General features: G+C 59.1%; 53 protein-coding genes and 1 tRNA gene (2 of these 54 cut by a window edge). 23 read left to right on the top strand and 31 right to left on the bottom strand.

Features of this window, described 5'->3' with window-relative positions:
• From AGR2A_RS02235 to AGR2A_RS02220, 4 genes are all read left to right on the top strand, one after another.
• A protein-coding gene (locus AGR2A_RS02235; protein WP_006699787.1) for an alpha-D-ribose 1-methylphosphonate 5-triphosphate diphosphatase crosses the window boundary here: on the top strand, window positions 1–1,099 show its 3' portion. 38 nt of this gene lie to the left of the window's left edge; the window shows 1,099 of its 1,137 coding nt (coding positions 39–1,137); its start codon lies beyond the left edge, outside the window; its stop codon occupies window positions 1,097–1,099.
• Window positions 1,096–1,692: a phosphonate metabolism protein/1,5-bisphosphokinase (PRPP-forming) PhnN gene (gene phnN, locus AGR2A_RS02230; RefSeq protein ID WP_072493814.1), complete on the top strand. Its 597-nt coding sequence runs from the start codon at window positions 1,096–1,098 to the stop codon at window positions 1,690–1,692. The genes AGR2A_RS02235 and phnN overlap by 4 nt, the downstream gene beginning before the upstream one ends.
• A gap of 86 nt (window positions 1,693–1,778) precedes the next feature.
• Entirely contained in the window at window positions 1,779–2,819 is a 1,041-nt protein-coding gene (locus AGR2A_RS02225; protein ID WP_072493813.1) for an AraC family transcriptional regulator, read from the top strand.
• A gap of 455 nt (window positions 2,820–3,274) precedes the next feature.
• Window positions 3,275–3,520, top strand: a complete 246-nt coding sequence (locus AGR2A_RS02220) for a LuxR C-terminal-related transcriptional regulator (protein ID WP_022555391.1) — start codon at window positions 3,275–3,277, stop codon at window positions 3,518–3,520.
• A gap of 220 nt (window positions 3,521–3,740) precedes the next feature.
• Here the strand turns inward: AGR2A_RS02220 and AGR2A_RS02215 are convergent, their stop codons facing one another.
• The 8 genes from AGR2A_RS02215 to AGR2A_RS02180 form a co-directional block, all read right to left on the bottom strand.
• Entirely contained in the window at window positions 3,741–4,730 is a 990-nt protein-coding gene (locus tag AGR2A_RS02215; protein WP_022555390.1) for an Ldh family oxidoreductase, read from the bottom strand.
• A 119-nt stretch (window positions 4,731–4,849) separates the two neighbouring features.
• Window positions 4,850–5,779 carry a TonB family protein gene (locus AGR2A_RS02210; protein WP_072493812.1) on the bottom strand — a complete coding sequence of 310 codons (930 nt, stop codon included), beginning with the start codon at window positions 5,777–5,779 and terminating at the stop codon, window positions 4,850–4,852.
• A complete protein-coding gene (gene exbD / locus AGR2A_RS02205) occupies window positions 5,776–6,261 on the bottom strand; it encodes a TonB system transport protein ExbD (protein WP_006699793.1) in 486 nt (161 codons plus the stop codon). Before exbD ends, AGR2A_RS02210 begins: the two co-directional genes overlap by 4 nt.
• A gap of 6 nt (window positions 6,262–6,267) precedes the next feature.
• Window positions 6,268–7,425, bottom strand: coding sequence for a tonB-system energizer ExbB (exbB, locus tag AGR2A_RS02200; RefSeq protein WP_072493811.1), 1,158 nt, complete (start codon window positions 7,423–7,425; stop codon window positions 6,268–6,270).
• A 189-nt stretch (window positions 7,426–7,614) separates the two neighbouring features.
• Window positions 7,615–8,352, bottom strand: coding sequence for a histidine utilization repressor (hutC, locus tag AGR2A_RS02195; RefSeq protein ID WP_072493810.1), 738 nt, complete (start codon window positions 8,350–8,352; stop codon window positions 7,615–7,617).
• Window positions 8,353–8,386: 34 nt separating this feature from the next.
• A complete protein-coding gene (locus AGR2A_RS02190) occupies window positions 8,387–9,172 on the bottom strand; it encodes an ABC transporter ATP-binding protein (RefSeq protein ID WP_072493809.1) in 786 nt (261 codons plus the stop codon).
• Window positions 9,172–9,945, bottom strand: coding sequence for an ABC transporter permease (locus tag AGR2A_RS02185; RefSeq protein ID WP_004439228.1), 774 nt, complete (start codon window positions 9,943–9,945; stop codon window positions 9,172–9,174). Before AGR2A_RS02185 ends, AGR2A_RS02190 begins: the two co-directional genes overlap by 1 nt.
• A 134-nt stretch (window positions 9,946–10,079) precedes the next feature.
• On the bottom strand, window positions 10,080–11,021 hold the full coding sequence (locus AGR2A_RS02180) for an ABC transporter substrate-binding protein (RefSeq protein ID WP_072493808.1): 942 nt from the start codon (window positions 11,019–11,021) through the stop codon (window positions 10,080–10,082).
• Window positions 11,022–11,227: 206 nt separating this feature from the next.
• On the opposite strand from AGR2A_RS02180, the gene AGR2A_RS02175 reads away from it, so the two are divergent.
• Window positions 11,228–11,938: a YoaK family protein gene (locus tag AGR2A_RS02175; protein WP_072493807.1), complete on the top strand. Its 711-nt coding sequence runs from the start codon at window positions 11,228–11,230 to the stop codon at window positions 11,936–11,938.
• Between the two features lie 12 nt (window positions 11,939–11,950).
• On the opposite strand, the gene AGR2A_RS02170 is transcribed toward AGR2A_RS02175, so the two are convergent.
• Complete coding sequence (locus AGR2A_RS02170) at window positions 11,951–12,469, bottom strand: hypothetical protein (RefSeq protein ID WP_072493806.1); 519 nt, start codon at window positions 12,467–12,469, stop codon at window positions 11,951–11,953.
• Window positions 12,470–12,546: 77 nt separating this feature from the next.
• Between AGR2A_RS02170 and AGR2A_RS02165 the strand changes: the two genes are divergently transcribed.
• Window positions 12,547–13,185, top strand: coding sequence for a trimeric intracellular cation channel family protein (locus tag AGR2A_RS02165; protein ID WP_004439220.1), 639 nt, complete (start codon window positions 12,547–12,549; stop codon window positions 13,183–13,185).
• Between the two features lie 75 nt (window positions 13,186–13,260).
• On the opposite strand, the gene irrA is transcribed toward AGR2A_RS02165, so the two are convergent.
• Window positions 13,261–13,680 (bottom strand): iron response transcriptional regulator IrrA, encoded by a 420-nt coding sequence (irrA, locus tag AGR2A_RS02160; RefSeq protein WP_003493135.1) that lies wholly within the window; start codon window positions 13,678–13,680, stop codon window positions 13,261–13,263.
• A gap of 317 nt (window positions 13,681–13,997) precedes the next feature.
• Between irrA and fabA the strand changes: the two genes are divergently transcribed.
• The 5 genes from fabA (at window position 13,998) to AGR2A_RS02130 (ending at window position 17,997) form a co-directional block, all read left to right on the top strand.
• Window positions 13,998–14,513 (top strand): 3-hydroxyacyl-[acyl-carrier-protein] dehydratase FabA, encoded by a 516-nt coding sequence (fabA, locus tag AGR2A_RS02150; protein WP_003507274.1) that lies wholly within the window; start codon window positions 13,998–14,000, stop codon window positions 14,511–14,513.
• Between the two features lie 75 nt (window positions 14,514–14,588).
• Window positions 14,589–15,812, top strand: coding sequence for a beta-ketoacyl-ACP synthase I (gene fabB, locus AGR2A_RS02145; RefSeq protein ID WP_072493804.1), 1,224 nt, complete (start codon window positions 14,589–14,591; stop codon window positions 15,810–15,812).
• A 6-nt stretch (window positions 15,813–15,818) separates the two neighbouring features.
• Window positions 15,819–16,625, top strand: a complete 807-nt coding sequence (fabI, locus tag AGR2A_RS02140; RefSeq protein ID WP_022555382.1) for an enoyl-ACP reductase FabI — start codon at window positions 15,819–15,821, stop codon at window positions 16,623–16,625.
• Between the two features lie 185 nt (window positions 16,626–16,810).
• Window positions 16,811–17,407: a TadE/TadG family type IV pilus assembly protein gene (locus AGR2A_RS02135; RefSeq protein WP_072493803.1), complete on the top strand. Its 597-nt coding sequence runs from the start codon at window positions 16,811–16,813 to the stop codon at window positions 17,405–17,407.
• Window positions 17,404–17,997, top strand: a complete 594-nt coding sequence (locus tag AGR2A_RS02130; RefSeq protein WP_037089524.1) for a TadE/TadG family type IV pilus assembly protein — start codon at window positions 17,404–17,406, stop codon at window positions 17,995–17,997. The genes AGR2A_RS02135 and AGR2A_RS02130 overlap by 4 nt, the downstream gene beginning before the upstream one ends.
• A gap of 36 nt (window positions 17,998–18,033) precedes the next feature.
• Here the strand turns inward: AGR2A_RS02130 and AGR2A_RS02125 are convergent, their stop codons facing one another.
• The 3 genes from AGR2A_RS02125 to AGR2A_RS02115 form a co-directional block, all read right to left on the bottom strand.
• The gene (locus tag AGR2A_RS02125; protein ID WP_072493802.1) at window positions 18,034–19,803 is read right to left on the bottom strand and encodes a diflavin oxidoreductase; all 1,770 of its coding nucleotides are present in this window, start codon (window positions 19,801–19,803) and stop codon (window positions 18,034–18,036) included.
• On the bottom strand, window positions 19,800–25,304 hold the full coding sequence (locus AGR2A_RS02120) for a glutamate synthase-related protein (protein WP_072493801.1): 5,505 nt from the start codon (window positions 25,302–25,304) through the stop codon (window positions 19,800–19,802). Before AGR2A_RS02120 ends, AGR2A_RS02125 begins: the two co-directional genes overlap by 4 nt.
• 404 nt (window positions 25,305–25,708) lie before the next feature.
• Window positions 25,709–27,037 (bottom strand): MFS transporter, encoded by a 1,329-nt coding sequence (locus tag AGR2A_RS02115; protein ID WP_072493800.1) that lies wholly within the window; start codon window positions 27,035–27,037, stop codon window positions 25,709–25,711.
• 306 nt (window positions 27,038–27,343) lie between these two features.
• Between AGR2A_RS02115 and cyoA the strand changes: the two genes are divergently transcribed.
• The 9 genes from cyoA (at window position 27,344) to AGR2A_RS02070 (ending at window position 36,142) form a co-directional block, all read left to right on the top strand.
• Window positions 27,344–28,417, top strand: a complete 1,074-nt coding sequence (gene cyoA / locus AGR2A_RS02110) for a ubiquinol oxidase subunit II (protein ID WP_034496355.1) — start codon at window positions 27,344–27,346, stop codon at window positions 28,415–28,417.
• Between the two features lie 72 nt (window positions 28,418–28,489).
• Window positions 28,490–30,493, top strand: a complete 2,004-nt coding sequence (gene cyoB / locus AGR2A_RS02105; protein ID WP_004439200.1) for a cytochrome o ubiquinol oxidase subunit I — start codon at window positions 28,490–28,492, stop codon at window positions 30,491–30,493.
• A gap of 6 nt (window positions 30,494–30,499) precedes the next feature.
• Complete coding sequence (gene cyoC / locus AGR2A_RS02100) at window positions 30,500–31,126, top strand: cytochrome o ubiquinol oxidase subunit III (RefSeq protein WP_006699805.1); 627 nt, start codon at window positions 30,500–30,502, stop codon at window positions 31,124–31,126.
• Window positions 31,126–31,521, top strand: a complete 396-nt coding sequence (gene cyoD, locus AGR2A_RS02095) for a cytochrome o ubiquinol oxidase subunit IV (protein ID WP_004439196.1) — start codon at window positions 31,126–31,128, stop codon at window positions 31,519–31,521. The genes cyoC and cyoD overlap by 1 nt, the downstream gene beginning before the upstream one ends.
• A 173-nt stretch (window positions 31,522–31,694) precedes the next feature.
• On the top strand, window positions 31,695–32,456 hold the full coding sequence (locus AGR2A_RS02090) for an SURF1 family protein (protein WP_072494835.1): 762 nt from the start codon (window positions 31,695–31,697) through the stop codon (window positions 32,454–32,456).
• A 113-nt stretch (window positions 32,457–32,569) separates the two neighbouring features.
• A complete protein-coding gene (locus tag AGR2A_RS02085; protein WP_072493799.1) occupies window positions 32,570–33,790 on the top strand; it encodes a phosphopentomutase in 1,221 nt (406 codons plus the stop codon).
• A complete protein-coding gene (locus AGR2A_RS02080; protein ID WP_072493798.1) occupies window positions 33,787–34,764 on the top strand; it encodes an adenosine deaminase in 978 nt (325 codons plus the stop codon). Before AGR2A_RS02085 ends, AGR2A_RS02080 begins: the two co-directional genes overlap by 4 nt.
• A gap of 95 nt (window positions 34,765–34,859) precedes the next feature.
• Complete coding sequence (upp, locus tag AGR2A_RS02075) at window positions 34,860–35,489, top strand: uracil phosphoribosyltransferase (protein ID WP_004439188.1); 630 nt, start codon at window positions 34,860–34,862, stop codon at window positions 35,487–35,489.
• Window positions 35,490–35,620: 131 nt separating this feature from the next.
• Window positions 35,621–36,142, top strand: coding sequence for a TIGR02281 family clan AA aspartic protease (locus AGR2A_RS02070; protein ID WP_004439183.1), 522 nt, complete (start codon window positions 35,621–35,623; stop codon window positions 36,140–36,142).
• Here AGR2A_RS02070 and deoA read toward each other — a convergent pair.
• From deoA to AGR2A_RS02020, 10 genes are all read right to left on the bottom strand, one after another.
• On the bottom strand, window positions 36,135–37,451 hold the full coding sequence (gene deoA / locus AGR2A_RS02065; RefSeq protein ID WP_080822374.1) for a thymidine phosphorylase: 1,317 nt from the start codon (window positions 37,449–37,451) through the stop codon (window positions 36,135–36,137). The genes AGR2A_RS02070 and deoA overlap by 8 nt on opposite strands.
• On the bottom strand, window positions 37,448–38,221 hold the full coding sequence (gene deoC, locus AGR2A_RS02060) for a deoxyribose-phosphate aldolase (RefSeq protein ID WP_072493796.1): 774 nt from the start codon (window positions 38,219–38,221) through the stop codon (window positions 37,448–37,450). Before deoC ends, deoA begins: the two co-directional genes overlap by 4 nt.
• 2 nt (window positions 38,222–38,223) lie before the next feature.
• Window positions 38,224–39,027 (bottom strand): purine-nucleoside phosphorylase, encoded by an 804-nt coding sequence (locus AGR2A_RS02055; RefSeq protein WP_072493795.1) that lies wholly within the window; start codon window positions 39,025–39,027, stop codon window positions 38,224–38,226.
• Window positions 39,027–39,443: a cytidine deaminase gene (locus tag AGR2A_RS02050; protein ID WP_004439175.1), complete on the bottom strand. Its 417-nt coding sequence runs from the start codon at window positions 39,441–39,443 to the stop codon at window positions 39,027–39,029. The genes AGR2A_RS02055 and AGR2A_RS02050 overlap by 1 nt, the downstream gene beginning before the upstream one ends.
• A gap of 4 nt (window positions 39,444–39,447) precedes the next feature.
• Complete coding sequence (locus tag AGR2A_RS02045) at window positions 39,448–40,419, bottom strand: ABC transporter permease (RefSeq protein ID WP_072493793.1); 972 nt, start codon at window positions 40,417–40,419, stop codon at window positions 39,448–39,450.
• Between the two features lie 6 nt (window positions 40,420–40,425).
• The gene (locus AGR2A_RS02040) at window positions 40,426–41,529 is read right to left on the bottom strand and encodes an ABC transporter permease (protein ID WP_004439171.1); all 1,104 of its coding nucleotides are present in this window, start codon (window positions 41,527–41,529) and stop codon (window positions 40,426–40,428) included.
• 7 nt (window positions 41,530–41,536) lie between these two features.
• Window positions 41,537–43,042, bottom strand: coding sequence for an ABC transporter ATP-binding protein (locus AGR2A_RS02035; protein ID WP_072493792.1), 1,506 nt, complete (start codon window positions 43,040–43,042; stop codon window positions 41,537–41,539).
• 82 nt (window positions 43,043–43,124) lie between these two features.
• On the bottom strand, window positions 43,125–44,117 hold the full coding sequence (locus AGR2A_RS02030; RefSeq protein WP_004439166.1) for a BMP family lipoprotein: 993 nt from the start codon (window positions 44,115–44,117) through the stop codon (window positions 43,125–43,127).
• Window positions 44,118–44,331: 214 nt separating this feature from the next.
• Window positions 44,332–44,982, bottom strand: a complete 651-nt coding sequence (gene msrA / locus AGR2A_RS02025; protein WP_072493791.1) for a peptide-methionine (S)-S-oxide reductase MsrA — start codon at window positions 44,980–44,982, stop codon at window positions 44,332–44,334.
• A gap of 63 nt (window positions 44,983–45,045) precedes the next feature.
• On the bottom strand, window positions 45,046–45,363 hold the full coding sequence (locus tag AGR2A_RS02020) for a hypothetical protein (RefSeq protein WP_072493790.1): 318 nt from the start codon (window positions 45,361–45,363) through the stop codon (window positions 45,046–45,048).
• Window positions 45,364–45,583: 220 nt separating this feature from the next.
• On the opposite strand from AGR2A_RS02020, the gene AGR2A_RS02015 reads away from it, so the two are divergent.
• From AGR2A_RS02015 to dnaJ, 3 genes are all read left to right on the top strand, one after another.
• Window positions 45,584–45,673 (top strand) — tRNA-Ser (locus AGR2A_RS02015).
• A 307-nt stretch (window positions 45,674–45,980) separates the two neighbouring features.
• A complete protein-coding gene (gene dnaK, locus AGR2A_RS02010; RefSeq protein ID WP_004439158.1) occupies window positions 45,981–47,882 on the top strand; it encodes a molecular chaperone DnaK in 1,902 nt (633 codons plus the stop codon).
• Between the two features lie 89 nt (window positions 47,883–47,971).
• The gene (gene dnaJ, locus AGR2A_RS02005; protein WP_004439156.1) at window positions 47,972–49,108 is read left to right on the top strand and encodes a molecular chaperone DnaJ; all 1,137 of its coding nucleotides are present in this window, start codon (window positions 47,972–47,974) and stop codon (window positions 49,106–49,108) included.
• A 66-nt stretch (window positions 49,109–49,174) separates the two neighbouring features.
• On the opposite strand, the gene AGR2A_RS02000 is transcribed toward dnaJ, so the two are convergent.
• From AGR2A_RS02000 to rpmF, 8 genes are all read right to left on the bottom strand, one after another.
• Window positions 49,175–49,726 carry a DUF924 family protein gene (locus AGR2A_RS02000; protein WP_072493789.1) on the bottom strand — a complete coding sequence of 184 codons (552 nt, stop codon included), beginning with the start codon at window positions 49,724–49,726 and terminating at the stop codon, window positions 49,175–49,177.
• Between the two features lie 12 nt (window positions 49,727–49,738).
• Complete coding sequence (locus AGR2A_RS01995) at window positions 49,739–49,951, bottom strand: SlyX family protein (protein WP_006699817.1); 213 nt, start codon at window positions 49,949–49,951, stop codon at window positions 49,739–49,741.
• Between the two features lie 148 nt (window positions 49,952–50,099).
• Entirely contained in the window at window positions 50,100–51,605 is a 1,506-nt protein-coding gene (locus AGR2A_RS01990) for a tripartite tricarboxylate transporter permease (RefSeq protein WP_004439149.1), read from the bottom strand.
• A 9-nt stretch (window positions 51,606–51,614) separates the two neighbouring features.
• Complete coding sequence (locus tag AGR2A_RS01985) at window positions 51,615–52,076, bottom strand: tripartite tricarboxylate transporter TctB family protein (RefSeq protein ID WP_004439147.1); 462 nt, start codon at window positions 52,074–52,076, stop codon at window positions 51,615–51,617.
• A gap of 100 nt (window positions 52,077–52,176) precedes the next feature.
• Window positions 52,177–53,160 (bottom strand): tripartite tricarboxylate transporter substrate-binding protein, encoded by a 984-nt coding sequence (locus AGR2A_RS01980; protein ID WP_004439144.1) that lies wholly within the window; start codon window positions 53,158–53,160, stop codon window positions 52,177–52,179.
• Window positions 53,161–53,358: 198 nt separating this feature from the next.
• Window positions 53,359–54,705, bottom strand: a complete 1,347-nt coding sequence (locus tag AGR2A_RS01975) for a sigma-54-dependent transcriptional regulator (protein ID WP_072493788.1) — start codon at window positions 54,703–54,705, stop codon at window positions 53,359–53,361.
• The gene (locus AGR2A_RS01970; protein ID WP_072493787.1) at window positions 54,702–56,504 is read right to left on the bottom strand and encodes a sensor histidine kinase; all 1,803 of its coding nucleotides are present in this window, start codon (window positions 56,502–56,504) and stop codon (window positions 54,702–54,704) included. Before AGR2A_RS01970 ends, AGR2A_RS01975 begins: the two co-directional genes overlap by 4 nt.
• A gap of 184 nt (window positions 56,505–56,688) precedes the next feature.
• On the bottom strand, window positions 56,689–56,746 hold the end of the coding sequence (gene rpmF / locus AGR2A_RS01965) for a 50S ribosomal protein L32 (RefSeq protein ID WP_003507205.1). The gene runs 128 nt beyond the window's last position; 58 of the gene's 186 nt are visible here — the last part of the coding sequence; its start codon lies beyond the right edge, outside the window; it ends in the stop codon at window positions 56,689–56,691.

The raw sequence follows: 56,746 nt of genomic DNA, 5'->3' as shown, positions 1-56,746 counted from the left end.
GGAAGACGATATTATTCTGGGCTCCGTTCTGATCCGCGACGGCAAGATCGCCGATATCAGCGAAGGCGCCTCCAAGACCGGAGAAGATCTTGAAGGCGATTTCCTGATACCCGGCCTGGTGGAACTGCATACCGACCATCTCGAGCAGCATTATTCGCCGCGCCCCGGTGTCATCTGGGACAAGATTGCCGCCATTCAGGCCCATGACGCACAGGTGGCGGCCTCCGGCATCACCACCGTATTCGATTGCCTGCGACTTGGCTCGGATGAAGACGGTGGTTTCAAAAAAGGTGAAATGCGGGAAATGGCTGACGCCATCGAGGCGGCGGCGGATCAGAACCGCCTGCGCTCGGACCACCTGCTGCATCTGCGCTGTGAGGTCGCTTCCGCCGATGTGCTGGAGCATTTTGAAGATTTCGAAACCGATCCGCGCGTGCGGCTGATTTCGCTAATGGATCATTCCCCGGGCCAGCGCCAGTTCCAGTCGATGGACCAGTATATTTTCTATTATCAGAAGAAGCGCGGTCTGAGCGACGAGGCGTTCGCCGAATTCGTGCGGCGCAGGCAGGCGGCATCGGCGGAATATTCCGCCAAGCATCGTGATTATCTGGCTGCCCGCTGCGCCGAGCGTGGAATCACCGTTGCGAGCCACGACGATGCAACAGAAGCGCATGTCGGCGAAGCGATTGGTCACGGTGTGAAGCTGGCGGAATTTCCCACCAGCGTCGAGGCGGCAAAAGCTTCGCACAGCGCCGGCATGAGTGTCTTGATGGGCGCCCCGAACATCGTTCGCGGCAAATCCCATTCCGGCAACATCGCCGCCCGCGATCTGGCCGAAATTGGTGTTCTGGATGTTCTCTCTTCCGACTACGTGCCCTTCAGCCTGCTCTTCGCGCCGTTCCTGCTTGCCGATCAGGTGGAAGCCATCACGCTGCCGGAAGCTCTGCGTATGGTCACCGCCACACCGGCGCGGACCGTTGGTCTTCATGACCGCGGCCGCATAGCCGGCGGTCTGCGGGCCGATCTGGTCCGGGTTCACCGCGAAGATGGCGTTCCCGTGGCACGTTCCGTCTGGCGTCAGGGCAAGCGCGTGGCATGACCGGCGACGGAGAAGACAGCCGGCGCGAGGGATCGCCCGGAACCATGATCGTCATTGTCGGCCCCAGCGGGGCCGGCAAAGATACGCTGATGGATTATGCGGCAATGCAGCTGTCCGGCCGGCCGGGCTTTCACTTCACCCGCCGCGTCATTACCCGCAGTGGCGACGCGGGCGGTGAAAACCACGACGCAGTTTCCATGCAGGAATTCAAACGGCTTGAGAGTGAAGGCGCTTTCGCAGTCTCCTGGCAGGCACATGGGCTGAAATATGGCATTCCGACCGCTGTCTATCGTCAGCTGGACGCCGGGGACGTGGTTATCGCCAACGGCTCCCGGTCGGCCCTGCCTCAGTTCGGTATTGCTTTTTCCCGCCTGAAGGTCGTGAATATCGTGGCGCGACCGGAGGTTCTGGCACGAAGGCTGGAACAGCGAGGACGGGAGAGCCGCGACGATATCCTGCGGCGGCTGGAACGTAGTTCTCTCTGTGTCGACGGCGATTTTGACGTGATCACTGTGGACAACAGCGGCGCGATCGAAGATGCGGGAAGAACAATGATGGAGCTTCTGGAGCAAAGCGTCCGCAACCGTACATAAAATCCCCGGCCGCGCTGCTCGACAAACGGGTGCGCGAGGCTTACCATCAGGCGACAATTTCCAAACATGGTACGCCAAGGCTAGGGATGCCCGAAAAGAGGCTCAGCGACGAAATAACCGTGGTGGCCGGTCTGGCCGCCGGCGTCAGCAATTATGCGCGGGGGCGTGGCATCGATATCGCGCCCATCTGCAAGGCTCTTGAGATCGATCCCGGCAATTTCGGAAGTCTCACAGAGCGCATCAGCCTCGATAGATTATGCCGTCTGCTGGAAACCTGCGCCCTGATATCCGGCGACGACGCTTTCGGATTGCAGTGCGCCTCCACTTTTCCCGCGGGCGCGTCCGGTGCTTTCGGATATGGCCTGATCAGCGCCCCGACGGTGCGGGCGTTTCTGCGCTTTCTTCAGGATCACGTCTATTATGCGACCAATAACAGCAATTTCACCATGGTTGCAAATGCGACCGGGGTGACGCTGTCATGGTCCTTTGCGCCGGTGATTGTCAAGCGTGATCAATATGTCGATCTGTCCCTGGCAATCCTGATACAGCGACTCCGCGACATTCTGGGAGAGCGCATCCATCAGATCGAGATTGGGATGGAGCGGCCGAAACCCGATAATATTCAATTATTTAAAGAAAGAATGACGAAGCGGATCAGCTTTTCCCAACCGATCCATACCATGCGCCTTCCCCTATCTCTCCTTGATGTGGCCAATCCCAACGCCGATGAACGCCTATTCGAATTGATGAATTTGCAGTGCCGGATGCTTCGACCGGAGACATCGGCGGACGCGACGCATTTCATTGATCAGGTGAAGCGATATATGCAGATGAGGCTTTCCGATGCGGAGCTTTCGCTCAGCGAGATTGCCCCTTATTTCAACCTTTCGGAACGCAGTTTTCAGCGTCGCCTTGCCGAACTCGGGACCAATCTCAACGAGATAAAGGATGCCATTCGCAAGAATGCCGGATTCAAGCTTCTGGTGGAAAGTGATCTTCCGGTCTCCGACATCAGTTACCGGCTTGGATATTCGACCCCAGGTGCATTTTCCCGCTCCGTTTCCCGCTGGTTCGGGGCAACACCTACGGATATTCGCCGGAAACACGCGCATCATTCCGCCGGATAATACATGGCTACAGCATCAATATTTCGGAACGAGGCATTAAAGTTGATGAATATGTCGACACTTGTCGCGATGTGTGCCGAAACATAACAATAAAATGAAAAACTTGGCGCGTCATGTTATTTCATCGGTGGAACACATCCACTATTAGAGCGCCGATCTCCTTCGGGCGTAACGAAAACATTCCAAAGCTTTGAAACTGCATTTCACGCCAGACAGATTGTCGTCGCTGGGCGTCGTTGTCGCAGGCCCTTAATGGCTGGAATAGAACGTCCGCATCGGATTTACAGGCTGCGAAAGCGGCCCCTTACCGCAAAACTCCTGAGGCCAGATGAAACCTATTGGCGAAATTGGCGTTTCTGTTCGCGTGTGGACGGAGCGGCCAACGAGCTGGTGTCGGAGAATGAACACTGCCTGCTCCTGCCGGGGAAGGCCAATCTTTTTTGAGGCTGAAAGAAATGTCTTCAAATTCGCCGCATGAATATCGCCAGACGCATGAAGTCGTCCTCTCGGAGCGTGAGCGGCAATATCTGGGGCTGGTCGCGCGGGGCAAACATCCCTCGCACGTCGCCGTGATAGTCGGCGCCGACGAAGCGGACGTCAAGGATACTCTGGAAAAGGTGCGCCACAGGCTGGGTGCGACCAATCTGCTGAATACCGTCAGTATTGCCCTGCTGCGCGGCCTGATCGAACAGGAGGCATAATCGCCACCTGCTCAACTCAAGCTTCCGCGGCAAAGTCCTTTCCGGAAGCTGAAAACCGAATGAGCGGCTTTCTGCGTCAAAATCCTTCCATATGAATGGCTGGATCGGCGGACCAAATGGCGGCTGGACATGATGTCCGGTCCCATCGACGCAGATAAACGCAGCCATTTACGGTTTACCCGGCGGGTCACGGTCGACCCGCCGGGTTTTTAATGTCCGGTCAAAGCGATTGAATTTCGCCAAGAATATCGCTTTCGATCACGATACCGCTTTCCAACGCCTGTTTGCGGATACCTTGGCTGCGGCGACCGGGCAGGCGGACATTTTCCTGTTTTTCTATCTCCTGGGCGATGAGAGCCAGCCTTTCGGTAAAGGCAGAGCCGCCTGATGATACAGGGTCTATTGCGATAATGGTGTGTCCGAGCGAGGGGGGCGCACCCTTGTCGTCCAGAAGGGAGGAGGCCTCGAAGGCGAAGTTTCCGCCGGTAATTGCAGCGGCCATGATTTCCACCATCAGCGCTAGCGCTGCGCCCTTGGCTTCGCCCGCAGGAACCATGGTTCCTTCTATGGCCTCCTCCGGATCGGTGGTCGGTCGGCCATTTCTGTCAAGCGCCCAGTCGCCCGGGATCGTCTCCCCCTTCTGGCGCGCCGCCATGATTTTTCCGCGTGCGACCTTGGAGAGAGCCAGATCGATGACGAGTGGATCGGCGCCGCCAACGGGCGTGGCAAAGGCAATCGGGTTCGTACCATAAAGCGGCTTGCTGCCGCCCCATGGCGCCATGGACGCAGGCGCATTGGCGAACATCAGCGCCACGAGACCCGTTTCGGCAATACGTTCGACGGTCAGCGCCATGACGCCGGCGTGATGGGAACGGTGGATGGCGGCGAGCGCGATCCCCTGCTGGCGCGCCATTTCAGGCAATTCCTCAAGCGCGAGATCGATCGCCGGATAGGCATAACCATGATTGGCGTCGACCGAGAGGACGCCGGGCTTCACCCGTGTGGCCACCGGACGCGCCTTGCCATCGACCTTGCCTACACGGGCCTGACGCACGTAAACGGGTATACGGCGAAAACCATGACCACCCTGCCCGGCGGCCTCGGAGGCGACGAGCGCCTTTGCCACCGAGCGGGCGTTTTGCGGTAGAACGCCGTTGCGCTCAAAGATAGAGGATACGAGATCCTCCGCCTCTGCGATTGAGAACTTCATTCCGGAATGCCTCTGCTTGTGATGTCGTCAAGACCTACACCATCGAAAACATTCGCGAAATATCATTGCGGCCACACCACGGCACAGGTCGGAAAAAATCGGTCCCGCCAGGGGAGCTGCTAGCGGATGCTGATCGGCAGCGTGATCGTCCTGTTTGCTTCCGGCGGCGGGGCGGGCACGGGCGACGCGCTCTGAATCCAGGCGGCGATTTGCTGATCCACGAACGAATCGCCGGTGGACTGAACAACGCTGACACCGCTGATGGCACCGGCATCATTGACGCGGAACCGCACCGTCGCAGTCATCGCATCGCTGCGGAGTGAACGTGGTTTGCGCCGCTGAATATGCGAGCGGACTTTCGATCCCCATTTTGCCGGGGAGGCGGATGACGAAGAAAAGAAGCCGGCATTGCTGCGCGATGCGGCCGTGCGGTCGGATTGCTGGGCTTCCACCTTCGCAGTTTCACGCAGTTCCGAGGCCTGCTGCGGTTTGGGGCGCTGGCGCTCGACCTTCTTTTTCTCTTCAGGCTCTTTCTTTTCCACCTTCTTTTCGACGGGCGGAGGCGGAGGCCGCATGACGGGCAAGGGGACCTCGACATTTTCAAGTTCCGCCATCATCTGCTCCTGAACGGGATCGACAGGCTCAACCGGCTCGGGAATTTCCTGCGGTTCGACGATCTCCTCGACCGGTGGCTCAGGCGGCTGCACCGGCTCAGGCGGCGGCGTTTCGGCAACCGGTTCAAGTGGTGGCGGGGTCTCTTCAGGAGCAGCTTCCTCAACCGGTTCGCTGCTGTCGCTCTTCACTTCCTCGGCGTCCTCGACATCCTGCGCCTGCGTCGTTTCTTCAGTTTGGACGGCTTCCGGTATCGCCGCCATTTCGATCATGATGGCGGCGGGGGGCGGCCCGCCGGCCTCGAGCTCGTCCGGCTCCTGCATCAGATAATAAGCGAACCCGGCATGGACGCTGAGCATCAGCAACGCCGCGGCGGACCACAGCGTCACCTCCCAAAGGCGGGAATGTCGGGCCTGTGGATAGCCGTTTTCACTCATGGCGTCGCTTCCTGCACCGCCGACGGGGCGGGCTGGCCAGCAGCCGGAGGCTGCGATACGGCAGCGGCATTTTCCAGCCCCACAAGGGCGATCTTCAGATAACCGGCATCTCTCAGCAGGTTCATGATTTCCATGAAGTGGCCGTAATCAACCGCCTTGTCTGCACGCAGGAAGATGCGGGTATCCTTCTTGCCACCCGTCTGGCGGTCGATGGCGGCCGCCAAGGCTTCACGGGCCACCGCATCATTGCCCAGATTAAGCGAGAGATCGTCTTTGACCGTAAGATACAGCGGCTCCTCCGGTCGCTCCGCGGGTTTTGCGGTGGATGCGGGAAGATCGACATTCACATCGACGGTGGCGAGTGGCGCGGCCACCATGAAGATGATGAGCAGAACCAGCATCACATCGATGAAGGGCGTGACATTGATCTCATGGTTTTCGGAGAGATCGTCACCGCTGTTTTCGCGAATTCCTCCAGCCATGTCCGATCACCGTCCAACCAGCGATACTGCGGGTTTGCTGGTGCTGCCCGGCGGAATGCGGCGAAAATCGAGGTCGCGGCTGACGAGGCGCTCCACGCCGGCTGCGGCATCCGCCAGCAGATGGCGGTATCCGGTGATCGAGCGCGCGAAGACGTTATAGATCACCACTGCGGGAATGGCGGCAACGAGGCCGATGGCGGTGGCCAGAAGCGCTTCGGCAATGCCGGGCGCGACGACGGCGAGATTGGTGGTCTGCGATTCCGAAATGCTGATGAAGGAGTTCATGATGCCCCAGACGGTGCCGAACAGGCCGACAAAGGGGGCGGTGGAACCGATCGTTGCCAGAACGCCCGTCCCGCGTGACATGCGGCGACCGGCGTGGGTTTCGATACGCGACAGCGCCGAGGAGACACGTTCCTTGATACCGCCGCCATCGGTATGTTCGACCACAGCATCGGAAAGCTGCATTTCATGAGTTGCCATGCGCAGCATGAGCGCCGCAGGTCCGCCCTTCTTCTCGACAGCCTCGGTAGCCTCGTTAAGAGTTTTCGCCTTGCGAATGACCTTCAGCGTTGCGCCGGCCCGAACACGCGCACCTGCAAGTTCAACCGACTTTGCAACCCACACCGTCCAGGTCACCAGCGAGGCGAAGGCCAGACCGATCATGACACCCTTCACGACCCAGTCCGCCGCCATGAACATGCCCCAGGGGGACAGGTTGTGTGGGATATCCGCGCGATGTTCGGCACTTGCCGGGTCGGCGCCGACGGGCTCTACCGGGGTTGAAACCTCGTTGGTCGGCGCGGCACCTTCGGGTGTCAGGGCGGGAGCGACTGAAGATTGTGCGGGCTGTGCAGGCGCGGCTTCATTGTTTTGAGGTTGTGCAGGCGCCACGGCTGCCGGCTGTTCCTGTGCGGGCATGGAAGGCTGGTTCGGCTGAACGACTGGAGCGTCCGGCGCCGCCGGGGTCTGTGGGGACGGCTGTGCCGGCTGGACCGTTTCCGCTTGCGGTGCGGACTGAATCTGGGGTTCGGATGCCGTCTGAGCGAAAACCGCACCGGCACTCAATCCAACCAGTAAGGTAACCGTCGTGGCAAGGGGAATGCGCCGTGTCCTGCTTGCCTTGTTGAGAGACGCGGAAGAAGTGGTGGTCGCAACTGACATGTTTTTTATCCCGGATTTCCGTCGATGAACCCACCCGCAGATTGACCGGTTTGAAACCGGGGTCATAACGGATGCCGTCGTAAAAGCTTGACGTTCCGATAATAAACCTGAGTTCTTTTGACAACTATTATATTGCCAAAAGACGACCCGTAAACTCTTCTTTACAAAAAATTGACCGATCTACCGTCTTCAGCTGCTCTGCGAAGGCGAAAACTGCGCAACGAGCGCGTGTCGGTCACCGGGATAGGTGACCGACACGCGGGTGATGTAATCCGTTCCGTGCCAGGTCCGGCGATCGATGACCAGACAGGCGGCTCCCGATCCGATACCCAGCGCGGCGGCATTTTTGCGGTCGGCCGATACGGCGCTGATGCGATGTTCAGCAGCGCTCCAGGGCACCATCTTCAGCAGCCACGTTCCGGGGCCGATCTGCGAAAAATCGGCAAACTCGGCCTCCGGAACAGCAGTGACATTGATGAGGCGCTCTTCCAGACAAAATGGGACGCCGCCGGCAAAATGCGTGCAGGTGAGTTCCAGCACGGGCGCATCGGCCGCAAGCGCCATAGCCGCTCCATCGTCTTTACCCGCAGGCCGCAGACGCCGCTTGTCGAGGCGATACCTGTAAACCAGCCCGAGTGCCAGCACCTCTCGTTCGATATCGTGGATTTCCAGCACGGCCGATTGCGCGTGGGGCTGACGGACGAAACTACCGAGACGCCGGCGTCTTTCGATAAGACCCCGCTGCACCAGTTCTCCCAAAGCCTTGTTCACCGTCATGCGCGAACAGGCATATTGGCGCGTCATTTCGTGTTCGAATGGGATACGATATCCCGGCGGCCATTCGCCTGACATGATGTGGCGCTCCACATCGTTGCGGATTCGCTCGTGCAGTGACTTTTCCTGAAGATCGGCGCCTGTGCCCCTCATCCCGATGCTTCTATCCTCCCCGTTCCATACCCTGCTATCCGTGAGCGGCGGCGGCGATCGCTTCGCTGCGGATTTCTTCCGTCAGCCTTGCACGCAGTTCGGAAAATTCCGGGCTGGCCTTGACGGTGTAGTGGCGCGGATGCGGCAGGTCGACAGGCGTGATCGATTTGATACGGCCCGGCCTCGCAGACATGGTCACCACGCGCGATGCCATGAAAACCGCCTCCTCAATATCGTGCGTGACGAAAATGACCGTCTTTTGCTCACGCTCCCATATGCCGAGCAACAATTCCTGCATCAGCCCGCGGGTCTGATTGTCGAGAGCGCCGAAAGGCTCGTCGAGCAGCAGGATTTTCGGGCCATTTGCCAGGGCGCGGGCAATGGCCGTTCTCTGCTGCATGCCGCCGGAGAGTTGTTTCGGCCAATGGTTTTCGAAACCACGCAGGCCGACCTTGTCGACATAGCTGTCAACGATCTCCCATTTTTCCTTCTCGGCAACGCCGCGTTCGCGCAGGCCGAAAGCGACGTTTTCACGGATCGTCAGCCAAGGGAACAGCGTGTAGGACTGGAACACCATGCCGCGGTCCGCCCCCGGGCCAGTCACCGCCCTGCCTGACAACAGCACCTCGCCCGTTGTCGGACGGTCAAGCCCGGCGATGATGCGCAGCAGGGTCGATTTTCCGCATCCCGAAGGACCGAGGATGGTAACGAAATCATTGCGCGGAATTTCCAGATTGGTGGGCTGCAGGGCCAGCGTCGGCTGCCCGCCATGTACGCCTGGAAAGGTGCGGCTGACGCCCTTGATAACGAGTTCGCTCATCACGCAAGCCTCCAGGCAAATAGCTTCCGGTTCAGCGATTTGAACGCGAAATCAGAGATAAGGCCGATAACACCTATGACGATGATGCCAAAGATGATCTGGCCGGTCGCCATCAGCGCCTGGCTATTGATGATCATGTAGCCGATACCGGAGGAGGCGCCTATCAGTTCCGCGACGATGACATAGGTCCAGGCCCAGCCGAGGACGAGACGGAGGATTTCGGCAATGTCAGGTGCGTTGGCGGGAATTAGGACTCGACGCACCACGCCCCGATCCCTCGCGCCCAGCGTATAGGCGGCCTCCACCAGATCCCGCCGCGTGCCGGCGACGGCCACAGCCACCATCAGGATGATCTGGAAGACGGCGCCGATGAAGATCACCAGCAGCTTCTGCATCTCGCCGATGCCGGCCCAGAGAATGAGCAGCGGCACAAAGGCGGAAGCCGGAAGGTAACGCGCGAAGGAGACAAAAGGCTCAAGCAGCGCCTCGATGGGCTTATAAGCCCCCATGGCGATACCGAGAGGGACGGCGACTATGGAGGCCAGCACGAAACCGCCCACGACACGCCAGATCGTCATGCCGATATCGCTGGCAAAACCCTGATCCGTCAGCAGATAGATACCATCCTTCAGCATGGTAACGGGGTCGGCCAGAAAGGTCGGCGACACGAAACCGCCCAGCGTGGCAAAGCCCCAGGCAGAGAAAAAAAGCACGAAGAACAGGATGCCGAGCGCTATCCTCGTGCTGTTCTTTATGGGTTGAAGTGGTTGCATTCTGTCGCCTGTCCCGAACCGGCGCGGCACTTCGCCACGCCATCAACATGTTCCCGCACTCAAGACGCGGGAACACTGTCGCGCTTCTTACTGGCTGCAATATCCGGAGAGGGAAATGCAGCTGGCTGTTTCCGTCACTTGATGAAGGACGTGTCCGCGAGGGTCGAAAGATCGGGCTTCGACTTGATCACGCCGATTTCGAGCAGCAGGTCAGCCGATTTTTCGGAAAAAGTCTTGAACTCGCCCTCGAAGAATTTCTGGTTGGCGGCCTTGTCCTGCCATTCGAGGAATTTTGCCGAAGCGGCAAAGGCCTCGCCGGACTGTTTCACATCCGCGCCCATCGTCGCATAGGATTTTTCGGGATCGGCCTTGATAAGATCAAGTGCCTGGAAATAGCTGTCCGCCAGAGCCTTGGCTGCCTGCGGATTGGCCTTCAGGAAGTCTGGCGTGCAGCCAAACGTGTCCATAACCGCGGGATAATCCAGTGTCGTGGCAAGAATCTTACCCTTGTCGGGAGCGGCGCGCACGGTAGAGAGATAGGGTTCATAGGTCATGGCTGCATCGTTCTGTCCGGCGACGAAAGCCTGCGCGGCCGGCCCCGGCTCAAGGTTGACGACCTTCACATCCTTCAGTGTCAGGCCGTTTTCCTTGAGGATCCAGGCGAGGAAGAAATAAGGAGAGGTGCCCGGTGCGGACGCGGCCACCGTCTTGCCCTTGAGGTCCGCGACCTTTGCGACATCGCTGCGCACCGCGATGCCATCGGCACCGTGCGATTTGTCCATCTGGAAAATCTGGGTGGATTTCACGCCATTGGCGTTCCAGGCGATCCAGGTTTCCACCGTGGTGGCGGCGCACTGGATGTCGCCGGAAGCGAGAGCGAGATGGCGGCTGGCCTGCGGGATTTTCTTGATCTCGACCTTCAGGCCGTTCTTTTCGAAAATGCCGGCCTGTTTTGCAAGCGTCAGTGGTGCAAAACCCGTCCAGCCCGACATGCCTATCGTCACGGACGTTTCGGCATAGGCGGAAGCGGATGAGAAAAGTGCCGCCAGAGCGGCGAAAACCCAGGTTTTTTTCATGATCGGAACCCCTTTTTGATTTATTTTTGTGCGACATTGTTTTTCGCTTTATTTGAGGCATCGTAGGCAGGCATTTTGTATTTGTCTAGACAAAACAGAAAGCGCACGCACATCCCTGGAATGATTGCAAATGCACGGCCAGCCATTCTAGACATAGAGAACGCGGCCGGCGAGCAGGCCCAACGATTTCCCGTATCGAGCTCTCCATGACCAGACAGAGACGTCGTAATATCATCAAGGCCAGAAGGACCGGCACGGGTATAGCGCTGGTTGCCGCCATTTCCTTCATCGCGGGCATGACGGATGCGGTTGGACTGCATATTTCCGGCGACTTCGTATCCTTCATGACCGGCAATACCACGCGCGCCGCGGTTTCAGCGGAAGCCGGCATCTATTCCCACGCCGTGAAACTCCTTGTCGCGATCATTGCCTTTGTGGCGGGCAACGCAGGCGGGATCGTGGTGGCGCACAAGTTCGAGCGGCGTATATTTGCAGTCCTCATGTCGGTCGGATCGCTTGTGGCCATTGCGGCACTGCTTCGTGGCGAGAGCTCGGGCCTCGTGCAATTTTACCTCGTGGTCTTCGCCATGGGCATGGTCAACGCGGCCGTCGAGCATATCGAGGGACTGCCGATCGGCCTAACCTATGTGACGGGTGCCCTTTCCCGTTTCGGCCGAGGCATCGGCCGCTTTCTTCTCGGTGACCGGAGCTTTGATTGGGGCATCCAGATCGTGCCGTGGCTGGGCATGCTGAGCGGTGCGATATGCGGTGCCGTTCTCGGGGCCAAGATGCAGTCGGATGCTCTCTGGGTCGTGGCGGTCGCTGTCTTCGTTGTCGCCATCGCCACACTCATCATTCCGCGCTCACTCCGACAGCGCTATAATCAGAGGGTGAAAATCCGGCGGATTACGCCGTAGCAACCGTTGCGCTCACTTTCGCGAGATCGTGACGAATTTTGTCCCGCGCACCCGCACTGTCATCAGGCAGGGCTCCTTATCAGTACGCTCGCAATAACGCGGATGCATCTTCAGCACGAAGACCATGTTGCCGAACCGCTTGATGAAGTCATAACCGTAGATGCGGGCCGTCGCGATCATCAGGTAGCCGCCCTCCTTCACCTGCACGTAAAAATTATAGGGGCATCCCTCGTCATCACAAGCGCGGCCTTTTTCGCCGTCGCAATCCAGAACCCCGTGATTGACGACGGCATCCATCAACCCGTCATTGTTGATATCCAGCCGTGTGACGAAATCGTCGCCGAATGCTGCCACCTTGCACTCGTTGCGGAAATGATCCTTCTCGTAAATCTCCGGATCGCTCACCAGCTGCTGCTGCGCCGAGAGCGCCACCGGGAAAATCAAGAGAACCAGCGCCTGAAGAGCGGCAACGAGAGCGATTCGCACGGCATTTTCCTTTGCATCCGTTTGGGTTATGGATGTTGCGATCATCCGGGCGGCCAGCCTAGAGTTTAGTGCTTGCGCGACACTGACGTGTTCGCCGCCCGTGTTCCGGGGGGAACCTTTTCATGACACTTCTGGGTTTTCTCGACTATGCCGGCGTGGCCGTCTTTGCCGCAACCGGTGCGCTTGCCGCTTCGCGCAAGCAGCTCGACCTGATCGGCTTCCTGTTTTTTGCGGCGGCCACCGGTATCGGCGGTGGCACGGTGCGTGATCTCGTGCTCGGCAGAACGCCGGTGTTCTGGGTCATCAACCCCACCTATATTCTCGTCTGCGTCTCGGTGGCGGTGCTGCTGTTCTTCACGGCACATCTGTTCGAATCCCGTTACCGGGTATTGATCTGGCTCGATGCGCTCGGCCTTTCTGCCTATTGCGTCATGGGAGCGGCCAAGGGCCTTGCAGCAAGCGGTTCGGCCACTGTCGCCATTGTCACCGGCGTTCTGACGGCAACATTTGGTGGGGTTTTGCGCGATATTCTCGCCGGTGAGCCCTCCGTGCTCTTGCGGCCGGAAATCTACATCACCTGCGCGCTTCTGGGCTCTTCCACCTTCATTGTCGTCTATTTCTTCGGCGCGCCGCTTTATGCCGCTTCGGCAGCGGGCGTGCTGATGGCCTTTGGGATCCGGTCCGGCGCGCTGATCTTCGGCTGGACTTTCCCGCCCTACAAAGGCAAGCCCGGCAGACGTCCGGAAGATGTCATGAAGTGACCCATGGAACGACGCTGAAAACAGAAATGGCGCCCGCGGGCGCCATTTGCACATCGATTGTCGAACCGGAGAACTTCAGCCGCGCTTGCGGCGGAGGCGGATCACCACATCCACATGGGCGATTTCCATGCCCTCAGGCGCTTCCGGCAGGTTGCCGATCTGGAGATTGTTGACAGGTATATCGAGAACCTCGTTCTCGCCTTCCACGAAGAAGTGATGGTGATCCGACACGTTGGTGTCAAAATAGGTACGGGCACCTTCCACGGCGAGAACCCGGATGAGACCGGCCTCGGTGAACTGATGCAGCGTGTTGTAGACCGTGGCGAGAGAAACGGGCACGCCAGCTGTCACAGCCTCATCATGCAGTTCCTCGACGGTGAGGTGGCGGTCACCTTTTGCGAAGAGAAGATCGCCCAAAGCCACGCGCTGGCGCGTGGGCCTCAGCCCAGAGCGCCGCAGCCTCGTTCCGATATCCAATGTGGCGTCAAATGCCATGCAATCCCATTCCAAACTGAGGTATGCCACCCGTCAATTGCAATAGCATATATCTTTTGCAGGGAATGCTTTCAATAGTTTCAGCGCCGCCGAGTGTCGCAAATGGCCGCAAACCGGCCATTCCTGCAAATTTCCTCTGGTTCCGACCGGATGGTTCCTGTATGCGGACGGCATATTGAGGTAATGACTTCTGCAAAGAAGGTTCGAAGACAAAGAATGGGGGGCGGAACCGCCTCTGCCCTTGCAGCGCTTCATTTTGAACCTAACTTGCTCTAGTGAAGTCGATCAACACCAGTAATTGGGGAAGTGAAAGCGGTATGGCAACGAGGCAATCAAGTTACAATTACGAGGAGATTCTGTCCTGCGGTCGCGGCGAATTGTTCGGCCCGGGAAATGCACAGCTCCCATTGCCCCCCATGCTCATGGTTCACCGCATCACCGAAATTTCAGAAACCGGTGGCGCGTTCGACAAGGGTTTCATCCGTGCCGAATATGATGTCAGCCCCGATGACTGGTATTTTCCCTGCCATTTCCAGGGCAACCCGATCATGCCGGGGTGCCTCGGCCTTGACGGCATGTGGCAGCTGACCGGCTTCTTCCTCGGCTGGCTGGGCGAAGAAGGCCGCGGCATGGCGCTTTCCACCGGCGAAGTGAAGTTCAAGGGCATGGTGCGCCCTCACACCAAGCTCCTTCAATATGGTATTGATTTCAAGCGCGTGATGCGTGGCCGTCTGGTGCTTGGAACCGCTGACGGCTGGCTGAAGGCGGACGGCGAAACCATTTATCAGGCGACAGACCTGCGGGTCGGCCTGTCCAAGGAAAAGGCTGCCTGAGGCAGACGGAATAGTTCAGACAAACGCCGGGCGGCTTCGGTTGTCCAGCCGAAATCTTAAGAAAAGGTCCCTTTCATGAGACGAGTTGTTGTCACCGGCCTCGGTATTGTTTCTTCCATCGGCGGTGATGCCGCTGAAGTCACCGCGTCGCTGCGCAATGCCAAATCCGGCATTTCTTTTTCGCCGGATTTTGCCGAACACGGTTTCAAGTGCCAGGTCTGGGGCAAGCCTTCTCTCGACCCCACCGATCTGGTCGACCGCCGCGCCATGCGCTTCCTGTCGCAGGGCGGCGCGTGGAACCATGTTGCCATGAAGCAGGCAATCGCCGATTCCGGTCTGGAAGAGAGCGATATCAGCGGCAATGAGCGCACCGGCATCATCATGGGCTCGGGCGGTCCTTCCACCCGCACCATCGTCGAAGCTGCCGATATTACGCTGAAGAACAACAGCCCGAAGCGCATCGGTCCGTTTGCCGTGCCGAAGGCGATGTCCTCCACCGCTTCGGCCACGCTCGCGACCTGGTTCAAGATCCACGGCGTCAACTACTCCATCTCTTCGGCCTGCTCCACCTCGGCGCACTGCATCGGCAACGCCGCCGAGATGATCCAGTGGGGCAAGCAGGACGTGATGTTCGCTGGCGGCCACGAGGACCTCGACTGGTCGATGTCGAACCTTTTCGACGCCATGGGCGCCATGTCGTCCAAATTCAACGAGACCCCGGACGTCGCCTCGCGCGCCTATGACGTCAACCGCGACGGCTTCGTCATCGCCGGCGGCGCCGGCGTTCTGGTTCTCGAAGAGCTGGAGCATGCGAAGGCGCGCGGCGCAAAAATCTATGCCGAAATCGTCGGTTATGGCGCGACCTCTGACGGTTACGACATGGTTGCCCCCTCAGGCGAAGGCGCAATCCGCTGCATGCGGCAGGCTCTTTCCACCGTCAAGGGCGACATTGACTACATCAATACCCACGGCACCTCGACGCCGGTTGGCGACAGCAAGGAAATCGGCGCGATCCGCGAAGTCTTCGGCGACAAGATCCCGCACATCCAGTCGACAAAATCTCTTACTGGCCATTCGCTTGGCGCAGCCGGTGTACAGGAATCGATCTACGGCCTCTTGATGATGCAGGAACGTTTCATCGGCGAGAGCGCGCATATTTCCGAACTCGATCCGGAATTTGCGGGCGTTCCGATCGTTCGCAGCCGCATCTACAATGCCAAGATCGACACCATCCTCTCCAATTCCTTCGGCTTCGGCGGTACCAACGCCACGCTCGTCTTCCAGCGTCATAACGGATAATTGCCCATGAACGGCATCATGCAGGGTAAACGCGGCCTCATCATGGGCGTCGCTAACAATCACTCCATCGCCTGGGGTATCTCCAAGGCACTTGCGGCACAGGGCGCGGAACTGGCCTTCACCTATCAGGGTGAAGCGCTCGGTAAGCGTGTCAAACCGCTCGCTGCGGAACTTGGCTCCGACTTCATCGTGCCTTGCGATGTCGAAGATATCGCTTCTGTGGACGCGCTGTTTCAGACGATTCGCGAAAAATGGGGCGCGCTGGATTTTGTCGTGCATGCCATCGGCTTCTCCGACAAGAACGAGCTGAAGGGCCTTTACGCGGATACGACGCGCGAGAATTTCAGCCGCACCATGGTCATTTCCTGTTTCTCCTTCACGGAAATCGCCAAGCGCGCCGCCGAGCTGATGACGAATGGCGGCTCCATGCTGACACTGACTTATAACGGTTCGCAGCGCGTCATTCCGAACTATAACGTCATGGGCGTTGCCAAGGCGGCGCTCGAGGCTTCCGTGCGTTATCTCGCTGCAGATTTCGGCCCGCGGGACATTCGCGTCAACGCCATCTCGGCCGGTCCCGTCCGCACGCTTGCGGGTGCCGGCATCTCCGACGCGCGCGCCATTTACGCATGGAACCAGAAGAACGCGCCGCTGAGACGGACGGCGGATATCGACGATATCGGCGGGTCTGCGCTCTACCTTCTGTCCAACCTCTCGCGCGGCGTGACTGGCGAGTGCCATTACGTAGACTGCGGCTATAATATCACCTCGACACCCACGCTCGAGGTTCTGTCGAAAGCGGACGCGGAATAATCACGTCCCTGGTTTATTAAAGCCCGGCCCCGTGCCGGGCTTTTTTCATTTGGCGTCTGTGTCATTTTCATAAATCACTAAAGTATAAATCACCGAGGTAACTGATTTTAAACATCGGTTGATTATCGTCCGCAACAATTCAACGGTTGCGCTTGCCGCATATGCTTAGAGATCGACACTGCCTCATGCGACTGGCCAAACTGAAGCCATTGCTGGAAAAATTCGGAGTTTCGCGCGACGGGACCGCAGCCATCGAATTCGCGATCCTCGCCATCCCTTATTTCCTGGTTGTTTTCGCCATTATCGAAACCTTCATAGCCATGATCGCGGAGCAGGTGGTCGTCAATGCCACCGAAAACATGGCCCGGCGGCTGAGGACGGGGCAGATCAGCAGTTCGATTTCGAAAGAAGATTTCCGAAAAAACTTCTGCAACGAAGTCTCGGTGATAATCACCTGCTCTGCGGATGAGATCAAAACGGAGCAGAAGCTCTATATCGATCTTCGCTCCTTCACCACTTTCAAGGATATCCCCACCGCCATACCTTTGAAGGCCTTCGGAGAATATTACGATCTTGATACGGCGCAATTCGGCTTCAAGCCGGGTGGGCCGGAAACGATCAACATGCTGCGTGTCTATTATCGCTGGCGCGTGACCGCCGATATCATTCGCCCCTATCTTACAAAAATTCGCCCGGCCGATGGATCGATGCCTTCTCACTTCCTGATCGTCGCGACCGACGCTTTCATGAACGAAAAATACACGACAAGCGGGGGCTCCTGATGGCAGGTCTGATTGCCGCCGTGACGCAAGGCAGGCTGCGTTTCATCGCGCTTGCTTCACGCTTCGCAAGAGATCGCCGCGGTGTTGGCGCGGTGGAATTCGCGATCATTTTCCCGATATTGCTCGCACTTTATGTGACGTCCTTCGAACTCACCATCGGCTACAATACCTACAAGCGGGCAAGCAGCGCCGCCGCGACGATCAACGACCTGATTTCGAAAACGGGTTCTGTCGACAAGACCTATCTTGCAGGCATGGGGGATGTAGCATCCGCAGTCTTCGCGCCCTATAGCACGAAGGGTCTCCGACTGAAGATCAGCGGTATCAAGATCGATGCCCAGAAACAGGCGAAAATCACCTGGTCCTGGGATGAGAAGAACCAACGGCCCTATGCGGTCGGCTCTGCGGTGGTGGTGCCGACCCGCCTGCTGATTGCTGACAGCTTCCTCATCCATGTCGAACTTTCTGTCCCGCATGAACTGTTGATGTTCATGACCGACATCTCCTCCTCGGGCGTCAAGTCGATCACCATCGGCCGCGATTATTTCTTCAAGCAGCGCGATGCGGAGACAGTCTGCAGCAATTGCTGAATGCACCGTTGCATCCGGATCCCCTCGCACTGACGGCTAGTAGACATCGCGAAGATAGCGCTTCTCGCGCTTCAGCTGGCTGACATATTCGCTTGCTGCTTCCGCCGACAGGCCGGCCTCGTCAATGATGATCCGGAGCAGGGCATCGTCTACGTCCTTCGCCATGCGGGTCGCGTCACCGCAGACGTAAAAATAGCCCCCCTCTTCGAGCCACTGATAAAGCGCCTTGCCATTCTGCCGCATGCGCGTCTGCACGTAGATCTTTTCCGCCTGATCGCGCGAAAAGGCGAGATCGAGACGCGTCAGCACGCCCGCACGGCTCATTTCACCCAGCTCACTCTCGTAAATGAAGTCCGACTGCCGGTGCTGGTCACCAAAAAACAGCCAGTTCCTGCCGGTGGCGCCCCGCGCCAGCCGTTCCTGCAGGAAGGCCCGGAACGGCGCTATTCCCGTGCCCGGACCCACCATGATAACCGGCGCATCGTCGTTCTGCGGCACACGGAACGCCTTGTTGGGCGAAACGAAAACCCCGGCAGTCGCCCCTGCCTCCACCCGATCTGCCAGATAGGTGGAGCACACGCCGCCGCGCTCGCGGTCGTGAGCGCGATAACGCACGCTGGCGATCGTCAGATGCACGCTGTTTCCCGCGGCAAGGGGGCTGGAGGAGATGGAGTAAGCCCGATGCTGCAGCGGTTTCAGGAAAGTCACGAATTCAGCAAGATCGAAAAGACGCCTGTCGCCAAGATTGAGCAGGTCGAGAATATCCTTGCTCCAGAGAAAGGCGGCCAGCTGCTCCCTATCGCCGTTCGCAAGAACATGCGCCAGTTCGTCATGACCCGCGCGCTTGCCGATTTCGGCGACCAGTTCGCGCGAGGGCGTCGAGATTTCGAACATGCGGAGAAATGCGTCTCCCACCGAACGATCCAGCCCGGCCACTTCGCTATCGGCTTCCGCCCCGAAATGGTCGAGCAACGCACCAGCCAGTTTTGGGCAGTTGACGGGAACGACACCAAGGGCATCACCCGCCTCATAGCTGAGGCCGCTTTCCCCGAGATCGAATTCGTAATGTCTGATTTCCTTCGATGAAGCCGGACCGGAAAGACGGTGATTGACGCTTAGCCGCGCCAGATAGGGATTCTTCCGGTTCCATTCCTGTGTCACCCGCCTGGGGAGTTGGGCCGGACGAGGCATGACGACAGTCGCCGCCTGGCCGCCATCGAGCGCAAGTGCAATGGGCAGGGTCTCATCGATCCAGGCGGCGGCAGCGTCCTCGAAGTCTATATCGCAATCAATCCGCGTTTTCATACGTTTGCCGCCGAGTTGCTCAAAGCGCGTATCGATGAGTTTGCCGGCCTGGCAAAATCCGTCATACCCCGTATCACCCAGCGCCAGCACGGCGAAATTCATCGCCTCCAGTCGTGGCGCACCATCAGCGGCAAGCGCTTCCCAGAATAGCTGCGCATTATCGGGCATTTCACCCTCGCCATAGGTCGAGGTCACGACAATGACCCGTTTCATCGAACCGAGGCGCTCCATGGACACGTCGTCAAGCGCCATCACCTCCGGCTGCATGCCCTGCGTGCGGGCGGCGGCGGCGATATCCATCGCCAGCGCCTCGGCATTGCCGGTCTGTGTGCCGAAGAGGATGTTCAGCACGCTCGCCGCCGTTTCGGGAGCGGCAGCGGCGAGAGATGCCTCCAGGCCAATGGCCGCGCGGGAGTGGAGCCCGGCTAAAAAACCCGCAAGCCAGGCGCGCTGGTCGCCGTTAAAGGGCGCGTCTTCGGGAATGTAGGGTATCTTCATCATGCTGCCCTGTTCTGGCTGGATGCGGCGGTTAGGTCAGGAATGGCGCGGGCCGCGAAAAGCTCTTCGAAGCCCGGCAGACGACCGATCTTCTCGATGTTTTTGCGGCTCTGCTGAATGATCCAGCCATAGGTGCCTGGACTGTCCACCGACCAGATGTTGCGGCGCGCCAGTGCCTGCTTGTAGTCATCAAGTCGCTTGGCGGCGATCATCACCGCAAGCTGTCCGTCGCTATGGTCGGAAAGAGCCTCGCGCGCATATTTCAGCAGACGCTGCATCAGAGCATAATCTTCCGTAAGAATGAGATTGCGCACCGCTTTTTCGATGGCGGCGTCGGAAGGACCCGATGCCATCGGCAATCGCTGCAAGGCGATGGCCTGCGCCATGCTCAACACAGTGTAATTGTTGATCAGTGCGTACATGTCTTCCGTATCCGTTTCGCCATAGGCCGGCACGGTGCCGTTCAATACGGACTTGCGATCTCGATAGGCCAGCTTGAACTTCCGCAGCTGATGGGCAGCAAGTGCGGAAGCCAGTTCCTCCAGCAATTCCTTGCGCGGTTTGGCCTTGAGAATTTCGTCACTGTCCTGATAAAGCAGCAGCGCGCGTGGCATGCCGTAAACGAAATTGTGCTGTTCGCTCTCCCAGTTTTCCAGCAGCCATGCGGCCTTCGCTGAGCCAGTCTCCACCGCGTGCCAGTTCAGAAGCTGGTGAACGGCGTGACGATGGATCGCCGCCTGCTCGTCCTCGCCCGTGATGGAGCCAAGCAGGATCGAATCGTGGCTGACTTTCTTCGGCAGGTCGCCATAGGGGTCGTATTGATAGACGAAACCGCCACTCATGCCGTTGCCGAAGCCCTTGCCAAAACTGCCGAGGTTAAGCACCGCACCGTTGGTCATGTATTCGCAGGCAAAATCCCCCACGCCCTCCACAACGGCGGTCGCGCCGGAGTTGCGCACCGCAAAACGGTCGCCTGCCTGCCCTTCCACAAAGGTGCGGCCGCCGGTTGCGCCGAACAGTGCGAAATTACCGACCAGCACATTCCCGCCCGCCTCCTGCGAACCGCCGCCGGGAGAACGCACGACGATGGTGCCACCGCAGGCGCTTTTGCCGACGCCGTCATTGCAGGTACCGGTATGGACCATGACCATGCCGTCGTTGCAGAAAGCGCCAAAGGACTGTCCAGCCGAACCTGACGTATCGATGCGCACGGAACCCGCTTCCAGAAATCGACGGCCACGGCTGTCCCGCCTGACGGCCGGCAGCGCATCCGCCTCTTCGTCGGAAAGCTCATGGTTCAGCATACGTTCGATATCGACGGCGAGCTGGCCGCCGACGCTCTTGTTGCAATTGTTAAGGAACCGGTTGCCGCCAAGCTCGATGCTCTCGCGCCCACCGTCGACCAGTGCCGAGCGCACGAGTTCGATGAAGGCATCGTCCAGCGCGAAGTCCTTTTCCATATAGACCGGGCTATCGATCTTCACTTCCTCGACCACGGTTAGCATTGTCCGGAGGTCAAGCTGGCCAACGCTTGCGGGATGATCGAGTAGGTGAAGAAGATCTGAGCGGCCCCGCGCTTCCCGCAGCGAACGCAGCCCGAGTGCGGCCAGGATCTCGCGCGTTTCATGGGCGATGTTCATGAGATATTGCGCCAGCGCCCGCGGGTCGCCGTTAAACGCCTCCTGATTGGTGGTGAGACCGGCCGGGCATTTGATGTTGCAGTTCTTCGCCATGACGCATTTCAGCATCATTAGCGCCGTGGTGCCGAATTCGAAACTATCCCCGCCGAGAAGAGCCGATTTCACGACATCGCTCGCCGTCTGGTGCGCGCCGGAGCAGCGCAACAGCACCTTGGCGCGCAGGCCGGTGGCGCAGAGCGCCTGATGCACCTCGGCAACGCCGATTTCCGCGGCACGACCAGTATATTTGAGGCTGGTGACGGCCGCCGCCCCCGTGCCCCCGGTATTGCCGGCGACGTTGATGACATCCGCTCCCGCCTTGGCGACACCGACCGCGATTGTGCCGATGCCTTCTGACGAGACCAGCTTGACAATGACCCGCACACGGGCTGCCTTGGCATCGTGGATGAGTTGCGCCAGATCCTCGATGGAATAGGTATCATGATGCGGCGGCGGCGAGACAAGCTCGACGCCCGGCGTACCGCCACGCGCGGCGGCGATTTCCACCGTGACCTTTGGAGACGGCAATTGCCCGCCTTCGCCAGGCTTTGCGCCCTGGCCGATCTTGATCTCGATCTCCTCCAGCATCGGATCGGCAAGATAACCGGCCCAGACACCGAAGCGGCCCGATGCGAACTGCTTGATGCGCGAGGCGCGAATGGTGCCGTATCGCGAGATATGCTCGCCGCCCTCACCGGAATTTGACATGCCGCCGACCATGTTGGTGCCATGCGCCACAGCCTCATGGGCGGCCGCGACAAGCGCGCCATGGCTCATTGCACCAGAGGCGAGGGTCATGGTGATCTCGCTGGCTTTTTGCACGGCATCGAGCGAAATGCTCGCCGGCGCGGTGCGAACAAGCGAGAGGTAATCGGAAGCCTCGCCCCTCGCCTGAACCAGAAGAGCGCCCCCTTCAAGCCAATGTCCGACTATGTCCTCGCCGAAGCGATCGATCAGCGATTGGCCAAGTGCTGCGAGCCTGGCAAGCTCATGGCCGTGCGGGCCGGTCAATCGCAGCCGGAAGGCGCCTTCCTCTGCGCCTTCGCCGAGCAAGCCCCGTACCATGAAGCTGTTATTGCCCTTGCGGGAAAACCGACCCATTTCACGGCGAAACTCTTCCGCCGAACCGGCGAACGTCACATCCGCTGGCAATTCCAGGACATCGCGCAGGGCGGCGGGGCGACGCGCTCTTTCTTCCGCCATCATACGGGCAAATGCGCGGTAGCCGGTCGTTACCTCGAAGGCATCGATCGCCTCCGGGGTCAACCGGTCAAAACTGGTGTGATAATAGGCCGCGTCGTCGAGACCGAAGGCATCTTCCAAGCGGTTGAGCGGCAGGAGACGTAACGCCTCTTCGTTTTCGGTCCCCTTGTCGAAACCGATCTTTTCCTCCGTCATATCCACGAAACCGCGCACGGCCGTCGTGCCATAGGAATGGCCGGCCCCTTCGGCACGCTCCTTGAAAAGACCGAGCAGCGGAATGTCGCTTTCTCCCTTTACAGACAGCGCCTTGCGGTGCCAGTCCGCCACGGCCTGGGCGATGACGGCGAAGCTCACGCCGCCGACCGGCGTTTTCACATTGGGGAAATAACGCTTCAGCACGTCATCTTCCGTATCGAGGAAGTTCGGCTCGAAGAACTCGCCCCCGATATAGCTTTCCGCCGTACACAGGCCCACCTTGCCCATGGTCTTCATCAGCGACTTTTCCGCCGCCTTGGCGAAGCGCTTGAAGGCCTTGTCGGCTTCGCTGCCGAATTTCTCCTCGGCGCGGAACTGCACGGCGAGCGGATAGACCGCCGAAGCGCCAAAGCCGAGACCGGCTGCAATGTGATGGGAGGAGGAGAATTGTCCACTTTCGACGATCAGGGACACACGCAGCCTGAGGCCTTCCTCGATCAGCCGCTGATTGATGGCGGAAACGACCATGATCATCGGCAAAGCGGCACGACGTGCGGAAACATGCCGGTCAGTGATCACGGCAATGCCACCTTCGCCAGCGGCAAAAGCGGCGACCGCGGCGCACAGTCCGTCTATCGCCTCTCTCAATGCCGCTTCATTGGCCTCCCCTGTATCGAAGACGGGCGCATAGAGCATTTCGAAACGGCACACCGGCGTCTCGGTTTGCTCGCGGATGCGCAGCATGTCCAGGTGGCTAAGGATTGGCGAGCGCACGACGATCTGGCGGGCCTTCTTAGCGCCGCTGTTCGGCTTCGCACCCAGGGCCACCCGTAGCGTCATGCCATCAGCTTCGCGAATACTGTCTAGCGGCGGATTGGTGACCTGCGCGAAACGCTGCGAAAAATACTTGGCGACCCCACCTTCCTGATCGGAAAGCGCGTTGATGGCATTGCCGTATCCCATCGCCGAAATTTTTTCGGAACCGGAAGCCAGCATCGGGTCCATCAGGAATTTGAAACTTTCCTGATTGTGCGAATAGGCGACGTAACGCTGGTGACGTTCGAGATCACCATTATAACGCAGCGGTGAGCCCTGCTTTTCCGCTGGCACTTCCGGCAGATCCTCCAGCATGACACGGGCTTCGCGCAGCAGGGATGAATAGTCGCGGCGCGCGGCGAGAAGCTCCAGCGCCTCGACGGTGGAAAAGGCGCGGCGCGCGGCGTGGTCGTAATAAAGCATGCCGCCCGCCTCGATGCGGCCGCGCCGGATAACGCTCTCCGCCGGAAAGGCGATCTGCCCGGCCTCCGACATGACGCAGAGATATTCGTCCGTCTCGACGGTGCGCAGCGGGCGCAGGCCAAGCCGATCGAGGCGCGCGCCAACGATAGTGCCTTCGCCGAAGATCAGCGCGGCCGGACCGTCATTTTTCTCCTCATAGAGAGAGAAATATTCCAGCATCGCCCTCACGTCCGGCGACAGGGTGTCGTCGTTTTCCCAGGCTGGCGGCATCATCGAGACCACAGCGGTAACGAGGTCAAGACCGTCCTCCATAACCCGCGCCTGCAAGGTCTGGTCCAGACGGCAGCTATCGGACTGGCCTTTCGGCCTGACGATGCTGGCATTCTTCGCCAGGGCGACTGCCGCTTCCGACAGGCGGTTCTTCTTGTCGGTGTTGAGTTCGCCATTATGCGCCATCAGGCGGAAAGGCTGCGCCATGGATGGGTGCGGATCGGTATTGGTGGAGAACCGCGTGTGGAAATACATCGTATGCACTTCATGGCGCGGATCCGTCAGGTCGCAGAAATAGGGCATCACCTCATGGGAGTTCAGGCGGCCCTTCAGGACCTGCGTGCGGGCGCTGAGCGAGAGCGGATAAAAGCCGGCGAGATCAGGCACGGTATAAGCAAGCGCCTCAATGGCAATCAGTGCCTTGTGGATACGCCAGTCGAATTCCGCCAGAGTTGCGCATTCGGCCGGAGCAGAGAAAACCCATTGGCGGATCGGCAACTGGTAAGGGATGGCGGCAGCACGGATGGCCGCGTCATTTACCGGTACATCACGGACGGTGAGGACCGAAAATCCCTGCTCCTGCAGCGCGCTGCCGATAATGCCAACCGCCTCATCATGGAACGCGGAGTTCTGCGGCAGGAAAAAATTGCCGACGCCGAACTGGCCGGTCTGCAAACCGTGTTCGCCAGTCAGTTTCCGAAAGAAGGAGAGCGACAAATCCAGCGACACCCCGGCACCATCGCCGACACCTTCTGCCGACATGCCACCGCGATGCGGGACGGCGCAGAGCGCCTCGTGGCCGCGCTTCAACACATCGTGAGTTTGCACGCCGTCCTTGCGGGTGATGAAACCAACGCCACAGCTGCTTTTTTCAAAAGCGGCATCGTAAAGGCCGAATTTTTGCTCCGTCACGCTCAAGGCTCTCTCCTCTCATTGCGCAATTCGCGCGGCATCGCCTTTTTCCCGAATCCGGCGCGTCAGCCGGCGCTCTGCGGGCGGAGCCGCAGGCGACCTGGCTGCTCCTCTTCTTCTGCTTATCGGCGTTTGATGGCGAGAACGGTCGTTTTGCGGCCGTCAAACGGCTGGGCAGCAATCGCCGCATTTTCGCAAATAATGATCGTGTTCGTTCGCATCGCGTTCCCTGATGGTCGATTTTCAAGCGCAAAAATACGCCGAATTACGTCAGTATTGCTTACGTAATATTTCATGATTAGGAAAGTCAAGATTAAAATCGATCCGGCGCAATAAAAAAACAAAAACGCCGCGAAATCCGACAGGATTCCGCGGCGTGACTGCTTCAGGAGTTTTTTAAATTGCCCAGATCACTCAGACGGCATTTCGAGCGTGCGGCTAAACCAGAGGGCAATAAGCGTACACAGGGCGCCCGACATGAGGTAGATGCCGACCGCGAAAAGGCCGAATTTGGACGAAAATCCGAGCGCCACGAGCGGCGCGAAGCCGGCACCGATCAGCCAGGAAATGTCCGAGGTCAAAGATGCGCCGGTGTAGCGGTACTCGCGGCTGAAGCGGGAGGCGAGCGCGCCACCCGCCTGACCGAAGGACAGGCCCAGCAGCGAGAAGCCGATCAGCACGAAAAGATAACGGCCGATATCACCGGAACTGAGGAGAACGGGGGCCACAAGGCTGAAGAGACCAATCAGGACCGCCGCGATGGCCAGAAGTTTCCGCCGCCCTATGCGATCCGCCAGAATGCCCGAAACGACAATCATGCCGCCGGCAATGATGGCGCTGACGAACTGCACGAAGAGGAAATCCGACACGCGCTGGCTGGTGTTGAGAGAAACCCAGCTCAGCGGGAAGACGGTGACGAGATGGAAGAGCGCAAAGCTCGCCAGCGGCACGAATGCGCCGGTGACAACCACCGGGAACTGCGACCGCAGCATTCTGAACATGGGACGCGGCTCCAGTTCATGCTGTTCCAGCATGGCCTGGAATTCCGGCGTCACGATCATGCGAAGGCGGGCAAAGAGCGCAAGCACATTCAGCGCCAGCGCCACGAAGAAGGGGAAACGCCAACCCCAGGCCAAAAACTCTTCACTGGAAAGCTGCGTGACGAAAACGATGAAGAAGGCGCTGGCGAGGCCAAAACCCATGGCCGCCCCGATTTGCGGCATCATGGCGTACCAACCGCGCTGCCTCGGCGGAGCGTTCATGGCGAGCAGCGAGACAAGGCCATCCCAGGCGCCGCCGAGGCCAAGGCCCTGGCCGATACGGAAAACCGCCAGCAGGCAGGGGGCCAGCATGCCAGCCTCGGCATAGGATGGAAGGAAGCTGATCGCCATGGTGGAACCGCAGAGCGTGAAGAGCGCGGCCATCAGCTTGACGGCGCGGCCGAACCTGCGGTCGATCTGGAGGAAGATCAGAGAACCGATCGGCCTTGCGATAAAAGCGAGAGAGAAGACAGCGAAGGAATAAAGCGTGGCCGTCAGCGGATCCACATAAGAGAAGAAGACATGCGGAAAAACGAGCGCGGAGGCGATGGCGTAAATGAAAAAATCAAAAAACTCCGTCATTCTCGCAAGAATGACTGCAATCGTAATGCGATCCGGATCGACCTTTACGGGGCCGGCACCGTGTCCGTTCGCCTCTGGCGCCTGCCCAAAAGATGGAGCAGCATTCGTATAACTCATAATATTCCTCCTGCGTCATGGACGAACCATTTCATGTAACGCGCAGGCTCCTCTTCCGTTGCGTTACGATGCGACGGATTGTCACACGCACCCTACGTAACGTCAATTGAAGTTTGAGAAGAAAGGCTTGCCCCACGGGCTTCCTATGCGATAATGCACGCGCTCCGCCTGTAAACGCAGCTTTGACCGCCACATGGTGCATCGCAACGATTTCGCTGCACCGCGACAATATACCTCATTTGAAAAATGATGTTCGGCAATTATTCGCGGCATAATCCAAACTGTACGAGTTCAAAGAACGTGCGCATGATCAAAAAACTCCCATCCGCCCTCCTGGCAATTCCGGCAATGCTGCTGCTCAGCGGCTGTAACCTTGTTGTCATGAATCCCTCGGGCGACGTCGCCATCCAGCAGCGCGATCTTATCATCACGTCCACGGTCTTGATGCTGCTGATCATCGTTCCCGTCATTGCCCTGACGCTGTTCTTCGCATGGAAGTACCGCGAGTCGGCCAAGGCCGAGGATTACGATCCCGAGTGGCACCATTCCACGCGCCTTGAGATGGTGATCTGGTCGGCACCCGTCGCGATCATTCTGATGCTCGGTACCGTGACTTGGATTTCCACCCACCGACTCGACCCTTATCGGCCGCTGGAGCGCATCGACGAGAACCGTCAGGTCACCGCCGATATCAAGCCGATCACCGTCGAAGTTGTGGCCATGGACTGGAAGTGGCTGTTCTTCTACCCTGAACTCGGCATTGGCAGCGTCAATGAATTCGCCGCTCCGGTCGATGTTCCGATCAATTTCAAGATCACCGGCACGACGGCGATGAACTCCTTCTTCGTTCCAGCACTGGCCGGCCAGATTTATGCCATGGGCGGCATGCAGACCAAGCTGCATGCCGTGATCAACAAGGAAGGCGTCTATGACGGCTTCTCGGCCAACTTCTCCGGCCCCGGCTTCTCGCATATGCGTTTCAAATTCCACGGCCTCAGCCAGCAGGGCTTCGACCAGTGGGTGGCCAAGGCAAAGGAAGGCGGCAAGGGCTTCGGGCGCCAGGAATATCTCGAATTCGCCAAGCCTTCGGAGCGCGAGCCGGTGCAATATTTCGCTTCGGTCGATCCGGAACTCTACAGCGCCATCCTCAACCGTTGTGTGGAGCCCAACAAGCTCTGCATGCGTGACATGATGCATATCGACGCCAATGGCGGCGGCGGCAAGGAAGGCATCGACATCGCCAAGGCGCTTAACTCCGTCGTCTGCACCCCGCTTGCGCCTTATGGCGTCGCCAGCGGTCCACAATCCACTCCGGCTGCTATCGAAGGCCAGACTTTCGAACCTGCGGCGCTGCCGGAAACCAAACAAGTCGCTGGCTGACGATACGTCCCGGCATTCTGCGGCGCGGCCTGTCCGCGCCGAATTTACGTCTTTGAATCGCAAGAGGCTAAAATGGTCGTCAACTCCGATCAAACGTCGTTCCTGTTCGGACGGCTAACCTGGGAGTCAATCCCGCTTCACGAGCCCATTCTTGTCGCCACCTTCGCGGCCGTGGCTCTGGGCGGCATCGCCGTCGTCGGCGCCATCACCTATTTCAGGCTGTGGGGCTACCTCTGGAATGAATGGTTCACGAGCATCGATCACAAGAAGATCGGTATCATGTACATCATTCTGGCGCTTATCATGCTTCTGCGCGGTTTTGCCGACGCCATCATGATGCGCGTGCAGCAGGCCATCGCCTCCGGCGGATCGGAGGGATATCTTCCGCCGCATCACTACGACCAGATATTCACCGCCCACGGCGTCATCATGATCTTCTTCATGGCCATGCCGATGATCACCGGTCTCATGAACTTCGTCGTGCCGCTGCAGATCGGCGCCCGCGACGTTTCATTCCCGTTCCTCAACAATTTCTCCTTCTGGATGACCACGGCTGGCGCCGTCATCACCATGATCTCGCTGTTCATCGGTGAATATGCGCAGACGGGCTGGCTTGCCTATCCGCCGCTTTCCGGCATCGACGGAAGCCCCGGAGTGGGGGTCGACTATTATATATGGGGTCTGCAGATCGCGGGTGTCGGAACGACGCTGTCAGGCATCAACCTGATCGTGACCATCATCAAGATGCGCGCGCCGGGCATGACCATGATGCGTATGCCGATCTTCGTCTGGACGTCGCTGTGTTCGAACATCCTGATCGTGGCATCCTTCCCGATCCTGACCGCAACGCTCGCGCTTCTGACCCTTGACCGCTACGCTGGTACGAATTTCTTCACCAACGACCTTGGCGGCAATCCGATGATGTATGTCAACCTCATCTGGATCTGGGGCCATCCCGAAGTTTATATTCTGGTACTGCCGGCTTTCGGTATCTTCTCCGAAATCGTCGCCACCTTCTCAGGCAAGCGCCTCTTCGGTTACGCGTCGATGGTCTACGCCACTGCCGTCATCACCATCCTGTCCTATATCGTCTGGCTGCACCACTTCTTCACCATGGGTTCGGGCGCAAACGTCAATGCCTTCTTCGGCATCACGACGATGATCATCTCGATTCCGACGGGTGCGAAGATCTTCAACTGGCTCTTCACCATGTATAAGGGCCGCATCAAGTTCGACGTGCCGATGCTGTGGACGATCGGCTTCATGATCACCTTCGTCATCGGCGGCATGACCGGCGTCCTTCTCGCCGTACCGCCAGCGGACTTCGTGCTGCATAACTCGCTGTTCCTGATCGCCCACTTCCACAACACGATCATCGGCGGCGTGGTGTTCGGCGTTCTCGCCGGCATCGTCTACTGGTTCCCGAAGGCCTTCGGCTATCGTCTCGATCCGTTCTGGGGCAAGCTGTCCTTCTGGTTCTGGTTCACCGGCTTCTATTTTGCCTTCATGCCGCTCTATATTCTCGGCCTGATGGGCATTACCCGCCGCCTCAGCCAGTTCGAAGACAACTCTCTTCAGATCTGGTTCCTGATTGCCGCCTTCGGTGCCTTCCTGATCGCGCTCGGCATCGCCTCCTTCGTCATCCAGCTCATCGTCAGCTTCCTGAAGCGCGACAAGCTGCGTGACGTCACCGGCGACCCCTATAATGGCCGCACGCTGGAATGGTCGACGTCTTCGCCGCCGCCGCAGTATAATTTCGCCTTCACGCCCGTCATTCACGATGTTGACGCCTGGACGGACATGAAGAAGCGCGGTTACAGCCGCCCGCTGGAAGGCTTCATCCCAATCCACATGCCGAAGAATACAGGCTCGGGCGTCATCATCAGCGCCATCAGCGTGGTGCTGGGCTTTGCCCTGGTGTGGCACATCTGGTGGCTGGCAGTTCTGTCGTTCATCGGCATCGTCGCGGTCTCGATCGCCCATACCTTCAACTACAATCGCGAATACTACATTCCAGCCTCCGACGTCTCCACGGTTGAGGCGGAGCGTACCAAGCTGCTCGCGAAACAGGCGTAACGAAACATGGCTCATACACCTGCACAAAGCGTCGACGGCGCTGAACCACCGGTCTTTTACCTGAAGGAAGACCATCATCCCGAGAACGGCACTTCGATCGGCTTCTGGCTCTACCTGATGAGCGACTGCCTGATTTTCGCCGTGCTCTTTGCCACCTACGCCGTCCTCGGCCGCAGCTATGCGGCCGGACCTTCGGGCGCGGATCTGTTCGATCTCAAGCTCGTCGCCATCAACACCGGCTTCCTGCTTTTCTCCTCCATCACCTATGGCTTCGCCATGCTGGAAATGGAAAAGCAGAAGGTGAAGACGACCCTGGTCTGGCTCGGAATCACCGGTCTCTTCGGCCTCGCCTTCCTTGCCGTCGAACTTTACGAGTTCCACCACCTGATCGAAGAAGGAGCCGGTCCGCACCGTTCGGCTTTCCTGTCGTCGTTCTTCGCGCTGGTCGGCACCCACGGTTTGCACGTCACCTTCGGCATCATCTGGCTCGTCACGCTGATGGTGCAGGTCGCCAAGCATGGCCTGATCGCGGCGAACAAGCGTCGCCTGATGTGCCTGTCGATGTTCTGGCACTTCCTCGACGTCATCTGGATCGGCGTCTTCTCCTTCGTTTACCTCATGGGAGTTCTTTGATGAGTTCCGAAGCACACGCACATCACGACGCGCATGGCGACGACCATCATCACCATGATGGCGCGAGCCACGGCACGTTCAAAAGCTACATGATCGGCTTCATCCTTTCGGTCATTCTGACGGCGATCCCCTTCTGGCTGGTCATGGGCGACGTCCTTGAAAACAAGACGCTGCTCGTCATCGCCATCATGGGCCTCGGCGTCATCCAGATCTTCGTGCACATGATTTATTTCCTGCACATGGACACCAAGTCGGAAGGCGGCTGGACCTTCATGGCGCTGATCTTCACCGTCGTGGTGCTGCTGATCACGCTCTCCGGTTCGCTGTGGGTCATGTACAACATGAACAAGAACATGATGCCGCTGCACATCGAAGATGTGAAAAACCTGCCTTAACCAGAAATTGCGGCCTGCCGGAAGCCCGGCAGGCCGCCTTCCGCGCCAACACATAACCCCATGAATCGTGGCGCGATTTATGGGGTTATCTGCTGGAAGAAGCGCATTCGGGGCGATGAGGCCCGGTCAGGTGGACGACACCTCCGCCAGACATGCTTCTCAAGGACCGTGACATGACCAAAACAACGCCCCCCAAGCGCGGCATTCGCCCCGCAGCCATCGTCGTTCTGTTTCTGACCGTCGCCCTGACAGGGCTGCTGCTGGCTCTTGGAACCTGGCAGGTCAAAAGACTTTCCTGGAAGCTCGACCTGATTGAGCGTGTCGAGGCCCGTGTGCACGCGGAACCCACCGATGCGCCCGCCGCCGGGCAGTGGCCGGCGCTCGGCGAGCCAGCGGAGTACGAATATCGCCGTGTGAGACTTTCGGGCACATTCCTCAACGACAAAGAGGTCCAGGTCTATACCGTTACCGATCTCGGCCCGGGTTACTGGGTCATGACACCGCTGAGACGAGATGATGGCACGAGCATCATCGTCAATCGCGGCTTTGTCCCGTCCGACAGGCGAGACCCGTCATCGCGACAGGAAGGTCAGCCGACAGGCCGCGCGGAGGTCATCGGGCTGATGCGTGCACCCGAAACAGGCGGGCTTTTCCTCCGCACCAATGACCCCACAAATGGACGCTGGTACTCCCGCAATATTCCGCAGATATCGCAGGCCTCCGGCCTTACGGGCGTCGCACCGTTTTATGTCGATGCCGATGCGGCACCCAACCCCGGCGGTCTGCCGGTCGGCGGCAAGACAATGCTTACCTTCCCCAACAACCATCTCTCCTACGCCATTACCTGGTACATTCTCGCGGCCATGGTCGTCGCGGCGGGCTGGTATGTGCTGCGCAATCTGAACGCCCCGAGGTCAAAGCAGGGCAAGGATTGAGCGGCCGATTTTACCGAATGGTTCACAAAACCCCTTCCTTCTTCACGTTTTGCTGATCTATAACGACAGTTCGGCCTGACATGCCCGTCGGCGCAGCTTCGTTTCGGTGAGTTATGGCAAGAGCATTTCTTCTCGTTCTGGATTCCTTCGGCGTCGGCGGTGCGCCCGATGCGGAGCACTATGGCGATCTTGGAGCGAATACGCTCGGTCACATCGCGGAATTCTGCGCTGCCGGTGCAGCTGACAGAACGGGACTACGGTCCGGACCGCTGAAGCTGCCGAACATGTGTTCGCTCGGCCTGCTGGAGATCGCAAGGCAGGCAAGTGGTGATATTCCCGCCGGCATGGAGGCGCCGGAACGCATTTTTGGCCTGCATGGCTGCGCCAGCGAGGTTTCGAAGGGCAAGGACACTCCGTCCGGTCACTGGGAGATCGCGGGAACGCCGGTGACGTTCGACTGGGGATATTTTCCGACGGAGGGCGATGCATTTTCGCCGGAACTGGTGAAAGCGATCTGCGAGGAGGCGGATCTTCCGGGTATTCTCGGCAATTGCCATGCTTCCGGCACCGAGATCATCGCGCGGTTCGGCGAGGAACATATCCGGAGCGGCAAGCCGATCTGTTACACATCTTCGGATTCCGTGTTCCAGATTGCCGCGCACGAAACGCATTTTGGCCTGGGGCGGCTCATCGCGCTCTGCGAGACGGTACGCAAACTGCTCGATCCGCTGAACATAGGCCGCGTCATCGCGCGCCCCTTCATCGGCGAAACGGTCGCGACCTTCGAACGCACCGGCAACCGCCGCGATTTTTCCGCGCTGCCACCGGAGCCTACTCTTCTCGACCGGCTTGTGGAGGCCGGCCGAAAAGTGCACGCCATCGGCAAGATCGGCGATATCTATGCCCACCAGGGCGTTTCACGCGTCATCAAGGCAAACGGCAACGCCGCCCTGATGGATGCGACGCTGCAGGCTATCGACGAGGCGGAAAACGGCGATCTCGTCTTCACCAATTTCGTCGATTTCGACATGCTTTATGGCCATCGCCGCGACGTTGCCGGTTACGCCGCCGCCCTTGAGGCTTTCGATGCGCGAATCCCCGAAATCCACCGCAAGATGGCGCCTGGCGATATCGCTCTTCTAACCGCCGATCACGGCTGCGACCCCACATGGCGGGGCACGGACCACACACGGGAAAGGGTGCCGATCATGGCATTCGGCCCGGGCATTCGCTCGCGCGATGTCGGCATTCGTTCAAGCTACGCCGATATCGGCGAAAGCATCGCCCACCATCTAGGTATCGAGGCCGGTTCTCACGGCAGGAGCTTCATTTGACATCGCATTTGCTGAAGGCGGAAATTCACTGCCACATCGAAGGTGCGGCCCCGCCCGCCCTCGTCGCGAAACAGGCTGAAAAATACGGAATCGACACCAGCAGCTTTCTGCGGGACGGCCAATATGTATGGTCGGATTTCGCTGAATTCATCCGTTGTTATGATGCGGTGGCGCAAGTGTTCAAGACGGATGAGGATTATGCCGTTCTCACCGAAGCCTATCTGACCGAACTCGCAGAAGCCAATACGATCTATAGCGAACTGATCATTTCGCCCGACCATGGCGACCGCATCGGGCTTGGCGCCGACGCTTATCTGGCCGGCATTGCCGAAGGCATCCGGATTGCAAGGGACAAGACGGGTATCGAAACCCGCATCATCGTCACAGGCGAGCGGCACTTCGGTCCGGAGCGGGTGATCGCCGCGGCCGAATATGCGGCGCGCACCCAACATCCGCTGGTGACGGGGTTCAACATGGCTGGCGAGGAGCGTATGGGCCGCGTCGCCGATTATGCGCGCGCCTTCGATATCGCACGCGATGCCGGCCTTGGATTGACCATTCATGCCGGCGAGGTTTGCGGGCCGGAAAGCGTGGCCGATGCACTCGATCTCGTCAAACCATCCCGCATCGGGCATGGCGTGCGGGCAATCGAGAATGCCGGTCTCGTTATACGGCTCGCCGAAACCGGAACAGTCCTTGAAGTCTGCCCCGGCTCCAATATTGCGCTCAAGGTCTATCCCGACTTCGCCAGCCATCCGCTGAGAGCCCTCAGCGACGCGGGAGTGCGGGTCTGCATCAACTCCGACGACCCGCCATTCTTCTTTACATCACTTGCACGGGAATATGCGCTGGCCGCCGACGAGTTCGGCTTCAGCGATGGCGAGATAAACCGCATGACCCGCACCGCACTGGAGTGTGCCTTCGTTGACGAGGCAACGCGCGGAAGGCTGCTTAAAAAACTCGACGGTGCCTGATGCAGCTGTTGGCAGGGTAAAACCACGAAGAAGGCTTGCGAAAAGCCGACTTTCGGTCAATTACAGGGGCACAAGAAAAAAGGAAGGCCAGTTTCATGGACGGCGTCACAGTCATCGAACATCCGCTGGTGCGGCACAAACTCACCATCATGCGCAAGAAGGAAACCTCCACAGCCGGCTTCCGCCGCCTGCTCAGGGAGATTTCGACGCTGCTCTGCTATGAAGTGACGCGCGATCTTGAAATGACGATGGAAACCATCGATACGCCGCTCGAGACCATTCAGGCACCGGTGCTGGAAGGCAAGAAGCTGGTTTTCGCCTCCATCCTGCGCGCCGGCAACGGCCTTCTGGAAGGCATGCTCGAACTGGTGCCTTCGGCGCGCGTTGCCCATGTCGGCGTCTATCGCGACCACGATACGCTTGAGGCCGTCGAATATTATTTCAAGGCTCCCGAAAGCCTCGATGCCCGTCTGGTCATCGTTGTCGACCCCATGCTGGCGACCGGCAACTCCTCCATCGCCGCCGTAGAAAAGCTAAAGGAGCGTGGTGCGAAGAACATCCGCTTCCTGTGTCTTTTGGCAGCCCCCGAAGGCATCAAGAATTTCCGTGAGGCACATCCCGATGTGCCGATCTACACCGCCGCGATCGACAGGCATTTGAACGAGAAGGGTTACATTGTCCCCGGCCTCGGTGATGCCGGCGACCGCATGTACGGCACCAAGTAACCATTCATCATCGCTTAACCTTTTACGCCATTCGCCGCCCGATCAGCGGCGGGTGGCTTTTTCTTTTAAGATTTCGGCATGTTTTGCGTCTATTCTTGCCAGGGGTAACCGGCCCTCGGAGGAGTGAAGACTTGCTGGCGCGCGCGATTTTTCTGCTTGTTGGCCTTTCCATCGGCGCCACGCAAATACCCGTTCTGATGGACAAATTTCAGCCGCGCCCGGAAAGCAGCGTAGCAAAAACCGAAATTGTCGCCGAAGCAGCCAAACCCCAGCCTGTTTCGTTGGGCGGAGTCAATCTGAAAGCTGACGCCCGCGGCCACTTCAACGCCACCTTTCGTATCAACGGCAAATCATTCGACGGACTTATCGACACCGGTGCTTCAACGGTTGCCATCAATGAGACGATTGCACGTCGGCTCGGATACGGCGTCAACAGTCTGGATTTCAAATACGCGATCTCAACCGCCAACGGTCAGACCATGGCCGCCTATGTGAAGCTCGACCGGGTGGAGATAGGCACGATCCGCGTGCAGAATGTCGACGCCATGGTGCTGAAGGACAATGCACTGAGCAACATGCTGGTCGGCATGAGCTTCCTGAAGCAATTATCGTCGTTCAAGGTTTCTGGCGGCGAAATGCGGCTGGTCAGGTGATCCGCTCGATAACGGGTGCAGCGACTTCCGGCGCGTCGTCGCTGATTCCATAGCAGGCCGTTATCGCTTTAATGGCGTAGGCTGCGTCTTCTCCGGACGCTGCATGGACAATGGCAATCGGTTCTCCCTTTTCCACCTTCATCCCAAGCGGCAGGATATTCGAAATACCAACGGCGGGATTGATCCTGTCCGAGGGTTTTCGTCTGCCGCCGCCAAGTCCGACGACGGCGATGCCGAGTTCGCGCGTTGCGCAGGATGTCAGCCAGCCGCTGCTCACGGCCTGGACCGGAAGAGTGACTGGCGCGGACGGCAGATAAAGGAAAGGATTTTCAACGAAATCCGTTGGCCCGCCCAATGCCGAAATCATTCGCGCGAAAATTTCCATTGCCCGACCGGAGGAGAGGGCGGCCGACGCCAGTGCTGCGCCTTCTTCTAGTGTGGCCGTTTTTTGAGCCTGCACGAGCATTTCCGCCGCGAAAGACAGAACCACGTTTTCCAGACGGCTACCAGCCTTGCGACCAGCCAGAAAATCGAGACAATTGACGATTTCAACGGCATTGCCGGCGGCATCGCCAAGCGGCTGGTTCATATCTGTTATCAGCGCCGTTGTCGGCAAACCTGCGCCAACAGCCACATCGACCAGCGCGCGGGCGAGCGTCCGTGCATCGTCAATGCTTTGCATAAAGGCGCCGTTGCCGACCTTGACATCAAGCACAAGCGTCTGCAGCCCGGCCGCCAGCTTCTTCGACAAGATGGAAGCCGTAATCAGCGGTATGGAATCGACCGTCGCGGTCACATCGCGAATGGCATAGAGGCGTCTGTCAGCGGGGGCGAGGTCACCCGTCTGACCGATGATGGCACAGCCGACCGTCTTCACCGCCCGGCGAAACAGAACCTCGTCCGGCATGACATTGTAACCGGGAATCGCTTCCAGCTTGTCCAGCGTGCCGCCGGTATGCCCAAGGCCCCTGCCGGAAATCATCGGCACAGCGAGACCACAGGCGGCTACGATCGGGGCGAGCATCAGAGAGACATTGTCTCCAACGCCACCGGTCGAGTGCTTGTCGGCAACCGGCCTGCCGATATCGCTCCAGGACAGGACATCACCGCTGTCACGCATGGCAAGTGTCAATGCCACCATCTCATCCCGATTCATGCCACGGAAAAACACCGCCATGGCAAAAGCCGCCGCCTGCCCTTCCGAGATGCCGTCTTTCGACAGCGCTTCGATGAATGCGGCGATCTCCTGCGGCGAGAGCGCCAGGCCATCGCGTTTGCGGCGGATGGTTTCCTGCGGGATCAAGCTCAATACCCGATGGCGGTCCTGGCGGGCTCTCCGCCGGCCAGAACGTTCAGCACGTCGTCAAGGAGACCTGAAGCGCCGAAACGGAACGTCGAAGGCATGGCCCAGTTCGGCGCCATGATGGTTTCCGCCAGCCGCAGGTAAAGTGTCGCGTCCTCCACGGTACCGATCCCGCCGGCCGGCTTGAAGCCCACCTTCTGTTTGCTGTCGCGGATCGCCTGCAACATGATGTCAGCCGCCTCCAGCGTGGCGTTGACGGCAACCTTGCCTGTCGAGGTCTTGATGAAATCGGCGCCTTCGGCAATGGCAATTTCGGAAGCCCGACGGATCAGGGCCTTGTCCTTCAGCTCGCCGGTTTCGAGAATGACCTTGAGCAGCACGGGTGTAGCGCAGGCCTTGCGAACGGCGGCCACCATGTCGGAAACCGCGGTTTCATCGCCCGCGATGAATTTGCGATAGGGAATGACAAGATCGATTTCATCCGCACCGTCGCGGATCGCCACCTCCGTTTCCGCGACCACGGTTGCGACATCAAGATCACCCGACGGAAAATTGACGACCGTTGCAATGCGGATCGTGTGATCCTTTCCGAAGGCGGCGCGCGCCTGCGCCACGAAACGCGGCCAGATGCAGATGGCGGCCGTATTGCCAAACTCCGTATGCGCCCGCTGGCAGAGCGCGGCGATCTGCTGTGGCGTGCAGTCTTCCTTGAGGTTGGTGAGGTCCAGCAAGGACAAAGTGAGGGCAGCCGCTTCGCGCGGACGCTGGAGTTCCATGGTCACGCTCCTCCTGCGATCATTTCCTTCAGAATGGCGGCAAGCCTTTTGCCACCCACGGGAGCCATGTCCTTGGTTTCTTCATGGCTCAGTTCCGCGCCGGTCATGCCGGCACCGTAATTGGTAATAACCGATGCGGCAGCGACGCGCATCCCGAAAAAGCGCGCAAGGATGACTTCCGGCACGGTAGACATGCCCACGGCATCCGCCCCCAGCAGCCGCGCCATGCGGATTTCCGCCGGTGTTTCGAAGCTGGGGCCAGAGAACCACATATAGACACCGCCGAACAATGGCACCGTCGCACGGATGGCGGCATTGCGCATGGCAAGCATAAGATCAGGATCATAAGCCGTCGTCATGCCGACGAAGCGGCGGTCGCTTTCTTCGCCGATCAGCGGGTTCATGCCGGAATAATTGATGTGATCGGTGATCTGCATGACGGAGCCGGGTGGCATATCCTGCCTGACCGAGCCCGCCGAATTGGTGAGGATGAGCGACTGCACGCCCAGGCCGGCGAGCGCTTCGATGACCGGGCGCATCGCTGCGGGATCACCCTTTTCGTAGAAATGGACCCGACCCGACAGCATCATGACGGGCTCACCGCCGAGATAACCGGCCACCAGTTCGCCCGCATGGCCGGAAACGCCGCCAGCAGCTGGAAAGCCGGGCAGCTCGGTGTAAGGAATGCGGATCGGCTCGCTCACCTCTTCCACCAGCGATCCCAGACCGGAGCCAAGCACGATGGCGACGCGCGGCATGAGGCCGTTCAGGCGGTCCACCAGAATGTCGATCAAACCGTCGGTCATCAGGGCAGCTCGGTCTTGAAGACGGAGGGTAGCAGTTCTTCCATGGTCATGACCTTCTGGACGCCGGTTTCGTCACAAAGATAGATCTTTGTCTCCGGCGTGGCGAACTCGGCGATCTTCTGGCGGCAGCCGCCACAAGGAGAGCAGAGCGGCAGCTTCTCGGCGATAACGGCGACTTCATTGATCTTTTTCGCCCCGCCCATGATCATGGCGCTGATGGCTGATGGTTCTGCGCACCAGCCCTGCGGGAAGGAGATGTTCTCGATATTGGCGCCCTTGTAGATCTTGCCGTCTTCGGCGCGGATTGCCGCACCGACGGGAAATTTTGAATAGGGGGCATGGGCGAAGGCCATGGCCTCTACTGCCGCCTCAAACAGGGCATGGGCCTGCGGATCGGATTTCGGGTCGGAGGACATGGGGTTAACGCTCCTTCGCATAAGCAACGCCACCGGCCTTTGGGGGCTTGGCAACGCCGATGAAACCCGCAAGCAGGATGCAGGTCAGAATATAGGGCATGGCCTGGAATATCTGCACCGGCACTTCGCCGATGCCAGGCACGGATTTACCCTGCATGAAGTTCGCGACAGCATCCAGAAAACCGAACAGAAGGCAGGCGAACATAACCGGCACCGGCTTCCATTTCGCAAAGATCAACGCCGCGAGCGCGATGTAGCCCTTGCCCGCCGACATGTTGGCGATGAAGGCAGCGGATTGAGCCACAGCAAGATAGGCGCCCGAAAAACCGCAGAGAAAACCGGCGACAATGACAGCGCGGAAGCGCATCCACGTCACCGAGATACCAGCCGTATCGACAGCGCCCGGATTTTCACCGACCGCGCGCAGGCGCAGGCCGAAACGCGTTCGGTAAAGCACCCACCAGGACAGCGGCACAGCCAGGAAGGCAAGATAGGTGAGGATGTTGTTGCCGGAAATGACGTTTGCATAGAGCGGGCCGATGAAGGGAACCTCGCGCACGGCATCAGCACCGGGCAGGATGATCGGGGCAAAACGCCCCTCGCCCGGAAGCTGCGGCGTGCGTCCGCCCTGGCCGAACCAGGCCTGTCCCAGCACCACGGTCAGGCCGGCGGCAATGAAGTTCAACGCCACGCCCGACACGATCTGGTTGCCGCGATTGGTGATGACAGCAAAGCCGTGGATCAGCGAGAACAGGATCGAGACGGCAATACCGGCCAAGAGGCCGGCCCAGGGGTTCGCCGTGATATAGGCAACGCAGGCGGAAGCGAAGGCCGCTGCCAGCATCTTGCCCTCAAGGCCGATATCGAACACGCCGGCCCGCTCGGAAAAGAGCCCGGCCAGTGCGGTAAAGAGAAGCGGAATGGTGAGACGAACGGTCGAGCCCAGAATGCTGACCAGCATATCGAAGAAATCCATATCAGCTCACCCCTTTGCCAGACGCTGGTAAATGCGGACGATTGCAGGCCGGTACATATATTCCAGCGCGCCGGCGAAAAGGATCACAAGACCCTGAATGACCACGATCATCTCGCGGGTAATGTTGGGCATCTCGAAGGAAAGGTCTGCGCCGCCCTGATAGAGAATGCCGAACAGCAATGCCGCGAAGATGATGCCGAGCGGATGGCTTCGGCCCATCAGCGACACGGCGATACCGACGAAGCCCGCACCGGCGACGAATTCCACCTGCAGACGGGCCGACGCGCCCATAACCGGGTTCAGCGCCATCATGCCCGCCAGACCGCCTGAGATGAGCATGGCGATGATGACGGTGCGTGCATAGGGAATACCGGCATAAATGGCGGCGGAGGGGCTGATGCCGAGCGTGCGCATTTCATAACCGAGCTTGGTGCGCCAGATGAGCACCCAGACCAGAAAACACATCACCAACGCTATCAGGAAGGAGACGTTAAACGGCGCCGGACCAAGCTTCAGGCCGAAGAGAGCCATCAGCCAGTCGAGTTTCGGCAATTGGCCGCCCGGCAGAAAAGTACGGGTTTCCGGCGCCATCTTGCCGGGCACGATCAGCACGTTCACCAGCAGGTAAACCATCAAGGCCGCAGCAATGAAGTTGAACATGATGGTGGTGATGACCACGTGACTGCCGCGTTTTGCCTGCAGCCAGGCCGGAATGAAGGCCCAGGCGGCGCCAAAAACAGCAGCGCCGATGACGGCGAAGGGCATCGTCACGTACCACGGCACATAACGATCGAGTGCCAGCGCCACCAGCGCCGCGCCAAGGCCACCGACATAGGCCTGACCTTCGGAGCCGATATTGAAGAGCCCGGCATGGAAGGCGACGGCGACGGAGAGGCCGGTGAAGATGAAACTCGTCGTATAAAACAGCGTGAAGCCGATGGCATCACCACGGCCGAGCGCCCCTTCGATCAGCAGGCGCAGCGCCGCAAGCGGGTTTTCACCGATGGACCAGACAACGAGGCCGGAAATCAGAAAGGCGGTAACGACATTGAGAAACGGCAGGAGGCCGTAAGTAATCCAGTTTGGCAGCGGTACGGAAGCGGTGCTCATTCATGCCTCATGCGGCGATGCCGGCCATCATCAGGCCCAGCGTCTGTTCTTCGGCTTCCGCCGTTTTTTCTCCGACGACCCGGCCTGCGAACATGACCATGATCCTGTCCGACAGCGACCGGATTTCATCGAGTTCGACGGAAACCAGCAAAATCGCCTTGCCAGCATCGCGCATTTCGATGATGCGGCGATGAATGAATTCGATCGCGCCGATATCCACGCCGCGTGTCGGCTGGCCGATTATCAGCATCTTGGGGTCACGCTCGATTTCACGGGCGACAACGATCTTCTGCTGGTTGCCACCGGAAAAGTTGGCGGTCTTCAGCTGCGGGTTTGGCGGGCGGATATCGTATTTCTCGATCTTCTCGACCGCATCCCTGCGAATGGCCTCGGGGTTGAGGAACGGCCCTTTGCCGTAACGTTCGTCGTGATGATAACCAAGGATGGAGTTTTCATATTCCTCGAATTTCAGCACCAGCCCCATATGATGGCGGTCTTCCGGGATGTGGGCGAGGCCAAGCCTGCGTAAAATTGCGGGATCGGGGCGATCGACCTTCTGTCCGTCGACCCAGATTTCGCCGGAATAGGGCTTTCGGATGCCAGCGATGGCTTCCAGCAGCTCCGACTGCCCATTGCCTGCAACACCAGCTATGCCGACGATTTCACCGGCGCGAACATCCAGCGAAACGTCGTCAACCATGGTGACGCCGCGGCTATCCTTGACGGTGAGATTGCGGATAGAGAGCAGAACATCGCCAGGTATGGTCTCACCCTTTTCGACACGGAGCAGCACCCGGCGGCCGACCATGAGTTCTGCCAATTCCTCGACGCTGGTCTCGGACGTCTTGCGGGTCGCCACCATCTCGCCACGACGCATGACGGAGACGGAGTCCGTGATCGCCATGATCTCGCGCAGCTTATGGGTGATGAGAATGACTGTCTTGCCCTGATCACGCAGCACGCCGAGGATCTTGAACAGGTGATCGGCCTCTGCCGGCGTCAGAACGCCGGTCGGCTCGTCAAGGATCAAGATTTCCGCGCCACGATACATGGCTTTCAGAATTTCGACGCGCTGCTGGAGGCCGACTGGCAATTCCTCGATCACCGCATCGGGATCGACTTCCAGTCCATAATCGTCCTCCAGGCGCTTCAGCTCCCTGCGTGCACCAGCCCGGCCGTTGGCCAGCAGCGCACCGCCTTCTGCGCCCAGCATGACATTTTCCAGCACGGTAAAATTTTCGACCAGCATGAAGTGCTGATGCACCATACCGATACCGGCATTGATGGCGGCCTGACTGTCGCGGATCGAGACCGGCGTGCCGTTCACCCGGATTTCACCGGCATCCGCCTGGTAAAAACCGTAGAGGATCGACATCAAAGTCGACTTTCCGGCACCGTTTTCCCCGATGATGCCGTGGATCGTACCCCTGGCAATTGTCAGATTGATGTTCTTGTTGGCGTGTACGGCACCGAATTTCTTGTCGATGCCCACGAGCTCGATTGCAGGGTCCATATTCAAATCGAAACCTCTCCGAAGGCTGGATATGAAAAGGGCGCAAGATGAAAAACATCATGCGCCCCAGCCACATATCATATCATTTCGGGCAGGAATTGTCCGCCATGTAATCATGGACCTTGACGGCGCCGGAGATGATGTCGGCTTTGGCCTTATCCACGGCAGCAGTCATTTCAGGCGTGATGAGCGCCTTGTTGTTATCATCGAGCGCGTAGGCAACGCCGTCTTCCTTGACGCCGAGAGCGACGATGCCAGGCGTGAACTTGTCATCCTTGGCATCCTTATAGGCATTGTAAACGGCCAGATCGACGCGCTTGACCATCGAGGTCAAAACCGAACCGGGATGCAGGTGGTTCTGGTTGGAATCGACGCCGATCGAGAATTTCTTGTTGTCGGCGGCAGTCTGGAGCACGCCGATACCGGTCGCACCGGCTGCCGCGTAAATCACGTCCGCGCCCTGATCGATCTGGTTTTTGGTAAGCTCGCCGCCGCGCACAGGGTCGTTCCAGGCAGCGCCGGTGGTGCCGGTCATGTTCTGGAAGACTTCGATCTTGTCGTTGGCAGCCTTGGCGCCTTGAGCGTAACCACAGGCGAACTTGCGGATCAGCGGAATGTCCATGCCGCCGATAAACCCGACCTTGCCGGTCTTGGAAGCCATGCCGGCCAGCAGACCGACGAGGTAAGAACCTTCGTGCTCCTTGTAGACGACCGAGCGGACGTTCGGCAGTTCAACGACGGAATCGACGATGACGAACTTGGTGTCGGGGAACTCGGCGGCAACCTTTTCCATGGCCGACGTCCAGGCGAAGGATACGGCGACGACAGGGTTGAAACCCTTGCTGGCGAAGTTGCGGATGGCCTGTTCGCCCTGCGTGTCGCTGGTCGGTTCGAAGTCGCGGAATTCGATGCCCGTTTCCGCCTTGAACTTTTCAGCGCCGGCCGCAGCGGCCTCGTTGAACGACTTGTCGAACTTGCCGCCCGTGCCATAGACCAGCGCAGGCTTGATATCCGCGGCGAGCGCGGAGGCCGACATCGCGGCAAGCGCAAAAAGCGTCAGAAGGGATTTTTTCATTGTGCAGCCCTGTTGTTGCAATTGATATTTTAAGGGTCCTCCCGCAATCCCGTTTCCCGGGAATGTCTGCGGAACCGCCAGCCGTTATACCGGCTGTGCTTGCCTCATATCCTTGCATGGCTCAATGAAAAATTCATCCGGTTTTTTTGACCCGGTGGAAAAACTTTGATCTGGCGATTTTTTAGTCTTTCCACCGGGCAGAACTGCAAAAAAACTAGTCGATATTACAGCTTACGCCGGTTCCCCTGAGGCCGCAGTAGCCACCCGGGTTCTTGGCAAGATATTGCTGGTGATAGTCCTCAGCATAATAAAACGTTTCAAGCGGGCCGATCTCGGTGGTGATGGCGCCGGCATGGCCAGCCTCTTCCAGAGCCTGCTGAAATGCGTCTCGAGCTTTCTGCGCCTGCTGCAGCTGCCCTTCCGTCGTCGCATAAATGGCGGAACGATAGGTCGTGCCGATGTCGTTGCCCTGCCGCATGCCTTGAGTGGGATCGTGCTCCTCGAAAAATATCTTCAAGAGCGCCCCGAGCGAGATCGTCGCCGGATCGTAGACAACCTTGACCACCTCGGCATGGCCCGTCTGACCCGTCGTCGTTTCCTGATAGGTCGGATTGCGGGTAAAGCCGCCGGCATAACCGACCGCCGTCACCCAAACGCCGGGCGTCTTCCAGAACAACCGCTCCGCGCCCCAGAAGCAACCCATGCCGAGATAGATGGTCTCGAAGCCATCCGGATAAGGCCCCTTCAGAGGTCTGCCGTTGACGAAGTGAAGTTCCGGCACAACGAGAGCCTCTTCACGGCCAGGCAACGCCGTCTCTTCGGTCGGCATCGTCGTTTTTTTAGAAAGCGTATCGAACAGGAACATTCGGTCCTCCATGCGGCCAGTTCCGCCGCTTCTCACGGTTCACATCGGCGGGCGCCAGCCCCGTCAGACCGACAAACGTCTCGACGCCTTGTATTTTCTGTAACCGGCCATCCAGCAGAGGAGGGACAGAGCGAGGAAAAAGGCAAATGCAGGCAGTGCCGACAGGGCATTTTCTATGAAGCGCCACGCTTCAGGGTGAATATAGTGAGCCAGAGACGCTTCCACCATGGTTCGCGAAGCAGGAAGAAGATAGTTCCAGACTGACAATATGCCGGTGATGGTGACTGATGACGTGGAAACAGAGCGGATCGAATCCAGCACACCCAGAAAAATCGCTGCGGCGAGGAAAAGAAAGCTCAAAAACCGCAAAAAAGCTTTCATTGGGATACCTCGCTCACGGTCTGCCGCTTAGGGCAGCCACATTTTGAAACATTTCCTGCATGGATAAAGGCCGGAAAACGCGATTGCAATCGCATCGAAAGGCATGAAATTGCCGACAATTCAAAAAACTGTCAGATTCGTGTTGATCCCTGCGAATTCATCGGTATATATCGCGCCGTTCCAGTGATTTGCATTCTTCATGACATGCAGACTTGAAAAAGGACAGGTGGCCGAGTGGTTTAAGGCGCACGCCTGGAACGCGTGTGTGCGTGAAAGCGTACCGTGGGTTCGAATCCCACCCTGTCCGCCATTTCGCCCACTTCAAACCATTATAATGGCATCCCGGAAGTCCTTGTGCCTGCGGCGCCGGACGACTGCGCAGCATAGCGTCAAAGTCGCGTTTTTCGGCTTACGCAAGCCTTGATGGCTATGCATCTGCAAAGAAAGAGTTTCCGGCGCTTTTTTGCTGCCTTTCCCCTGCTCTTGCGCCTTGCAGCCGCAAAAATCGCTCCTTATATACGCCGCATAACAGCAGCGAAGGCTGCAAATCCAAGTCAAGGTGCTGTCAAAGGAATGCCTCACGGGGTTCAGACAGCGCGCTTCAAGGAGAGAAGAGCATGGCAAAAGTAATCGGTATCGACCTTGGCACAACCAACTCCTGCGTCGCAGTGATGGATGGCAAGGACACGAAAGTTATTGAAAACGCGGAAGGCGCACGTACCACGCCGTCCATGGTGGCATTTTCCGACGATGGCGAACGCCTTGTCGGCCAGCCGGCCAAGCGCCAGGCGGTCACCAATCCGACGAACACCCTGTTTGCGGTAAAGCGCCTGATCGGCCGCCGTTATGAAGACCCGACCGTCGAGAAGGACAAGGCTCTTGTTCCTTTCGAGATCGTCAAGGGTGACAATGGCGACGCCTGGGTGAAGGCGCAGGACAAGAATTATTCCCCTTCGCAGATTTCCGCGATGATCTTGCAGAAGATGAAGGAAACCGCTGAAGCCTATCTCGGTGAAAAGGTCGAGAAGGCCGTCATCACCGTTCCCGCCTACTTCAACGACGCGCAGCGCCAGGCAACCAAGGATGCCGGCCGCATCGCCGGCCTTGATGTTCTGCGCATCATCAACGAGCCGACCGCGGCAGCACTCGCTTACGGCCTCGACAAGAAGGACGGCAAGACGATCGCCGTTTATGACCTTGGCGGCGGCACCTTCGATATTTCCGTTCTGGAAATCGGCGACGGCGTCTTCGAAGTGAAGTCCACCAACGGCGATACCTTCCTTGGCGGTGAAGACTTCGACATGCGTCTGGTCGAGTATCTTGCCGGCGAGTTCAAGAAGGATCAGGGCATCGACCTGAAGAACGACAAGCTCGCTCTGCAGCGCCTCAAGGAAGCTGCTGAAAAGGCGAAGATCGAACTGTCGTCCTCGCAGCAGACCGAAATCAACCTGCCGTTCATCACGGCTGATGCTTCCGGTCCGAAGCACCTGACGCTGAAGCTGACCCGTGCGAAGTTCGAAAGCCTGGTCGACGACCTCGTGCAGCGCACCGTTGCACCTTGCAAGGCAGCGCTCAAGGACGCCGGCGTCTCCGCTTCCGAGATCGATGAAGTCGTTCTCGTCGGTGGCATGAGCCGCATGCCGAAGGTGCAGGAAGTCGTCAAGCAGCTGTTCGGCAAGGAGCCCCATAAGGGCGTGAACCCTGATGAAGTTGTTGCCATGGGCGCGGCCATTCAGGCTGGCGTTCTGCAGGGCGACGTCAAGGACGTTCTGCTGCTCGACGTGACCCCGCTGTCGCTCGGCATCGAAACGCTGGGTGGCGTCTTCACGCGTCTGATCGATCGCAATACGACGATCCCGACGAAGAAGAGCCAGACCTTCTCGACCGCCGAAGACAACCAGTCGGCCGTGACCATCCGCGTCTCGCAGGGTGAGCGCGAAATGGCGCAGGACAACAAGCTGCTTGGTCAGTTCGACCTCGTTGGCCTGCCGCCGGCACCGCGTGGTGTTCCGCAGATCGAAGTTACCTTCGATATCGATGCCAACGGTATCGTGCAGGTTTCGGCCAAGGACAAGGGCACCGGCAAGGAACAGCAGATCCGCATCCAGGCCTCCGGTGGCCTTTCTGACGCCGACATCGAAAAGATGGTCAAGGACGCCGAAGCCAACGCTGAGGCCGACAAGAAGCGTCGTGCGGGCGTGGAAGCCAAGAACCAGGCTGAAAGCCTCATCCATTCCACCGAGAAGTCGGTGAAGGAATATGGTGACAAGGTTTCCGAAACCGACCGCAAGGCGATCGAAGACGCCATTGCCACCCTGAAGACCGCGGTTGAGGCTTCCGAGCCTGACGCCGACGACATCCAGGCGAAGACCCAGACCCTCATGGAAGTCTCCATGAAGCTCGGTCAGGCCATCTATGAAGCGCAGCAGGCCGAGGCTGGCGATGCTTCCGAAGGCGGCAAGGATGACGTCGTCGACGCTGACTACGAAGAAATCAAGGACGACAAGAAGTCCGCATAATCGCGCGACTTTCCGTCTCCTGACAATTTATGCAAGACATCCGGCTGCCGCGTGCAGCCGGAAATCCATTTGCGGGGCTTGTTAACTGAATGGCGAAAGCAGACTTTTACGAAACACTCGGCGTCAGCAAGACTGCGGACGAAAAAGAGCTGAAAAGCGCCTTCCGCAAACTCGCGATGAAGTACCATCCGGACAAAAACCCTGATGATGCCGATTCCGAACGGAAATTCAAAGAAATCAACGAAGCATACGAAACGTTGAAGGATCCGCAGAAGCGCGCGGCCTACGATCGTTTCGGCCATGCGGCCTTTGAAAATGGCGGCATGGGCGGCGGTGGCGGCTTTGGCGGCGGCGGTTTCGCCAATGGCGGCTTCTCGGATATTTTCGAAGACATCTTCGGCGAGATGATGGGCGGCGGTCGCGCGCGCCGATCTTCCGGCGGTCGCGAACGCGGTGCCGATCTTCGCTACAACATGGAAATCACGCTGGAAGAAGCCTTCACCGGCAAGACGGCGCAGATCAGGGTTCCGACCTCGATCACCTGCGACGTCTGTTCCGGCTCGGGCGCCAAGCCCGGCACGCAGCCGAAGACATGCGCCACCTGCCAGGGTTCAGGCCGCGTGCGCGCCGCTCAGGGCTTCTTCTCGGTGGAGCGCACCTGCCCCACCTGCCATGGCCGTGGACAGACGATCTCCGACCCCTGCGGCAAGTGCCATGGTCAGGGCCGTGTAACGGAAGAGCGTTCGCTCTCGGTCAATATTCCCTCAGGCATCGAGGACGGCACACGCATTCGTCTGCAGGGCGAAGGCGAAGCCGGAATGCGTGGCGGTCCGGCGGGCGATCTCTATATCTTCCTGTCCGTGCGTCCGCATGAGTTCTTCCAGCGCGACGGTGCCGATCTCTATTGCACCGTGCCGATCTCGATGACGACGGCAGCGCTTGGCGGCACCTTCGATGTCACGACGCTCGATGGCACGAAGTCGCGCGTCACGGTTCCGGAAGGCACCCAACCGGGCAAGCAGTTCCGTCTGAAGGGCAAGGGCATGCCGGTGCTGCGTTCGGCGCAGACGGGCGATCTCTATATCCAGATTCAGATCGAGACGCCGCAGAAACTCAGCAAGCGACAGCGCGAGCTGCTGCAGGAGTTCGAGCAGCTGTCTTCCAAGGAGAATAATCCGGAATCGACGGGCTTCTTCGCCCGGATGAAGGAATTCTTCGACGGCTGAGTGCCGCCGTTCTTCACCATCAGAAACGCCGCCATCCCTTGGACTGGCGGCGTTTTCTTTTTGGGGTCAGCCTGAAAAGCCGCCCTCTTCCAGATATCGCCGCTCCTCCGGTGTCGTTTCCCGCAACAATATCTTGTTACGGTGCGGAAAGCGGCCGAAACGTTCGATGATCTCGCGATGTTCTTCGGCGTGATGCAGATAAAGCCCGCCAAGCGGCCGATTGAGACGGCACGCCCGGTGCTGCGCCTCCAGATCTTCTGCGTGAGAAAACGGTAGATAGAAGAAGACCCGCAGATCCTCACTCACCGCCTGATCATGTCCGCGCCGGATGGCTTCATCGGCCAAAAGCCGCGCCAGAGGATCGGTCGCATACATGTGCGCCGTGTCGCGAAAGCAGTTGCGCGGAAACTGATCCAGCAGCAGCATCAAGGCGAGGCTGCTTTCTGCACCCTCCAGCCAGCCATCCAGTTCCCGCCTCGCGGCAGCGAAATGAGCGTCACGGAACCGGTCGTGAAAGTGACTGTCGAAGGCGGCGTCCTTGTCGAACCATTTTTCCGGGCCAGCCTTCTTCCAGAAGTCGACGATTTCTTCAGCGAGCTTGGCTGTGTCGTTTTTCATCCTGTACTCCCGTCAGTAATGCGGTGGCCTTGTGATGGCGGGCGCGTCCAATGACTGCTCCTCAAGACTCAGGAACCGCTCTGTCAGGCGATCAAGCTTGGCGCGGGTCTGTTCAACAACCTTCCACTGCTCCGCCAGCTGGTCCGACAGTTCCTCTATCACCTTCACCTGATGCGCGACCGTTTCCTCGAGCGCGATGATCCGTTCTTCGGTTTCCGACGTCATGGTGACCTCTCTTTCCAGCCCTTCCTTGGGCCTAAAGGCTCGCGAGTCAACCATATGTCGCTTTCGTGAAGGGAATTCGGCATGGCGGAAACAGAGACAGAAAAGCCGGCGATGTCTCCATCGCCGGCCACATGAGTTTATCGCATTCTCAGTCTTCTTCTACGAAAACCTCTTCGCGCTTCTTCTTCACGCTGGGGAGGAAGACGATGATCAGCACGGCGAGCGCAATGAAAAGCAGGGTTGCGCTGATCGGCCGGGTCACGAAGGTCGACGGATCGCCACGCGAGAGGATCATGGCGCGCCGCAGGTTCTCCTCCAGCAGCGGACCGAGCACGAAGCCCAGCAGCAACGGGGCAGGTTCGCAGCGCAGTTTCACCAGCACATAGCCGATGAAGCCGAAGAAGGCGACGGCATAGAGATCGAAGACGTTTGAATTGACGCTGTAGACCCCGATGGCGCAGAAGGCCATGATGATCGGGAAGAGCACGTAGTAGGGCACCGTTAGCAGCTTCACCCACAGGCCGATCAGCGGCAGGTTGAGGATGACGAGCATCAGATTGCCGATCCACATGGAGGCGATGATGCCCCAGAACAGCGCCGGCTGTTCGGTCGCCACATTCGGACCGGGAACGATGCCCTGAATGATCATCGCGCCGATCATCAGCGCCATCACCGGATTGGCCGGAATGCCGAGCGTGAGCAGCGGAATGAACGACGTCTGGGCGCCGGCATTGTTGGCTGACTCCGGACCGGCCACACCGGCAACCGCGCCGTGCCCGAATTCTTCCGGGTTCTTGGAGACACGTTTCTCCACGGTGTAGGAGGCAAAGGCGGCAAGGATCGCCCCGCCGCCCGGCAGGATGCCGAGAGCCGAACCAATGGCCGTGCCGCGCAGAACCGGCCCTACCATGCGCTTGAAATCATCCTTGGTCGGCATCAAGCCGCTAACCTTGGCGATCAGCACCGAACGGGTCCGCTCGTTTTCGAGGTTGCGCAGGATTTCGGCGATACCGAAGACACCCACAGCCACAGCCACGAAATTCAGGCCATCGGCATATTCGCGGATACCGAGGGTGAAACGCGGCGTGCCGCTATAGATATCCGTGCCGACGAGACCGAGCAGCAGGCCAAGCACGACCATGGCCAATGCCTTGACGATGGAGCCATGGGCGAGCGCGATGGACGATACGAGGCCGACGACCATCAGCGAGAAATATTCCGCCGCGCCGAATTCCAGCGCGATTGCCGTGAGCGGCGGCGCGAAGATTGCGACGAGGAAGGTTGACACCGTGCCGGCGAAGAACGATCCGATGGCGGCGATGGCAAGCGCTGCACCCGCCTTGCCCTTGCGTGCCATCTGGTAACCATCGATGGCGGTGACGGCAGAGGACGATTCGCCGGGCATATTGATCAGGATCGCCGTGGTCGATCCACCATATTGCGCACCGTAATAGATGCCGGCGAGCATGATCAGCGACGAGACGGGCTCAAGCTGGAAGGTGATCGGCAGCAACATGGCGATAGTCGCCGTCGCGCCGATGCCGGGCAGAACGCCGATGAGGGTGCCAAGCAGCACGCCGATCAGGCAGAAAAAGAGGTTTGCCAGCGACGAGGCGGTGACGAAACCGAGCGCAAGATTATCGAGCAAATCCATCGCTATACCTCAGAAGTTGAGCCAGGGGCCGAAGCGCTGGAAAGGCAGGCCAAGACCATAATTGAAAACAGCGACGGAAAAGACAGTGATAGCCGCGGAAAGAACGACCGCCATCAACGGGCTCATCTTGTGTGAGGCGAAGGACGCAATGAGCGCGCTGAAAAACAGCGCCGGCACAAAACCCAGGCCCCGAACAGTGAAACCGAAAAAGATCGGCGCGGGCAGGATGAAAAATATGCCGCGCCAGGCGATTGCGCCGATGCCCTCGCCAGCCGGCCGGGTTGCGCGCAGGAATATAACGCCGCCAAGCAGGATCAGGATGATCGCGAGTACCAGCGGGAAGTAGCCCGGCCCCATACGGAAGGCGGTTCCGATTTCCAGACCATAGGACTGCAAGGCAAAAAAGACGCCAAGCCCCATAAAAATTGCCCCGCAGACTGCTTCGGCAGGGTCATTAAATAACGACTTCATGAAAGATGCCCCTCCACGGCGCCCGACATTCAGCCGGTTCGCCTGTTAAAGTTGATCACGGTCGACCGGCGGCAGGAAACCGCCGGTCTTTCCGCGTTCATCAGTCGGCATATTGGCCGGCAGCCTCAATCACCGGCTTCCAGCGGGCGATTTCGCTCTCAAGCTTGGCCTTCAGCGCCGCCGGTGTCGCATCGCTTTCCGGCGACGGCGTGGTGCCGAGTTCGGCAAAACGCGCCGCGACATTCTTGTCCTTCAGCGCGACCTGCAGCGACTTGGAGAGCTTCTCGTTGATTTCCGCAGGCGTGCCCTTCGGCGTGTAGATACCGTGCCAGATGCCGACTTCGAGTTTGGGCAAGCCAGCTTCGGCAACTGTCGGCACGTCCTTCAGCACATCCAGCCGCTTCGGCGAGGTTACGGCGTAAGCCTTCACAGTGCCGCCCTGGATTTGCTTGGTGGTGTTGGTGGTCTGGTCGCACATGATGTCGACCTGGCCGCCCAGCAGATCGGTCATGGCAGGGCCGGTGCCTTTGTAGGGCACGGTAACGAGCGGCGTCTCGATGGCGCTCATGAACAGCATGCCGCACAGATGAGAGGCCGCGCCGATGCCGGCATTGGCAACGGTGACCTTGTCCTTGTTCGCCTTGGCGTAATCGATCAGCCCCTTGAGGTCCGTGGTCTCAAGGTTCTTGCGCGACAGGATGGTCATCGGCACTTCCGTGACCAGACCAACATATTCGAAAGCACTTGTCGTGTCGTAAGCGAGCTTTCGATAGAGCGTGGCGCTGGTCGCCATGCCGATGTGGTGGAGAAGGATGGTGTAACCATCGGGATCTGCGGAGGCAACGCGGCCAGCGCCAAGCGTGCCGCCGGCGCCGCCGACATTTTCCACGATGATCTGCTGGCCGAGATCCTTCGACATGGATTCAGCCACGAGACGCGCCACCGTGTCCGTCGGGCCACCGGCCGAGAAAGGCACGACCATGGTGATGTTACGCTCGGGATAGGTCTGAGCGGATGCGGACAGCGCGAAAAGGGAAACGGCAGCGGCGGCAGCAAGGCCGGAAACTGTCTTCAGTATTTTCATCGATTCCTCCCGGATGAAAATGATCGCCACTTCAGCCGCGCATGCTCCTCCATGGCGGCCGGGGTGACGATATTTGCGATCCCGAAGTGACATTCAGCAACGGCACTGTTGCGATGAAACGCAGTTTTATCCGTGTAACCAAAGATAATGGGTGGATTTCAACCCATGACTGCCTAAAGATGGGTGGAAATCCACCCATCAGATCTCGGTCATATGCCGGTGAAGCTCGTATTTCTGCATCTTCTCGTAAAGCGTTTTGCGGGAGATGCCGAGGTTCTCATAAACGGATTTCAGATTTCCCCCATGGGCTGCGATGGCCTGCGCAATCAGGCTTTTTTCATATGCCGCGACCCTCGGGGCGAGAGCCGACCTGCCATCATCCTGAAACGCCGGCGACGCATCGGACACGTCGGTTTCCAGGCCCAGCGCGAAGCGGTCCGCAGCGTTGCGCAATTCCCGGACGTTGCCCGGCCATTCCCTGAGCGAAACAGCGGAGAGCAGGTGCTGCGGCACCTCTATATCCTCCCGCCCGTAGCGGGCGGCAGCTTCTCGTACCAGATGGAGGAAGAGCAGCGGAATATCCGCGCTGCGCTGCGAGAGCGACGGCACGAGAATTGTCGCGACGTTGAGGCGGTAAAGAAGGTCGGCGCGAAAACGGCCAGCCGCAACTTCCTGTTCCAGATCTACCTTGCTGGTGGCAATGAAGCGCACGTCGAGTTCGACCGTTTCATTCGAGCCGAGACGGGTAATCACTCTTTCCTGCAGCACGCGAAGCAATCGGCCCTGCAGTTCGAAAGGCATAGAGCCGATTTCATCCAGCAGGATGGTGCCGCCGCGCGCGTGTTCGAACTTGCCATAACGTGGGCGCAGCGCGCCCGGAAAGGCGCCGGCCTCGTGACCAAACAACTCGCTCTCAATCAGTGTCTGCGGAAGCGCCGCACAGTTGATCGCGACAAAGGGCCGGTTGGCTCTGCTGCTGATATCGTGCAATGCCCGCGCAACCACCTCCTTGCCTGCGCCTGTATCGCCGACGATCAGTGTATCGGCATCCGTCGCACCGATGGCGCGAATGCGGTACCGCAGATCGACCATCACCTGGGTTCTGCCCGGCAGGCGCGTTTCGAGATCGTCATGCTTGCCCGCCACCGCCTTGAGACGGCGATTTTCCAGGACCAGCGCCCGCCGGTCATTGGCCCGCTTGATGATGCCCGCGAGATATTGCGGTGTGAACGGCTTCTCGATGAAATCATAGGCGCCATTGCGCATGGCGTTGACCGCCAGCTGAACATCCCCGTGACCCGTCATCAGAATCACAGGTATTTCCGCATCGAGCTCCCTCACCTTCTGCAGCAGCGTCATGCCGTCCATGCCGGGCATGCGGATGTCGCTGACCACGACACCATCAAAACTGTAGCCGATGAGTTCGAGCGCGTGTTCGGCGCTCGCCAGCATGGTGACGGCAAAACCGGAAAGCTCCAGCGCCTGGGCAGTGGAGAAGCGCAGTTCCTCCTCGTCATCGATCAGCAAAACCCGCGACATGGTCATTCCGCAGCCGCCTCCATGCGCCAAGCGGCGGCGGGCAATTCGATCTCGAATTCCGCGCCTCCTTCCTCATGATTTCTCACCCGCAACTGGCCGCCAAAATCCTTGATGATGTTATAGGAGATGGAAAGCCCGAGGCCGAGGCCACGCCCCACACCCTTGGTGGTGAAAAACGGATCGAAGATGCGATCCGAAATTGCCGGCGGAACGCCTGGTCCCCGGTCGCGGATGAAGACGGAAACCGTCTGGCCGTGCTGTACGGCCTCGAGCGCGATGCGCCGATCCTCGCGCCCCTCCGCGGCGTCCGCCGCGTTGGAAATGATGTTGACGAGCACCTGCTGCAGCCGCACCGGACCAGCTTTCACCGCAAGTGGCACCGGGCCGAGATTGACATCCAGCACCGCATTGGCGGCCTTCAACCGGGCGCCGACGATTTCAAGCGTGTCGCGAAGCACGGTTTCCAGGCTGACCGCAGTCATTTTTTCGTTCGGCTTTCGGGCGAAATTCCTGAGGTGCCTGCTGATCGAGGCCATGCGATCGATCAGCCCCGAAATGCGCCTGAGGTTTTCCCTGACCTCGTCCAGCCGCCCGCGCTCTACAAGAAGCGACGCGTTTTCGGCATAATTCTTGGCTGCGGCAAGCGGCTGGTTGATTTCATGCGACAAGGCCGCCGACATCTGTCCGAGCGCCGCAAGCTTGCCCGCCTGCACCAGATCATTCTGCATCTTGCGTAATTGTTTTTCCGTCTGGCGGCGCTCGGCGATTTCGTGTTCGATCTCCTGGTTCACACGCGCCAGATCGGCAGTGCGTTCCTCGACCCGACGTTCCAGCTCCGCCTGGGCTTCTGCCTGATGGGTCAGCCGTTCACGCAGCCGTCGCCGTCTCTGCAGCATCGCCGCAATCAGCGCGGCTGCCAGACACAGGCACAGGATGATCGCGATCATTGCCGTCTTCACCTGTGTCCGCAATGAACCGGTATCCATCAGCACGCTGACGGTCCATCCTGCATCCGCCATCGGCTGCGACAGGACCATATATTCCCTGTCCCCCTCATTCTGGGTAATCGTCATCAGCTGATGCGAGCCGAAACTGCCGTGTTTCAGCGGCAGTTCCTTCAGTGTGGCATTGGCGTAACGGCGTGAGGCCTCGGTACGCGCCAGTCTTTCGGGCGTCAGCGGCATCAGGCCGGAGTAAAGCCATTGCGGCGTGCCGGTCATGAAAATGATGCCTTCGGGATCCGACACAAGAATACGGTTTTCGCCATCGCCGAAGGAGGCCTCTATGCCTTCGATGTCGACCTTGAAGACGATGACGCCCTTTATTTCCGCATTGAAGAGAATAGGTGCGGAGAAATAATATCCGCGCTTGTGCGAGGTCGTGCCGAGCGCGAAGAACCGCGACTGCAGGCCCTTCGCCGCATCCTGAAAATAGGGACGGTAGCTGAAATTCTCACCGACGAAGCTTGTCGGGCCATCATAGTTGCTGGCCGCGATTGTCTCGCCATCCAGCGTAATGATGTAGATATCGGAGGATTCCAGCAGGGTGTTGATGGATTTGAGGTAGACATTGGCGCGCTGTCGCAGGGCTTCATCCTTGGGATGTGCGACCAGCTCCTCAATGTCATCATGATCTGCAATCAAGGCAGGCAGCGGCTCGTAACGGTTCAACAGCCCGCCAAGGGCGGAGACGGCAAGCCGGAGCGTCGTGCGCCCCTGCTCGGACATTTCACCGAAATAGCTTTCTGCAATGACGCCGCTTCCTTTTGTCACGGCGCCGTAACCGAGGCCAAGACCGAGCATCATCAACAAAATCCAGCGATATTTCACCGAAACTCCCCTCACGCGGCAGGAATCTAACCCGCTCTCCCGAAGCGAGTGTAGGAGGAGTGACGAGATTTTCCAAGTGAGCGCTGGACACCGTGAGAGATCGCTAAAAACAAAAAACCGGCCACGAGGGCCGGTTTTTGCAAAGTCACGTCGGAAAAGCTTATGCGCTTTCCTTCGGCGTCAGAACCTGACGGCCGCGATACATACCGGTCTTCAGA

This window comes from Agrobacterium genomosp. 2 str. CFBP 5494 (assembly GCF_900013495.1).
GTDB lineage: Bacteria > Pseudomonadota > Alphaproteobacteria > Rhizobiales > Rhizobiaceae > Agrobacterium > Agrobacterium pusense.
This window is presented reverse-complemented; position numbering and strand designations above follow the sequence as displayed.

Excerpts from the sequence above, each read along its gene's own strand:
- AGR2A_RS02030 (WP_004439166.1), bottom strand. The coding sequence starts at position 44,117 with ATGAAAAAATCCCTTCTGACGCTTTTTGCGCTTGCCGCGATGTCGGCC.
- AGR2A_RS02135 (WP_072493803.1), top strand. The coding sequence starts at position 16,811 with ATGCGACTGGCCAAACTGAAGCCATTGCTGGAAAAATTCGGAGTTTCG.
- cyoA (WP_034496355.1), top strand. The coding sequence starts at position 27,344 with ATGATCAAAAAACTCCCATCCGCCCTCCTGGCAATTCCGGCAATGCTG.
- AGR2A_RS02045 (WP_072493793.1), bottom strand. The coding sequence starts at position 40,419 with ATGGATTTCTTCGATATGCTGGTCAGCATTCTGGGCTCGACCGTTCGT.
- AGR2A_RS02175 (WP_072493807.1), top strand. The coding sequence starts at position 11,228 with ATGACCAGACAGAGACGTCGTAATATCATCAAGGCCAGAAGGACCGGC.
- AGR2A_RS02125 (WP_072493802.1), bottom strand. The coding sequence starts at position 19,803 with ATGATGAAGATACCCTACATTCCCGAAGACGCGCCCTTTAACGGCGAC.
- AGR2A_RS01995 (WP_006699817.1), bottom strand. The coding sequence starts at position 49,951 with ATGACGTCGGAAACCGAAGAACGGATCATCGCGCTCGAGGAAACGGTC.
- AGR2A_RS02210 (WP_072493812.1), bottom strand. The coding sequence starts at position 5,779 with ATGAGTGAAAACGGCTATCCACAGGCCCGACATTCCCGCCTTTGGGAG.
- irrA (WP_003493135.1), bottom strand. The coding sequence starts at position 13,680 with ATGGCATTTGACGCCACATTGGATATCGGAACGAGGCTGCGGCGCTCT.
- AGR2A_RS02085 (WP_072493799.1), top strand. The coding sequence starts at position 32,570 with ATGGCAAGAGCATTTCTTCTCGTTCTGGATTCCTTCGGCGTCGGCGGT.
- cyoD (WP_004439196.1), top strand. The coding sequence starts at position 31,126 with ATGAGTTCCGAAGCACACGCACATCACGACGCGCATGGCGACGACCAT.
- AGR2A_RS01970 (WP_072493787.1), bottom strand. The coding sequence starts at position 56,504 with ATGATGCTCGGTCTTGGCCTCGGTTACGGCGCCGTGACAAAAGGAAGC.
- fabB (WP_072493804.1), top strand. The coding sequence starts at position 14,589 with ATGAGACGAGTTGTTGTCACCGGCCTCGGTATTGTTTCTTCCATCGGC.
- AGR2A_RS02225 (WP_072493813.1), top strand. The coding sequence starts at position 1,779 with ATGCCCGAAAAGAGGCTCAGCGACGAAATAACCGTGGTGGCCGGTCTG.
- AGR2A_RS02040 (WP_004439171.1), bottom strand. The coding sequence starts at position 41,529 with ATGAGCACCGCTTCCGTACCGCTGCCAAACTGGATTACTTACGGCCTC.
- AGR2A_RS02170 (WP_072493806.1), bottom strand. The coding sequence starts at position 12,469 with ATGATCGCAACATCCATAACCCAAACGGATGCAAAGGAAAATGCCGTG.
- phnN (WP_072493814.1), top strand. The coding sequence starts at position 1,096 with ATGACCGGCGACGGAGAAGACAGCCGGCGCGAGGGATCGCCCGGAACC.
- hutC (WP_072493810.1), bottom strand. The coding sequence starts at position 8,352 with ATGAGGGGCACAGGCGCCGATCTTCAGGAAAAGTCACTGCACGAGCGA.
- AGR2A_RS02115 (WP_072493800.1), bottom strand. The coding sequence starts at position 27,037 with ATGAGTTATACGAATGCTGCTCCATCTTTTGGGCAGGCGCCAGAGGCG.
- AGR2A_RS01975 (WP_072493788.1), bottom strand. The coding sequence starts at position 54,705 with ATGACCATGTCGCGGGTTTTGCTGATCGATGACGAGGAGGAACTGCGC.
- AGR2A_RS02050 (WP_004439175.1), bottom strand. The coding sequence starts at position 39,443 with ATGTCCTCCGACCCGAAATCCGATCCGCAGGCCCATGCCCTGTTTGAG.
- AGR2A_RS02215 (WP_022555390.1), bottom strand. The coding sequence starts at position 4,730 with ATGAAGTTCTCAATCGCAGAGGCGGAGGATCTCGTATCCTCTATCTTT.
- AGR2A_RS02185 (WP_004439228.1), bottom strand. The coding sequence starts at position 9,945 with ATGCAACCACTTCAACCCATAAAGAACAGCACGAGGATAGCGCTCGGC.
- dnaJ (WP_004439156.1), top strand. The coding sequence starts at position 47,972 with ATGGCGAAAGCAGACTTTTACGAAACACTCGGCGTCAGCAAGACTGCG.
- AGR2A_RS02165 (WP_004439220.1), top strand. The coding sequence starts at position 12,547 with ATGACACTTCTGGGTTTTCTCGACTATGCCGGCGTGGCCGTCTTTGCC.
- deoC (WP_072493796.1), bottom strand. The coding sequence starts at position 38,221 with ATGGAACTCCAGCGTCCGCGCGAAGCGGCTGCCCTCACTTTGTCCTTG.
- AGR2A_RS02020 (WP_072493790.1), bottom strand. The coding sequence starts at position 45,363 with ATGAAAGCTTTTTTGCGGTTTTTGAGCTTTCTTTTCCTCGCCGCAGCG.
- AGR2A_RS02090 (WP_072494835.1), top strand. The coding sequence starts at position 31,695 with ATGACCAAAACAACGCCCCCCAAGCGCGGCATTCGCCCCGCAGCCATC.
- AGR2A_RS01990 (WP_004439149.1), bottom strand. The coding sequence starts at position 51,605 with ATGGATTTGCTCGATAATCTTGCGCTCGGTTTCGTCACCGCCTCGTCG.
- cyoC (WP_006699805.1), top strand. The coding sequence starts at position 30,500 with ATGGCTCATACACCTGCACAAAGCGTCGACGGCGCTGAACCACCGGTC.
- AGR2A_RS02055 (WP_072493795.1), bottom strand. The coding sequence starts at position 39,027 with ATGACCGACGGTTTGATCGACATTCTGGTGGACCGCCTGAACGGCCTC.
- fabA (WP_003507274.1), top strand. The coding sequence starts at position 13,998 with ATGGCAACGAGGCAATCAAGTTACAATTACGAGGAGATTCTGTCCTGC.
- AGR2A_RS01980 (WP_004439144.1), bottom strand. The coding sequence starts at position 53,160 with ATGAAAATACTGAAGACAGTTTCCGGCCTTGCTGCCGCCGCTGCCGTT.
- dnaK (WP_004439158.1), top strand. The coding sequence starts at position 45,981 with ATGGCAAAAGTAATCGGTATCGACCTTGGCACAACCAACTCCTGCGTC.
- cyoB (WP_004439200.1), top strand. The coding sequence starts at position 28,490 with ATGGTCGTCAACTCCGATCAAACGTCGTTCCTGTTCGGACGGCTAACC.
- fabI (WP_022555382.1), top strand. The coding sequence starts at position 15,819 with ATGAACGGCATCATGCAGGGTAAACGCGGCCTCATCATGGGCGTCGCT.
- AGR2A_RS02035 (WP_072493792.1), bottom strand. The coding sequence starts at position 43,042 with ATGGACCCTGCAATCGAGCTCGTGGGCATCGACAAGAAATTCGGTGCC.
- exbB (WP_072493811.1), bottom strand. The coding sequence starts at position 7,425 with ATGTCAGTTGCGACCACCACTTCTTCCGCGTCTCTCAACAAGGCAAGC.
- AGR2A_RS02000 (WP_072493789.1), bottom strand. The coding sequence starts at position 49,726 with ATGAAAAACGACACAGCCAAGCTCGCTGAAGAAATCGTCGACTTCTGG.
- exbD (WP_006699793.1), bottom strand. The coding sequence starts at position 6,261 with ATGGCTGGAGGAATTCGCGAAAACAGCGGTGACGATCTCTCCGAAAAC.
- AGR2A_RS02220 (WP_022555391.1), top strand. The coding sequence starts at position 3,275 with ATGTCTTCAAATTCGCCGCATGAATATCGCCAGACGCATGAAGTCGTC.
- upp (WP_004439188.1), top strand. The coding sequence starts at position 34,860 with ATGGACGGCGTCACAGTCATCGAACATCCGCTGGTGCGGCACAAACTC.
- AGR2A_RS01985 (WP_004439147.1), bottom strand. The coding sequence starts at position 52,076 with ATGAAGTCGTTATTTAATGACCCTGCCGAAGCAGTCTGCGGGGCAATT.
- AGR2A_RS02180 (WP_072493808.1), bottom strand. The coding sequence starts at position 11,021 with ATGAAAAAAACCTGGGTTTTCGCCGCTCTGGCGGCACTTTTCTCATCC.
- msrA (WP_072493791.1), bottom strand. The coding sequence starts at position 44,982 with ATGTTCCTGTTCGATACGCTTTCTAAAAAAACGACGATGCCGACCGAA.
- AGR2A_RS02190 (WP_072493809.1), bottom strand. The coding sequence starts at position 9,172 with ATGAGCGAACTCGTTATCAAGGGCGTCAGCCGCACCTTTCCAGGCGTA.